This window comes from Streptomyces sp. NPDC050085 (assembly GCF_044460595.1).
GTDB lineage: Bacteria > Actinomycetota > Actinomycetes > Streptomycetales > Streptomycetaceae > Streptomyces.
Genome location: NZ_JBITJZ010000001.1, coordinates 1671443 through 1728225 on the forward strand (window position 1 = coordinate 1671443; position 56783 = coordinate 1728225).

At 72.5% G+C, this 56783-nt stretch carries 48 protein-coding genes and 1 pseudogene (2 of these 49 running past the window's edge); 20 read left to right on the plus strand and 29 right to left on the minus strand.

Annotation, left to right across the window (positions count from 1 at the left end):
* The 3 genes from argF to ACIBUY_RS07270 all read right to left on the minus strand — a co-directional run.
* A protein-coding gene (gene argF, locus ACIBUY_RS07260) for an ornithine carbamoyltransferase (RefSeq protein WP_365569220.1) crosses the window boundary here: on the minus strand, window positions 1–920 show its 5' portion. The gene continues 97 nt to the left of window position 1, outside the view; the window shows 920 of its 1017 coding nt (coding positions 1–920); the start codon lies at window positions 918–920; its stop codon lies beyond the left edge, outside the window.
* A 109-nt stretch (window positions 921–1029) separates the two neighbouring features.
* A complete protein-coding gene (locus ACIBUY_RS07265; RefSeq protein WP_365569217.1) occupies window positions 1030–2277 on the minus strand; it encodes an arginine deiminase in 1248 nt (415 codons plus the stop codon).
* 48 nt (window positions 2278–2325) lie between these two features.
* A complete protein-coding gene (locus ACIBUY_RS07270; RefSeq protein ID WP_365569214.1) occupies window positions 2326–3768 on the minus strand; it encodes a glycosyltransferase 87 family protein in 1443 nt (480 codons plus the stop codon).
* A gap of 162 nt (window positions 3769–3930) precedes the next feature.
* Between ACIBUY_RS07270 and ACIBUY_RS07275 the strand changes: the two genes are divergently transcribed.
* Both ACIBUY_RS07275 and ACIBUY_RS07280 read left to right on the plus strand, forming a co-directional pair.
* Window positions 3931–5076, plus strand: a complete 1146-nt coding sequence (locus tag ACIBUY_RS07275) for a molybdopterin-dependent oxidoreductase (RefSeq protein ID WP_399152042.1) — start codon at window positions 3931–3933, stop codon at window positions 5074–5076.
* Window positions 5076–5474: a hypothetical protein gene (locus ACIBUY_RS07280; protein WP_399152043.1), complete on the plus strand. Its 399-nt coding sequence runs from the start codon at window positions 5076–5078 to the stop codon at window positions 5472–5474. Before ACIBUY_RS07275 ends, ACIBUY_RS07280 begins: the two co-directional genes overlap by 1 nt.
* Here ACIBUY_RS07280 and ACIBUY_RS07285 read toward each other — a convergent pair.
* From ACIBUY_RS07285 to ACIBUY_RS07295, 3 genes and pseudogenes are all read right to left on the minus strand, one after another.
* The gene (locus ACIBUY_RS07285; RefSeq protein ID WP_399152044.1) at window positions 5430–6086 is read right to left on the minus strand and encodes a class I SAM-dependent methyltransferase; all 657 of its coding nucleotides are present in this window, start codon (window positions 6084–6086) and stop codon (window positions 5430–5432) included. The two genes, ACIBUY_RS07280 and ACIBUY_RS07285, sit on opposite strands and share 45 nt — an antisense overlap.
* Entirely contained in the window at window positions 6083–6733 is a 651-nt protein-coding gene (locus ACIBUY_RS07290; protein WP_399152045.1) for a DUF2064 domain-containing protein, read from the minus strand. Before ACIBUY_RS07290 ends, ACIBUY_RS07285 begins: the two co-directional genes overlap by 4 nt.
* Before the next feature lie 773 nt (window positions 6734–7506).
* A pseudogene (locus ACIBUY_RS07295) lies at window positions 7507–8178 on the minus strand (glycosyltransferase family 2 protein); the annotation flags it as partial.
* 139 nt (window positions 8179–8317) lie between these two features.
* Here ACIBUY_RS07295 and ACIBUY_RS07300 point away from each other — a divergent pair.
* Together ACIBUY_RS07300 and ACIBUY_RS07305 are read left to right on the plus strand one after the other, a co-directional pair.
* A complete protein-coding gene (locus ACIBUY_RS07300) occupies window positions 8318–9070 on the plus strand; it encodes a response regulator transcription factor (RefSeq protein WP_365569199.1) in 753 nt (250 codons plus the stop codon).
* On the plus strand, window positions 9070–10185 hold the full coding sequence (locus ACIBUY_RS07305) for a HAMP domain-containing sensor histidine kinase (protein WP_365569196.1): 1116 nt from the start codon (window positions 9070–9072) through the stop codon (window positions 10183–10185). The genes ACIBUY_RS07300 and ACIBUY_RS07305 overlap by 1 nt, the downstream gene beginning before the upstream one ends.
* 42 nt (window positions 10186–10227) lie before the next feature.
* On the opposite strand, the gene ACIBUY_RS07310 is transcribed toward ACIBUY_RS07305, so the two are convergent.
* The 4 genes from ACIBUY_RS07310 to ACIBUY_RS07325 form a co-directional block, all read right to left on the minus strand.
* Entirely contained in the window at window positions 10228–11277 is a 1050-nt protein-coding gene (locus tag ACIBUY_RS07310; RefSeq protein WP_399152046.1) for an NAD-dependent epimerase/dehydratase family protein, read from the minus strand.
* A gap of 124 nt (window positions 11278–11401) precedes the next feature.
* The gene (locus ACIBUY_RS07315) at window positions 11402–14017 is read right to left on the minus strand and encodes a polynucleotide kinase-phosphatase (protein WP_365569190.1); all 2616 of its coding nucleotides are present in this window, start codon (window positions 14015–14017) and stop codon (window positions 11402–11404) included.
* On the minus strand, window positions 14014–15519 hold the full coding sequence (locus ACIBUY_RS07320) for a 3' terminal RNA ribose 2'-O-methyltransferase Hen1 (RefSeq protein ID WP_365569187.1): 1506 nt from the start codon (window positions 15517–15519) through the stop codon (window positions 14014–14016). The genes ACIBUY_RS07315 and ACIBUY_RS07320 overlap by 4 nt, the downstream gene beginning before the upstream one ends.
* Before the next feature lie 73 nt (window positions 15520–15592).
* The gene (locus ACIBUY_RS07325) at window positions 15593–16513 is read right to left on the minus strand and encodes an LLM class F420-dependent oxidoreductase (RefSeq protein WP_365569184.1); all 921 of its coding nucleotides are present in this window, start codon (window positions 16511–16513) and stop codon (window positions 15593–15595) included.
* A 247-nt stretch (window positions 16514–16760) separates the two neighbouring features.
* Between ACIBUY_RS07325 and ACIBUY_RS07330 the strand changes: the two genes are divergently transcribed.
* Entirely contained in the window at window positions 16761–16949 is a 189-nt protein-coding gene (locus ACIBUY_RS07330) for a hypothetical protein (RefSeq protein ID WP_365569181.1), read from the plus strand.
* Between the two features lie 46 nt (window positions 16950–16995).
* Here the strand turns inward: ACIBUY_RS07330 and ACIBUY_RS07335 are convergent, their stop codons facing one another.
* From ACIBUY_RS07335 to ACIBUY_RS07365, 7 genes are all read right to left on the minus strand, one after another.
* Window positions 16996–17496 (minus strand): DUF6099 family protein, encoded by a 501-nt coding sequence (locus ACIBUY_RS07335; protein ID WP_365569178.1) that lies wholly within the window; start codon window positions 17494–17496, stop codon window positions 16996–16998.
* Between the two features lie 151 nt (window positions 17497–17647).
* A complete protein-coding gene (locus ACIBUY_RS07340) occupies window positions 17648–17971 on the minus strand; it encodes a nucleotide pyrophosphohydrolase (protein WP_365569443.1) in 324 nt (107 codons plus the stop codon).
* A 188-nt stretch (window positions 17972–18159) separates the two neighbouring features.
* Entirely contained in the window at window positions 18160–19329 is a 1170-nt protein-coding gene (locus ACIBUY_RS07345) for an ATP-binding protein (protein ID WP_365569174.1), read from the minus strand.
* Window positions 19330–19442: 113 nt separating this feature from the next.
* On the minus strand, window positions 19443–19829 hold the full coding sequence (locus tag ACIBUY_RS07350) for a cell division protein SepF (protein ID WP_365569171.1): 387 nt from the start codon (window positions 19827–19829) through the stop codon (window positions 19443–19445).
* Between the two features lie 104 nt (window positions 19830–19933).
* On the minus strand, window positions 19934–21271 hold the full coding sequence (locus tag ACIBUY_RS07355; protein WP_365569440.1) for an FtsX-like permease family protein: 1338 nt from the start codon (window positions 21269–21271) through the stop codon (window positions 19934–19936).
* Window positions 21272–21283: 12 nt separating this feature from the next.
* Entirely contained in the window at window positions 21284–22108 is an 825-nt protein-coding gene (locus tag ACIBUY_RS07360) for an ABC transporter ATP-binding protein (protein WP_399152047.1), read from the minus strand.
* Between the two features lie 134 nt (window positions 22109–22242).
* Entirely contained in the window at window positions 22243–23049 is an 807-nt protein-coding gene (locus tag ACIBUY_RS07365) for an ATP-binding cassette domain-containing protein (RefSeq protein ID WP_365569165.1), read from the minus strand.
* A 177-nt stretch (window positions 23050–23226) separates the two neighbouring features.
* Between ACIBUY_RS07365 and ACIBUY_RS07370 the strand changes: the two genes are divergently transcribed.
* From ACIBUY_RS07370 to ACIBUY_RS07380, 3 genes are read left to right on the plus strand one after another with little or no spacing between them, the layout of a single operon-like run.
* On the plus strand, window positions 23227–25404 hold the full coding sequence (locus ACIBUY_RS07370; protein WP_399152048.1) for an MMPL family transporter: 2178 nt from the start codon (window positions 23227–23229) through the stop codon (window positions 25402–25404).
* A 5-nt stretch (window positions 25405–25409) separates the two neighbouring features.
* Window positions 25410–26624 (plus strand): sensor histidine kinase, encoded by a 1215-nt coding sequence (locus ACIBUY_RS07375; RefSeq protein ID WP_365569159.1) that lies wholly within the window; start codon window positions 25410–25412, stop codon window positions 26622–26624.
* On the plus strand, window positions 26621–27262 hold the full coding sequence (locus ACIBUY_RS07380) for a response regulator transcription factor (RefSeq protein WP_365569156.1): 642 nt from the start codon (window positions 26621–26623) through the stop codon (window positions 27260–27262). The genes ACIBUY_RS07375 and ACIBUY_RS07380 overlap by 4 nt, the downstream gene beginning before the upstream one ends.
* Window positions 27263–27321: 59 nt before the next feature.
* On the opposite strand, the gene ACIBUY_RS07385 is transcribed toward ACIBUY_RS07380, so the two are convergent.
* From ACIBUY_RS07385 to ACIBUY_RS07420, 8 genes are all read right to left on the minus strand, one after another.
* Window positions 27322–29934 carry an ATP-binding protein gene (locus tag ACIBUY_RS07385; protein ID WP_399152049.1) on the minus strand — a complete coding sequence of 871 codons (2613 nt, stop codon included), beginning with the start codon at window positions 29932–29934 and terminating at the stop codon, window positions 27322–27324.
* Between the two features lie 28 nt (window positions 29935–29962).
* On the minus strand, window positions 29963–30655 hold the full coding sequence (locus tag ACIBUY_RS07390; protein ID WP_365569150.1) for a response regulator: 693 nt from the start codon (window positions 30653–30655) through the stop codon (window positions 29963–29965).
* Window positions 30655–31305: a potassium-transporting ATPase subunit C gene (locus tag ACIBUY_RS07395; RefSeq protein ID WP_399152050.1), complete on the minus strand. Its 651-nt coding sequence runs from the start codon at window positions 31303–31305 to the stop codon at window positions 30655–30657. The genes ACIBUY_RS07390 and ACIBUY_RS07395 overlap by 1 nt, the downstream gene beginning before the upstream one ends.
* A gap of 24 nt (window positions 31306–31329) precedes the next feature.
* Window positions 31330–33474 (minus strand): potassium-transporting ATPase subunit KdpB, encoded by a 2145-nt coding sequence (kdpB, locus tag ACIBUY_RS07400; protein WP_399152051.1) that lies wholly within the window; start codon window positions 33472–33474, stop codon window positions 31330–31332.
* On the minus strand, window positions 33471–35135 hold the full coding sequence (kdpA, locus tag ACIBUY_RS07405) for a potassium-transporting ATPase subunit KdpA (RefSeq protein WP_399152052.1): 1665 nt from the start codon (window positions 35133–35135) through the stop codon (window positions 33471–33473). Before kdpA ends, kdpB begins: the two co-directional genes overlap by 4 nt.
* An 8-nt stretch (window positions 35136–35143) precedes the next feature.
* Window positions 35144–35233, minus strand: coding sequence for a K(+)-transporting ATPase subunit F (gene kdpF, locus ACIBUY_RS07410; protein WP_018533641.1), 90 nt, complete (start codon window positions 35231–35233; stop codon window positions 35144–35146).
* Window positions 35230–35355 carry a hypothetical protein gene (locus tag ACIBUY_RS07415; protein ID WP_365569137.1) on the minus strand — a complete coding sequence of 42 codons (126 nt, stop codon included), beginning with the start codon at window positions 35353–35355 and terminating at the stop codon, window positions 35230–35232. The genes kdpF and ACIBUY_RS07415 overlap by 4 nt, the downstream gene beginning before the upstream one ends.
* An 83-nt stretch (window positions 35356–35438) precedes the next feature.
* Entirely contained in the window at window positions 35439–37340 is a 1902-nt protein-coding gene (locus ACIBUY_RS07420) for an APC family permease (RefSeq protein ID WP_399152053.1), read from the minus strand.
* 333 nt (window positions 37341–37673) lie between these two features.
* Here ACIBUY_RS07420 and ACIBUY_RS07425 point away from each other — a divergent pair, with 333 nt between their 5' ends.
* Complete coding sequence (locus ACIBUY_RS07425) at window positions 37674–38198, plus strand: hypothetical protein (RefSeq protein WP_365569131.1); 525 nt, start codon at window positions 37674–37676, stop codon at window positions 38196–38198.
* Window positions 38199–38241: 43 nt separating this feature from the next.
* Here the strand turns inward: ACIBUY_RS07425 and ACIBUY_RS07430 are convergent, their stop codons facing one another.
* The gene (locus tag ACIBUY_RS07430; protein WP_365569128.1) at window positions 38242–40743 is read right to left on the minus strand and encodes an ATP-binding protein; all 2502 of its coding nucleotides are present in this window, start codon (window positions 40741–40743) and stop codon (window positions 38242–38244) included.
* Window positions 40744–40941: 198 nt separating this feature from the next.
* On the opposite strand from ACIBUY_RS07430, the gene ACIBUY_RS07435 reads away from it, so the two are divergent.
* On the plus strand, window positions 40942–42516 hold the full coding sequence (locus tag ACIBUY_RS07435) for a Na+/H+ antiporter (protein ID WP_365569125.1): 1575 nt from the start codon (window positions 40942–40944) through the stop codon (window positions 42514–42516).
* On the opposite strand, the gene ACIBUY_RS07440 is transcribed toward ACIBUY_RS07435, so the two are convergent.
* Window positions 42509–43999: a hypothetical protein gene (locus ACIBUY_RS07440; RefSeq protein WP_399152054.1), complete on the minus strand. Its 1491-nt coding sequence runs from the start codon at window positions 43997–43999 to the stop codon at window positions 42509–42511. The genes ACIBUY_RS07435 and ACIBUY_RS07440 overlap by 8 nt on opposite strands.
* 729 nt (window positions 44000–44728) lie before the next feature.
* On the opposite strand from ACIBUY_RS07440, the gene ACIBUY_RS07445 reads away from it, so the two are divergent.
* The 4 genes from ACIBUY_RS07445 (at window position 44729) to ACIBUY_RS07460 (ending at window position 47755) form a co-directional block, all read left to right on the plus strand.
* Window positions 44729–45547 (plus strand): SDR family NAD(P)-dependent oxidoreductase, encoded by an 819-nt coding sequence (locus ACIBUY_RS07445; protein WP_399152055.1) that lies wholly within the window; start codon window positions 44729–44731, stop codon window positions 45545–45547.
* A gap of 16 nt (window positions 45548–45563) precedes the next feature.
* The gene (locus tag ACIBUY_RS07450; protein WP_399152056.1) at window positions 45564–45656 is read left to right on the plus strand and encodes a 50S ribosomal protein bL37; all 93 of its coding nucleotides are present in this window, start codon (window positions 45564–45566) and stop codon (window positions 45654–45656) included.
* Between the two features lie 67 nt (window positions 45657–45723).
* Window positions 45724–46509, plus strand: a complete 786-nt coding sequence (locus tag ACIBUY_RS07455) for a GNAT family N-acetyltransferase (protein WP_399152057.1) — start codon at window positions 45724–45726, stop codon at window positions 46507–46509.
* A gap of 31 nt (window positions 46510–46540) precedes the next feature.
* Window positions 46541–47755, plus strand: coding sequence for an MFS transporter (locus ACIBUY_RS07460; protein WP_399152058.1), 1215 nt, complete (start codon window positions 46541–46543; stop codon window positions 47753–47755).
* Window positions 47756–47951: 196 nt separating this feature from the next.
* Here the strand turns inward: ACIBUY_RS07460 and ACIBUY_RS07465 are convergent, their stop codons facing one another.
* Window positions 47952–49436 carry an amidase gene (locus tag ACIBUY_RS07465; RefSeq protein WP_399152059.1) on the minus strand — a complete coding sequence of 495 codons (1485 nt, stop codon included), beginning with the start codon at window positions 49434–49436 and terminating at the stop codon, window positions 47952–47954.
* Window positions 49437–49660: 224 nt separating this feature from the next.
* The gene (locus tag ACIBUY_RS07470; RefSeq protein ID WP_365580410.1) at window positions 49661–50242 is read right to left on the minus strand and encodes a TetR/AcrR family transcriptional regulator; all 582 of its coding nucleotides are present in this window, start codon (window positions 50240–50242) and stop codon (window positions 49661–49663) included.
* A 133-nt stretch (window positions 50243–50375) separates the two neighbouring features.
* Between ACIBUY_RS07470 and ACIBUY_RS07475 the strand changes: the two genes are divergently transcribed.
* From ACIBUY_RS07475 to ACIBUY_RS07500, 6 genes are all read left to right on the plus strand, one after another.
* A complete protein-coding gene (locus ACIBUY_RS07475; protein WP_365580411.1) occupies window positions 50376–52055 on the plus strand; it encodes a CocE/NonD family hydrolase in 1680 nt (559 codons plus the stop codon).
* A gap of 75 nt (window positions 52056–52130) precedes the next feature.
* Window positions 52131–53783 carry an ABC transporter substrate-binding protein gene (locus tag ACIBUY_RS07480; protein WP_365580414.1) on the plus strand — a complete coding sequence of 551 codons (1653 nt, stop codon included), beginning with the start codon at window positions 52131–52133 and terminating at the stop codon, window positions 53781–53783.
* Window positions 53780–54745 (plus strand): ABC transporter permease, encoded by a 966-nt coding sequence (locus ACIBUY_RS07485; protein ID WP_399152060.1) that lies wholly within the window; start codon window positions 53780–53782, stop codon window positions 54743–54745. Before ACIBUY_RS07480 ends, ACIBUY_RS07485 begins: the two co-directional genes overlap by 4 nt.
* The gene (locus tag ACIBUY_RS07490) at window positions 54742–55590 is read left to right on the plus strand and encodes an ABC transporter permease (protein ID WP_399152061.1); all 849 of its coding nucleotides are present in this window, start codon (window positions 54742–54744) and stop codon (window positions 55588–55590) included. Before ACIBUY_RS07485 ends, ACIBUY_RS07490 begins: the two co-directional genes overlap by 4 nt.
* The gene (locus tag ACIBUY_RS07495) at window positions 55587–56555 is read left to right on the plus strand and encodes an ABC transporter ATP-binding protein (protein WP_399152062.1); all 969 of its coding nucleotides are present in this window, start codon (window positions 55587–55589) and stop codon (window positions 56553–56555) included. The genes ACIBUY_RS07490 and ACIBUY_RS07495 overlap by 4 nt, the downstream gene beginning before the upstream one ends.
* Window positions 56548–56783 carry the 5' end (the start) of an ATP-binding cassette domain-containing protein gene (locus ACIBUY_RS07500; protein WP_365580425.1) on the plus strand. It continues 577 nt past the right edge of the window, so 236 of the gene's 813 nt are visible here — the first part of the coding sequence; its start codon is at window positions 56548–56550; its stop codon lies off the right edge, out of view. Before ACIBUY_RS07495 ends, ACIBUY_RS07500 begins: the two co-directional genes overlap by 8 nt.

The window sequence follows — 56783 nt, forward strand, 5'->3', positions numbered from 1 at the left end:
TCGTCGGTGACCTCGAGGGACTCCAGGCCGTACTTCGCGTGGATCTCGCGGCCGACCTTGGTGCCGAGGTCGTGGAAGGCGGGGAGGCAGTGCAGGAACTTCACGTCCGCGTTCCCCGTGGCGCGCAGGACGTCCATCGTCACCGCGTACGGCACGAGCGACGTGATGCGCTCCTCCCAGACCTCCTCCGGCTCGCCCATGGAGACCCAGACGTCGGTGACGACGAAGTCGGCGCCCGCGACGCCCTCCTCGACGGTCTCGGTGAGCGTGATGCGGGCGCCGCTCGCGGCGGCGAGGCGGTGCGCCTGGGCGACGACCAGGTCCGTGGGCCAGTAGGCCTTGGGGGCGACGATCCGCACGTCCATGCCGAGCAGGGCGCCGGTGACCAGGTACGAGTTCCCCATGTTGAAGCGGGCGTCACCCAGGTACGCGAAGGTCATCTCCTCCAGCGGCTTGTCGCTGTGCTCGGTCATCGTGAGCACGTCGGCGAGCATCTGGGTGGGGTGCCAGTCGTCCGTCAGACCGTTGTAGACGGGTACCCCGGCGAACTCGGCGAGCGTCTCGACCGTCTCCTGCGCGTCGCCCCGGAACTCGATGGCGTCGAACATCCGGCCGAGGACCCGGGCGGTGTCCTTGCTCGACTCCTTCTTGCCGATGTGCGAGCCCGCCGGGTCGATGTACGTGGTCGAGGCGCCCTGGTCGGCGGCGGCGACCTCGAAGGAGCAGCGGGTCCTCGTCGACGACTTCTCGAAGATCAGCGCGACGTTCTTCCCCTTGAGGTACTGGGTCTCCGCCCCGGCCTTCTTGGCGGCCTTCAGCTCGGCGGCCAGCTCGACCAGACCGCGGAACTCCTCGGCGGTGAAGTCCACCTCCTTGAGGAAGTGGCGGCCGGTGAGGTCGGGACGCTGGGCTGTCGCCATGGGGCGCTCCTGGGGGTACGACGGGGGCAGAACAGAGGGACACTGGAAGTCTATACGACCATTCACATTTCTATACAGTCACGGGGGCGCGGGCAGCAGGACGGCTCACTCAGGGTCTGTCCGGCACCGGGTCGCGCTCGACCGGACAGCTCATGCACCGCGGCCCGCCCCGGCCGCGCCCCAGCTCACTGCCCGGGATCTCGATGACCTCGATGCCCTGCTTGCGCAGATGGGTGTTGGTCGTCGCGTTCCGCTCGTACGCGACCACGACCCCGGGCTCCACCGCCAGCACGTTGCACCCGTCGTCCCACTGCTCCCGCTCGGCGGCGTGCACGTCCTGCGTGGCGGTCAGGACCCGGATCGCGCTCAGCCCGAGAGCCGCGGCGATGGCGCGGTGCATGTGCTCCGGCGGATGGTCGGTGACCTTCAACTCCCGGCCGGATGTGCCCGGTTCGATGGTGTACGAGCGCAGCATGCCGAGGCCCGCGTACTGCGTGAACGTGTCCCCGTCGACCATCGTCATCACGGTGTCCAGGTGCATGAAGGCCCGCCTCTTCGGCATGTCGAGCGCGACGATGGTGCGCGCGGACCCGGCGGCGAACAGCTTGTGGGCGAGCATCTCCACGGCCTGCGGGGTCGTCCGCTCGCTCATCCCGATGAGGACGGCGCCCCGGCCGATGACGAGCACGTCGCCGCCCTCGATGGTGGACGGGTAGTCGGCCTGCCCCTCGGACCAGACGCGGAAGTCACCGTCCCGGAAGGCGTCCCGGAACAGCGGGTGGTGCCGGTAGATCGCCTCGAAGTGCACGGTCTCGCGCTGTCTGGCGGGCCAGCGCATGGCGTTGATGGAGACGCCGTCGTAGATCCAGGCCGAGGTGTCGCGGGTGAAGAGGTGATTGGGCAGCGGGCCGAGCAGGAAGTCGTCGAGGTCCATGGCGTGGAACCGGACCGACGTCGGCTCGGGGTGGCCCGCCAGGAACTCCCGCTTGGTCATCCCGCCGATCAGCGCCTGGGCGAGGTCCGGCGCGGGCAGCGTGTCGAAGGCCTCCCGCAGCGGGCCCGTGGCCAGCGGCCCGTACTCCTTCTCGTCGAAGACCCGGTCGAGGACGAGGGCCCTGGCCGAGTCGATGCCCATCGCCTCGGTGAGCAGGTCGCCGAAGAGGTGCACGGTGACGCCCCGGTCACGCAGCACGTCGGCGAACCCGTCGTGCTCCTGCCGGGCGCGGCGCACCCAGAGCACGTCGTCGAAGAGCAGCTGGTCCTTGTTGCTCGGCGTGAGCCGCTTCAGTTCCAGATCAGGGCGGTGCAGGATGACGCGGCGCAGCCGCCCGGCCTCGGAGTCGACGTGGAATCCCATGGATCCATCCTTCCCCGAGGTGGCGTCCGACGCGCCTGCGAGCCCGTCTCAGGAGTACGAGGGGCTGCCGGGCTCGCCCGGCACGGCCGGCCGGGACGCGGGGAGCCGGGCCGCCCTGCGCCGCAGCAGCCACCCCGCGACGACGACCGCGGCCGCCAGGGCGTACGCCGTCGTCGTGACCGTGTCGGCGGGTGAAACGGCCCTGCCCGCAACGTACTTGGCCGCTCCCGCCGCCGCGATCGCCAGCCACTCCCACCGGCCGTCGAGTGCCACGAGCGCGACGAGCAGCAGGGAGTACCAGGAGTAGCCGGGGGTCATCAGGAGGAACGCGGCCCCGGTGCACACCAGCGCCCCCGACCAGGGCCGTGCCGGATCCCCGCGCCGTACGACGTGGGCGACGACCGCGGCCATCACCACGGCCACCGCGGCGACGGCCCAGGAGTCCGGCAGGACCAGCCTGAGCAGCGCGTACCCCTTGGCGCCCGACGGGTCGTCGTAGCCCTCCTCGCTCACGTACCCGGTCAGATAGCCGAGGACGGAGGAGCGGGAGAGCAGCGCGTACGGCAGATAGGCCAGGGCGACGACCGCGGCGGCGGGGACGAGGACGGCGGCCGCGTCCCGCCACCGCCGGACCCCGCTCAGCGCTCCCGGCAGGACCACGGCGGGGAGGAGTTTCGTGGCGATGCCCGCGCCGAGCAGCGCCGCTCCCGTCGTCCGGCGGGCCAGGACGAGTCCGAGGCCCGCAACGGTGAACAGGGCGCCGAGCGCGTCGACATGGGCGTTGTTCACGGCTTCGAGGGCGACGGCCGGGCACCAGGCCCACAGCGCCGCGTGCCGGGGGTCGCCGCGGCGGCGGCGCAGGGTCCACAGCAAGAGGCCGCTGGTGGCGACCGAGATCAGCGCTCCGCCGAGCTGGACGGGCTTGGTGCGTGCGCCGTCCGGCGACAGCGCGTCGACGAGGAAGAAGTACCCCTCCGCGACCGGGGGGTAAATCGTGTGCACGGCAGGCCGGTTGATGCGGGTGCAGCGCTGCTCCCCGTCGACGGGCGGCAGCTGCGACAGGCCGGGTCCGTCGCAGGCGGCACCCTCGGGGAACAGCCAGGCGTCCCGCAGCGGGGCGAGTCGCGCGGCCTCGGGCACGTGGTCGTACGGGGAGATGCCCGCGTGCTGCACGCGGCCGTCCCACACGTACCGGTAGGAGTCCGTGCTGGTGCGCGGCGGCGCCACCAGGCCGGTCACGGACACAGCGACGGCACCGGCCATGACGAGCCCGGCGACCTGCCGGGCGGGGACCTTGCGCAGGCACCACACGGTCAGGGCGAACAGCAGCCAGCAGGCCAGGTACCACCACGACAGGGCGGCGGGGTCCGCGTAGTAGGTGTCCGAACGCACGGTCAGGATCAGCGCGGCCACGAGCGCGGCCAGGGCCGCCGAGGCGCGCAGCACGGGGGCGGCCGACTCGGGAGCGGCCTGCGCGGGCGGGGCTTTCACGGGCGGGCCTTTCACGGCGGGAGCGGCGGAGGCTGTCACCCTCGCAGCCTCGCAGTGCGCACCGGCCCCGCGCGTCCTCAAGTCCCCTCACCAGCACGTACGTCAGTGATTCGTAAGGTTGCGAGCCGTCCGGTCCGGCGTCGTTTCGGCTGTCATGGACGCATGACGCAAGAAGCCCTTCTCCGGGTCAGGTCCTGGTTCGCCCCGGGGCGTCTCCACGACCCCCGCACCGCGACCGTCGTCGGACGCCTGCTGGGCACGGCCTTCCTCATCTGCTTTCTGACCGGGCTCGTCAGCCACTACCTCCAGCATCCGCCGGGCGCGCTCGCCGACCGGCTGCCGAGCCGCCCTGCGTGGGGGTACCGGCTGAGCCAGGGGCTGCACGTGGCGACGGGCATCGCGGCGATCCCGCTGCTCCTGGCCAAGTTGTGGACGGTCTATCCACGCCTTTTCACGCTGCCCGTGGTGCGCGGCGTCCGGCACGCCCTGGAACGCCTGTCGATCGCCGTGCTCGTGGCGGCCGGGGTGTTCGAGCTGCTCACCGGGCTCCTGAACACGGTGCAGTGGTATCCGTGGCCGTTCTCCTTCGTGCCGGTGCACTTCGCGGTGGCCTGGCTCGTGACGGGGGCCCTGCTGGTGCACATCGCGGTCAAGTGGCCCGAGATCAGGGCGCATTGGGGGCGGCGTTCGCCGGGCACGCTGGAGCTTCCCGCCGAGGACGCGCTGAGTCGCAGGCGGCTGCTCGGCACGGTGACCGCCGCCGTCGGGGCGGTCACGCTGACGACCGCGGGCCAGTCGTTCACGCCCCTCGGCCGCGCCGCCCTGCTCGCGCCCCGCAGCCCCGAACACGGCCCGCAAGGGCTCCCGGTGAACAAGACGGCGGCCGCCGCCGGAATCACCGAAACCGCCCTCGCGGACTGGAAGTTGACCGTCGAGGGGCCGACCCCGTACGTGTTGACGCTCGCCGAGCTGCGCGGCATGCGGCAGTACGACGTGGAGCTGCCGATCGCGTGCGTCGAGGGGTGGAGCAAGAGCGCCCGCTGGAGCGGGGTGCGCATCGTGGACCTGCTGGAGCGGGCCGGCGCGCCCGCGGGCTCCTCGCTGCGCGTCACCTCGGTGCAGGCCCGCGGCGCGTACCGCGTCATGGAGATGGGCCACGAGTACGCCCACGACCCGCTGTCCCTGCTGGCGCTGCGCCTCAACGGCGAGGTCCTGTCCGCCGATCACGGCCACCCGGCCCGGATCATCGCGCCGAACCGGCCCGGCGTGCTGCAGACCAAGTGGGTCCGCCGTCTGGAGGTGCTGTGATGCGGTACGTGCTCGGAGCGACCGGCGTCGCCCTCATGGGGCTCGGGACGTGGCTCGTCCTCGGCGTCAGGGACCCGCTCGACGTGGCGGTCTGGCTGGTCGGCGGGCTCGCCCTGCACGACGCGGTGATCGCCCCGCTGGTGTTCGCGGCGGGCTGGCTGCTGGGCCGGGCGAGGACGCCGACCCTGGTGCGCGGTGCACTGGTCGTGGCCGGATCGCTGACGTTCGTGGCCCTGCCGGTGCTGCTGCGCCCCGGGACTCCCGCCAACTCGTCGGTGCTGCCGCTGGATTACGTACGCAACTGGCTGCTGCTCATGCTCGCGCTCGGCGTCTGCACCGCCGTCGCCTGCGCCCTACGGGCGTGGCGCGGGCCGCAGCGCGGCGAACCGGCGGCCTGACGCGGTCCATTCGTCCGCCGTCGTCCACCCCGCGGCCCGCGCGCACCGGCGCAGGGCCGCGGGCCCGAGCCTGGCCCACGCGAAGGGTTCGCCGAGCGTGCCGCGCCCGTCGCTGACCCGGACCGTCAGCCGTTCCTCGACGTCCACCGACGCCGTCTCGACGATCAACAGGCCCGTGGCAGCGAGGAGTTGACGCATGCGGGTGAGCAGGGTCTCCGGGTCGCCGCCGATGCCGATGTTGCCGTCGATGAGGAGGGCGGTGCCCCATTCGCCCTCGCGCGGCAGGGGGTCGAACACGGACCGGCACAGGGCGCCGCCGCCGGCCCGTGCCGTACGTTCCACGGCCACGGGGTTCACGTCGATGCCCAGGGCGACCCGCCCCTGCGCGGCCAGCGCGGCGACGAGCCGTCCGGGCCCCGAGCCGACGTCGAGGACGGGGCCGCGGCAGCGGGCGAGCACCGTCAGGTCGGCCGCGTCGGGCGGGGCGCACCACCGCTCCACCTCCAGGGGGAGCAGCCAGCCGTCGGTGCGGCTGAGGAAGAGCGGGCCGCGGCCCGCGCGGACGGCATCGGCGTAGGGGTCGGTGGCGGTCCGCCAGGCGGTCGTCGTCATCGGGCGGGCACCTCGGTGGGCCGGGCGGACGCGGTCAGCCGCGCGTGCAGGGCGGCGAACCGGCTGTGGGGCGCCTCGGCCGCGACGAGCCGCGCGTCGTGTGCGGTGTCCACGTCGCGCAGGTGCGGCAGGTCCCGTACGACCAGCCCGGCGTCGGTCAGCCGCTGCCGCTGCACGGCCCCGGTCCGCGGTACGGACATCGGTACGCCGAGCAGGAGCCCCGGATCCGGCGCGGCGAGGCCGAGCGCCCAGAAGCCGCCGTCGAGCGCCGGGCCGAACCAGGCGTCGACGCCGCGCCAGGCGCCGGGCGCCAGGGCGGGGGCGAGGTAGTCCGCCGCCAGCTGCGGGGTGTCCATGCCGACCAGGACCGCGGGGCCCGAGCAGAGCGCGAACGCCGCGGCGAGCCGCTCGTCCAGGCCGCCCGACACCTGCGGCACGACCTCGAAGCCGCCCGGAAGCCAGGGCCCGACTTCTCCGGCAAGGACCAACACCCGCCGCTCTGCCGGCAGTTGAGCGACTGTATGGAGGGTGTCGGCCAGCGCTGCCTCGGCGAGCGCGGCGGCCTGCCCCGGGCTGAACGCCGGCGTCAACCGAGTCTTCACCCGCCCGGCCACGGGCTCCTTCGCGATGACGAGCAGGGCGGTCACTGGGCGCTGCCTTCTTTGCGGGGTGCGGGGGATGGGGGTGCGGGGGGTGGGGGCCCCGGGGTCGGGGGTGCAGGTGCCTGGCCCGCGGGCGCGGGGGCCGCGGATGTCGAGGCCGCGGGGGCACGGTCCGCGGGCGCAGAGGCCGCGGGCACACGGTCCGCGGGCGCGGAGGCCGCGGGCACACGGTCCGCGGGCGCGGAGGCCGCGGGCACACGGTCCGCGGGCGCGGAGGCCGCGGGCGCGGAGGGCGTCACCACCGGGGTCACGGGCACGCAGCGCGCGGGGGCCGCAGGCGCTGTGATGGTGGGCGCGGAGGCCGCGGGCGCAGGAGCTGCGGGCGCAGCGGCCCTCGCCGCCGGGGTCACGGGCGCGCAGGCGGCAGGGACCGGGGGCATGGACGCGAACGCCGCGGGCGCCTGAGCCTGGGCGATCGCGGGCGCCCGGTCCATGGGCGCCGCAGCCTCGGGCGCCGACTCCGCGGACGCCCCGTCCGTAGACGCCTGGCCCACGGCCGCCTGGCCCGTACGCGCCTGACCCACGGCCGCCTGGCCCGCAGACGCCCGGCCCGTGGACGCCGGGCCCGCAGGCGCCCGGCCCGTGGACGCCGGGCCCGCAGACGCCCGGCCCGTGGACGCCGGGCCCGCAGGCGCCCGGCCCGTGGACGCCGGGCCCGCAGACGCCCGGCCCGTGGACGCCCGGCCCGTGGACGCCGGGCCCGCAGGCGCCCGGCCCGTGGGCGCCCGGCCCGTGGGCGCCCGGCCCGTGGACGCCGGGCCCGCAGGCGCCCGGCCCGTGGGCGCCGGGGTGTTCAGGACCCGTTTCATGTCGCGCACCGCGTGCCAGGTGCCGCGCCAGGTTCCGGTGACCTTCGACTTCCCCTCGCGCGGAAAATAGGGCACGTCCGTCTCGCGCACGCGCCAGCCCGCGTCCGCCGCCCCGACGACCATCTCCAGCGGATAGCCGCTGCGCCGGTCCGTCAGGCCGAGGGCGAGCAGGTCCGTGCGCCGCGCGGCCCGCATCGGACCCAGGTCGCGCAGGCGAAGGCCCGTACGGCGGCGCAGCAGGCAGGACAGGGCCCGATTGCCTGCCCGCGCGTGCGCCGGGAAGGCCCCGCGCGCCCGGGGCCTGCGCCTGCCGAGCACCAAGTCGGCCTCCCCGTCCGCCACTTGACGGACGAACGGCACGAGCAGGGAGGGGTCGAGGCTCGCGTCGCAGTCGCAGAAGCAGACGATGTCCGCCGCGGCGGCGAGCAGCCCCGCGTGGCAGGCGGCGCCGAACCCGCGCCGCGGTTCGTGCACCACGTGCGCGCCGAGGGAGCGGGCCAGCTCGGCGGAGCCGTCCGTCGAACCGTTGTCGACGACGATCGCCCGCCAGCCGGCCGGGATCCGCGCCAGGACCCAGGGCAGGGCCCCGGCCTCGTCGAGGCAGGGCAGGACGACGTCCACGGAGGGGGTGTGGGGTGTCTCGATCACGCCCTCACCGTACGAGCGAATCCGGGCCGGACAGGGCCCGGTCACCTTACGGAATCGGAACGTCGTCCCAGGTCGAGGCCGAGCGCCGGAGCCGGGTGGCAGGCTGGAGGGCATGCAGAGTTCCACCCCGTCCACCCCGCCCGCCCACGTCCTCGTCGTCGACGACGATCCGACGGTGGCCGAGGTCGTCACGGGATACCTGACCCACGCGGGTCTCACCGTCGACCGGGCCGCCGACGGCGAGGCCGCGCTGCGGGCCGCCGCCGCGCACTGGCCCGACCTGGTCGTCCTCGATCTGATGCTGCCGGGCATGGACGGCCTCGACGTGTGCCGGGCGCTGCGCGAGCGCGCCCCGGTCCCCGTGGTCATGCTCACCGCGCGCGGCGACGAGGAGGACCGCATCCTGGGCCTGGAGGTCGGCGCGGACGACTACGTGACCAAGCCGTTCAGCCCGCGCGAGCTCGTCCTGCGGGTCGCCTCCGTGCTGCGCCGGGTCCGCGCCGCCCAGGACCAGGTGGCCGCCCGGCCGGTCGAGCGCGCGGGCCTGACGCTCGACCCGGCGGCCCGCCGCGCCACCAAGGACGGGCGTGAACTTGCCCTGACCGGGCGGGAGTTCGACCTGCTCGCGCACTTCCTCCGCCACCCCGGGCGGGTCTACTCCCGCGAGGAGCTGATGCGCGACGTGTGGGGCTGGGACTTCGGGGACCTGTCGACCGTCACGGTCCATGTCCGGCGGCTGCGCAGCAAGATCGAGGACGACCCCGCGAACCCGCTGCTGATCGAGACCGTGTGGGGCGCCGGCTACCGCTTCACCGAGCCGCGCGTCGAGCCGCGCACCGAGCCCGCCCTCGGAGGGAACGCCTGATGCGCGACATCCTGCTCATGGCCGCGTACGCCTTCGCGGGCGCGGCGGCGGCCGGTGTCCTCGGGGCGGGTGCCCTGCGGGCGCTGCGTCACCGGTCCGTGGCCGTCTGCCTCGCGGTCGTCTCCGCGGTCACCGTCACGGCGATGCTCACGGGCACGCTCGCCGTGGCCTGGGCGATGTTCCTCAACTCCCACGACCTGACCGTCGTCACGACGGTCGTCATCATGGCCGCGGTCGTCTCCCTCGCCACCGCGCTGCTCCTGGGCCGCTGGGTCACCGCGAGCAGCCGCGCCCTCACCCTGGCCACCCGCGCCTTCGGCGACGGCGGCGACTTCGCCGCGCCGGACGGTGCCGCGACGGCCGAACTCGCCGCGCTGACCCAGGAGTTGAAGTCCACGAGCGAGAAGCTCGCCGCCTCCCGGGAACGCGAGCGGGCCCTGGACACCTCGCGGCGAGAGCTCGTGGCGTGGATCTCCCACGACCTGCGCACCCCGCTCGCCGGGCTGCGCGCCATGTCGGAGGCGCTGGAGGACGGGGTGGCCGAGGACCCCGAGCGTTACTACCGGCAGATCCGCACCGAGGTCGACCGGCTCAACACGATGGTGGGCGACCTGTTCGAGCTCTCCCGCATACACGCCGGGGCGCTGACGCTGAACCCGATGCGGGTGTCGGTGTACGACCTGGTCGGGGACGCGCTCGCGGGCGTCGACCCGCTCGCCAGGCAGCACGGCGTCCAGCTCGTCGGCAAGCAGGTCGACGCCGTGCCCGTGGAGGTCGACGGCAAGGAAATGTCCCGCGTCCTGGCCAACCTCCTCATCAATGCCATCCGGCACACCCCGGCCGACGGCACGGTCGCCGTGACCGCGGAACGCGACCGCGCGGGCGGCGTCGTCCTCGCGGTCACCGACGGCTGCGGCGGCATCCCCGAGGCGAACCTCGGCCGGGTCTTCGACACCGGCTGGCGCGGCACCGAGGCCCGCACCCCACCCTCCGGAGCAGGCCTGGGCCTGGCCATCGTCCGCGGCATCGTCGAGGCCCACCACGGCCACACCGCCGTCCACAACGTCACCGGCGGCTGCCGCTTCGAGGTCACCCTCCCCGCGGCCCTGCCGTAACGAACCCGGCCGTCCCCGAGGCGGACCTCGGCCGGGACACGGTCACGCTCCCCGCAACCCCGCCCTCGCGAACTCCGCCATCCCCGCCGCGAATGGGACCCGCGGCTCCCACCCGAGCTCGGCCCTGAGTCGTGCCGAGTCCGCCGTGATGTGCCGTACGTCGCCGAGCCGGTACTCCCCCGTCACCACCGGCGCGGGGCCCCCGTGCGCCGTGCCGAGCGCGGCTGCCATCTCGCCCACCGTGTGCGGCCGGCCGCTGCCCGTGTTGTACGCCGTCATCCGGCCCGGCTCCCGCCCTCCCACGGACTCCAGGGCCAGTACGTTCGCGGCCGCCACGTCCGCGACGTGGACGAAGTCCCGCCGCTGCCCGCCGTCCTCGAACACGCGGGGCGCCTCGCCCCGGGCGAGCGCCGACCTGAACAGCGAGGCCACTCCCGCGTAGGGGGTGTCGCGGGGCATGCCGGGGCCGTACACGTTGTGGTACCGCAGGGACACGGCCCGGCCGCCGGTCGCGCGGGCCCACGCGGCGGTCAGGTGTTCCTGGGCCAGCTTCGTCGTGGCGTACACGTTGCGCGGATCGGCCGGGGCGTCCTCGCCGACGAGCCCCGGGGTCAAGTCAGCGCCACAGCAAGGGCATTGGGGTTCGAAGCGGCCCGCCTCGAGGTCGCCGACGGTCCGCGGGCCCGGCCGTACGTCCCCGTGCGCGGGGCACGTGTAGCGGCCCTCCCCGTACACCACCATCGACCCGGCGAGCACGAGCCGGGACACCCGGGCCGCGGCCATCTCCGCCAGCAGGACGGCCGTCCCGAGGTCGTTGATCGACACGTACCCGGGAGCGTCCGCGAAGTCCTTGCCGAGGCCCACCATCGCCGCCTGGTGACACACGGCGTCGACCCCGCGCAGCACCCGCCGCACGGCCTCGGGGTCCCGGACGTCGCCCTCGACGAACTCCGCGTCGGGCAGCCGCGGCGCGCTCGCGTGCGCGGTGGGCAGCAGCGCGTCCAGGACGACAGGCTCGTGGCCGCGGGAGGTGAGCGCCGCGGTCACCCGGGACCCGATGAATCCGGCGCCGCCGGTGATCAGTACACGCATGGCACCGACGCTACGGTCCCCCGGACGCGGCCGGGGCGGCCCGCTCCGCCACGTCATGGAGCCGTAAGAACTCCGGCAGAACTCCGGCCGCCCGTACACCCGGTGTGCACGAGCGGCCGGACCGTCACAGCCGGGGGTCGACCGGCTCCGACTCGAGCGCGAGCACCGCGAACACCGCCTCGTGCACCCGCCACAGCGGCTCCCCTTCCCCGAGCCGGTCCAGGGCCTCGAGCCCGAGCCCGTACTCGCGGATGGCCAGCGACCGCTTGTGCCCGAGGAACCGCTGCCGCAGCTTCACCAGGTTCTCCGGCCGCGTGTACTCGGGACCGTAGATGATCCGGAGGTACTCGCGTCCGCGGACTTTGATGCCGGGCTGCACGAGCCGCCCCTTCTCGTCGCGGACCAGCGCCCCGACCGGCTTGACGACCATGCCCTCGCCGCCGCGCGCGGTCATCTCCAGCCACCAGTCGACACCGGCGCGCACCGACTCGGGGTCGGCCGTGTCGACGAACAGCCGCCGCGTCGGCTGCAGCAGCCCGCTCGGGTCGCCCTCGACGATCCGGTCGATCAGCCCGAGCTGCTCGTCGTGCGGCAGCGCGGCCAGCGACCTGCCCTGCACGGCCAGGATCTGGAACGGCGCGAGTCGTACGCCGTCCAGCCCGTCCGTGGTCCAGCAGTAGCGCCGGTACGCGTCCGTGAACGCGGCCGCGTCCTCGGCCCGCCCTCGCTGGCGCGCGAGGAGTTCGCCCACGTCGACCCCGCGCGCGGCGGCCGTCCCGAGCGCGTCGAGCACACCCGGGAACACGGCACCGGAGGCCGCGCCGACCGCCGCGTACTGCGAGCGCAGCAGCCCCGACGCCTTGAGCGACCAGGGCATCAACTCGGCGTCGAGCAACACCCAGTCGGTGTCGAGCTCGTCCCACAGTCCGGCCGCGGTGACGGCGTCCCTGACCCGGCCGAGCACGGCCTCGGTCATCTCCTGGCTGTCGAAGAACGGCCGCCCGGTACGGGTGTAGAGCGAGCCGGTGACGGTCTCGTCCTCCACGCCGAACCGCTCCCGCGCCGCGGCCGCGTCACGGCACACCAGCGCCACGGCGCGCGACCCCATGTGCTTCTCCTCGCACACGACGCGGGCCACACCGTCGGCGGCGTACTGCGCGAACGCCTCGGCCGGGTGTTCCAGAAAGTGTCCATCAGCGGCTCCGCCGCGGGCGTCCTGCGACGACGTCGCCGTCGGCGCCATCGTCGGCGGCAGGTAGGGCACGAGCCGCGGGTCGACCGCGAACCGGCTCATGACCTCCAGGGCCGCCGCCGCGTTCTCCTCGCGGACGGTGACGCGGCCGGAGTACCGGGTCTCCACGATCCGGCGGCCGTTCACGTCGGCGAGGTCGAGCGGCCGGCCCTCGTGGCCGCCGGGCGCCTCGGTGCTCAGCGGCCTGGCCGGCTCGTACCAGACCTGCTCGGCCGGTACGTCGACGAGCTCGCGCTCCGGCCAGCGCAGCGCGGTGAGCTTGCCGCCGAACACGGCGCCGGTGTCCAGGCAGATCGTGTTGTTCAGCCACGTGGCGGTCGGCACGGGGGTGTGTCCGTAGACCACGGCGGCCTTGCCACGGTAGTCCTCGGCCCACGGGTAGCGCACGGGCAGCCCGAACTCGTCGGTCTCCCCGGTCGTGTCCCCGTACAGCGCGTGCGAGCGCACCCGGCCCGAGGTCCGCCCGTGGTACTTCTCGGGCAGCCCCGCGTGACACACGACGAGCTTCCCGCCGTCCAGGACGTAGTGGCTGACGAGCCCGCGCACGAACTCCTGCACCTCGGTGCGGAACTCCTCGCTCTCCCGCCCCAACTGCTCGATGGTCTCGGCGAGTCCGTGCGTGTGCTGCACGTTGCGCCCCTTGAGCCAGCGCTCCAGCTTGTTCTCGTGGTTGCCGGGCACGCACAGGGCGGTACCGGCCTTGACCATGCCCATGACGCGGCGCAGCACGCCCGGGGTGTCGGGCCCGCGGTCGACGAGGTCGCCGACGAACACGGCGGTGCGCCCGTCCGGGTGCACGCCGTCCACATAGCCCAACTCGCCGAGCAGCGACTCCAGTTCGCTCGCGCATCCGTGGATGTCACCGACGATGTCGAACGGTCCGGTGAGGTGGGTGAGGTCGTTGAACCGCTTCTCGCGCACGACGCGCGCGCCCTCGACCTCGGCCACGCCCCTCAGCACGTGCACCTTGCGGAAGCCCTCGCGCTCCAAGTGCCGCAGGGAGCGGCGCAGTTCGCGGGTGTGCCGGGTGATGACGCGGCGCGGCATGTCGGCCCGGTCGGTGCGCTGCGCGTTCCGCGCGGCGCACACGTCCTCCGGGACGTCGAGCACGACGGCGATCGGCAGCACGTCGAACTTCCGCGCCAGCTCGATCAGTTGACGACGCCCTTCCTGCTGCACGTTCGTCGCGTCGACGACGGTGATCCGCCCGGCGGCGAGCCGCTTGCCCGCGATGTAGTGCAGCACGTCGAACGCGTCCCGGCTCGCGCTCTGGTCGTTCTCGTCGTCGGCGACCAGGCCGCGGCAGAAGTCGCTGGAGATGACCTCGGTGGGCTTGAAGTGGGTGCGCGCGAACGTGGACTTGCCCGAACCGGACGCACCGACCAACACGACGAGGGAAAGGTCGGTGACGGCCACGATCCGCCCAGCGTCCTCCCTCTCCGTCTCGATCTCGATGTTGCTCTCGCTCTCGCTCTCGATACCGCTCATGCGCCCGTCGCCTCCTTCTCCTGGCCGTTGGACTGTTCCTTGGCCTGTTCCTTGGCCTGTTCCTTGTCGTGCAGGGTGAACACCGCCATCTGCGTGGGCGGCCCCACCTCGGGGTCGTCGGGCCCGACCGGCTCGTACCGCACGTCGTACCCGTGCCGTCCGGCGACGCGCTCCGCCCAGTCGCGGAACTCCGCGCGCGTCCACTCGAACCGGTGGTCACCGTGGCGGACGTGCCCGGCGGGCAGCGTCTCCCAGCGCACGTTGTACTCCACGTTCGGTGTGGTCACGAGGACGGTGCGGGGCCGCGCGGACCCGAACACCGCGTATTCGAGGGCGGGCAGCCGCGGCAGGTCGAGGTGCTCGACGACCTCGCTCAGCACGGCCGCGTCGTACCCCTTGAGCCGCTTGTCGGTGTACGCGAGCGAGCCCTGGAAGAGCTGCACGCGCGCCGCCTGCCGCTCCCCCATGCGGTCGAGCTTGAGCCGCCGCGCGGCGATGGTCAGCGCCCGCACCGACACGTCCACGCCCACGACCTCCGTGAACCGCACGTCCTTGAGCAGCTCCTGCACCAACTGGCCCTGCCCGCAGCCCAGATCGAGCACCCGCGCCGCACCGGACTCGCGCAGCGCGCCGAGGATCGCCTCGCGCCGCCGCACGGCCAGCGGCACCGGCCTCTCCTCGGTGTCGCTCTGCTCGTCGACCGCGTTGTCGATCTCCTCGACGTCCGTGTCGTCGGCGTCCGCGAGCCGCACCAGCTCGAGCCTCTCCATCGCCTGCCGGGTCAGCGCCCAGCGCCGCGACAGGTACCGGCTGGTGATGAGCTTCTGCTCGGGGTGCTCGGCCAGCCACCCCTCGCCCGCCCGCAGCAGCTTGTCGACCTCGTCGGCCGAGACCCAGTAGTGCTTGGCGTCGTCGAGGACCGGCAGCAGCACGTACAGGTGTCGCAGCGCCTGCGCGAGCCGCAGCTCGCCCTCCAGCACGAGCCGCACGTACCGCGACGCCCCCCACTCGGGGAACTGCTCGTCCAGCGCCACCGGCTCGGCCTCCACGGCCCACCCGAGCGGCTCGAACAGCTTCCGTACGAGGTCGGGCCCGCCCCGCGCCGGCAGCGCGGGCACCTCGATGCGCAGCGGCAACGGCTCCTCGGCGCGCTCGGGGCGTGCCTTGCACACACCGCGCAGCGCGCTGGAGAACACGCCGCTCAGGGCGACGGCCAGCAGCGACGACGCGGCGTACGGCCGGTCGTTCACGTACTGCGCGAGCGCCGCGTCCGGGGCGCCGCCGCGGCCCTTGCCCTTGCCCCGACGGACCAGCGCCACCGGATCGACCTCCAGGAGCAGCGCGGCCGTGCACCGCTCCGCGCTCGCCTCGGGGTAGAGGACGTGCGCGGTGCCGTAGGAGGTGGAGAACGCCTGCGCGTTGTCGGGATGCTTGTGCAGCAGGAATCCGAGGTCGGTCGCGGGGCGTTCCGGGGTGCCGGTGGTGCTGATCGTCAGAAACACAAGGCCGAGTCTCCCCCGCGGCCGGGGCCCTGGCCAGCGAGTTTCGACGTGCCCACGGCCGCTGCCGCCACGGCTACAGCTGCGACTGCACCTGCGAGGAGATCAACTCCAGGTGGTCGAGATCGTCGAGGTCCAGGATCTGGAGGTAGAGCCGCTGCGAGCCGATCGCCGCGTACCTGCCGATCTTGTCGACCACCTCGGCCGGAGAACCCGCGAGCCCGTTGGCCTTGAGCTCCTCGGCGTCCCGCCCGATCGCCTCCGCCCTGCGCTTGACCTCCTCGTCGTCCTTGCCGACACACACCACCAGCGCGTTCGAGTACACCAGGTCGCTGCCCGCGCGCCCGGCCTGCTCGGCGGCGGCCCGCACCCGGCCGAACTGCCGCTCGCTGTCCTCGATCGACGCGAACGGGATGTTGAACTCGTCCGCGTACTGCGCGGCCAGCCGCGGCGTGCGCGTCGCCCCGTGTCCGCCGATCAGCACCGGCACCTTGGGCTGCACCGGCTTGGGCAGCGCCGGAGAGTCGGTGAGCTGGTAGTACGTGCCGTCGTGGCTGAACGTGGAGCCGACCTCGGTGGACCACAGGCCGGTGACGATCGCCAGCTGCTCCTCGAGCCGGGCGAACTTCTCCTTCGGGTACGGGATCCCGTACGCCCGGTGCTCCTCCTCGAACCAGCCCGCGCCCAGGCCCAGTTCGACCCGGCCGCCCGACATCTGGTCGACCTGCGCCACCTGGATCGCGAGCACGCCCGGCAGCCGGAAGGTGCCGGCGGTCATCAGCGTGCCGAGCCGGATCCGCCGGGTCTCCCGGGCGAGGCCGGCGAGCGTGATCCAGGCGTCCGTCGGGCCGGGCAGCCCGTCGGACGAGCCCATGCGCAAGTAGTGGTCGGACCGGAAGAAGGCGTCGAAGCCGAGGTCCTCGGTCGCCTTGGCCACGGTCAGGAGTGTGTCGTAGGTGGCCCCCTGCTGGGGCTCGGTGAAGATGCGAAGATCCATACCTCCATCCTGCACGGTCGAACGTGCGTCAACCCCACTGGTCCCGCCCGTCCGGCGTCGCCACGGTCGGGTGAAATGCGTCAACCCGGTGCGCGGTGACGGTCCACTCCAGTGACCGGGCACCTCGCGTGATCGTTGGCTCGGGCGGAGCCGGACCGCCCGGCACCCGCGCCGGCGGTCGCTGCCGGGCGTCACTTGCGTCAGCTGCCCGTCCCCCAGCGGGAAGGCAAGGGCCGAGGAGGCCGTCATGTCCCAGGAAGCCGTGCCCGAAGAGGCCGTGCACGAGACGACCGTGCCGGAACAACCGGGTGCACCCAAGGGTCTGCTGCAGCAGATGGAGGAGTTGATGGCAGCGCTCAACGCCGACCTGTCGCAGCTCGACGCCGATCTCCAACAGCCCCCCGGCGCCGCGCGTCCCGCCACCGACGACGCCTGACGACCGGTCCTGACGGGAGCGCCGCCCCCGGTCTACGCGCTCCCGGTCAGGCCGCCGAGTCCGAGCCGGGCTCCGGCTCAGGTCTGCGCACGCGGCTCTCCCGCTCGTCCCGCTCCGGCAGTCTGCGCAGTATCTCCAGGACGCGGTCCCGGGACTCGTCCGCCGCGTCGATCGATTCCATGCACTGCCAATAGGCCCCCTCCTCGAATGACGCGCTCGCCACCGCGACGAGCGCGATGCCGACATCGCCGAGCAGCGCACCGAGGCCGTGCAACGCCTCGTGCACATCGCCCAGTTCGGTCAGCTGCGCCGCCCGTATTCCTCCGGCGCCCACCACCGGGACCGCCGAGCCTCCGCTGCCCCGTGCTCCCGCCTCGGTCAGGGCGCGCGCCTCGCCTCGTAATTCCGGTGGCCCCTGCAGCGCGAGCCGACTGCCGATCGCTTGTGCCAGTGCCTGTGCCTGCCATGCCTCCCTCATGATGTCCGGCGCGTCCTGGCTCTGTGCCAGGGCCCGTCGGCCGACCCCGATGAGCCGCACCGCATCCATCCGCGTCCCCGTCCCGTCCCGCCCGAACTCCTTTGTCCACTACCCAGAGTGAGGGTCTGCGAGACGAAAAGCCAGAGGAAGCCCGAAATCTGTGGACACGGAATCGGATGTGGATATTTCTATGACTCCGTAGAGTGACGGCGGGCCGGATTCAGGCCCGGTCCGACCCTGGCGCCGGGAACCGGCTTTCGTTGCGGTCGATCTTCGCCGAAAGCGCCGCGAGCGCGTCGATGCCGAGCACCTCGCACAACTGCAGCAGGTACGCGAGGACGTCGGCGACCTCGTCCTCGACGCGGTGCGCCGACTCGGGGTCGTCCATCACCCGGGCCGACTGCTCGGGGGTCAACCACTGGAAGATCTCGACCAGTTCGGAGGCCTCGACGCTCAGGGCCGCGACCAGGTTCTTCGGCGTGTGGAAGGGGCCCCAGTCGCGAGCGGCCGCGAACCGGGCGAGCCGGGACTGCAGCGAGGCGATGTCGAGGGGGCGGGCCGCAGGGACGCCCGGGTCACGGGACCCCGGGTCACGGGACCCCGGGTCTCGGGACCCCGCCTCGCCGTTCGCCTCGCCGTTCGCCTCGCCGTTCGCCTCGTCGATCGCCTCGCCGGTCACCCCGCCAGTCGCCCCGCCGGCCGCCCCGCCCGTCACTTCATTGGTTCCGTCTGTCACGGCCTCAGGTCTACCACCGTCGCCCCGAGCTCCCGTGCGGTCCGGGCCGCGGGGCCCGCCTCACCCGCCGTGGCCAGGAGGCGAATGTGCCCGCGGGCGCACATCCGGGTGGCCAGGGCGACGAGTTCGGTGCTCTGGGCCGGATCGAGGGCGCGGTCCAGGCCGTCGGCCAGAACCGTGAGGGTCTGGTACGCCTCGGGGACCTCCGCCGCCGCGTCGACCTCCAGGACGCGGGGCCCGGTGAGCAGGACGAGCGCCAGCGCCAGGTACCTCAACTCGCCGTCCGCGAGCCGCTCGACAGGGGTACGCGGCCCGTCGCCGCGGTCGATGACGGCACGTACGGCACCGTCGGGAGCGGCCTCCGCCAGTACGTCCGCCACCGGCCCGGTCAGGCCCGCCCGGGCGGCGGCGACCAGGAGGGAGTGCCGGGTGCCGCATTCGGCGCGGGTGCGGCGCAGCACCGCCGCGAGGTTGTCGCAGCCGCGCAGCAGCCGGTCGGTGTGGGCCCGCACCGGGGTGCGCATCCGGGCCGGGTCCGGGTCGCAGGGGAACGCCGAGCGCAGCCCGACCACGACCTGTTCGGCCGCGGCGAGGACCTGCCGCTGCCCCTCCGTGCGCCCGGAGACGCGCAGCGGGAGCAGAGCGGTGCCGAGGAGGTCGTCGGGGAGCGGGCCGCGGGTCACGGGCACCGAGCCCGCGGTGTGCCATGCCGCCTGGACCTCGCGGCGGCCGGGGTCGCGCAGCGCCGTCTCCAGGTAGGTGATGCCGGGGCCGGTCAATCGCTCGCCGACGACGCGGAGTTCGGGTTCGGCCTGGACGGCGAGGTCGAGGCGGACCGTCCCGGCCGGGCCCTCGACGGTGCATCCGATGCGGAAGCCGCGGCGCTGCTGGGCATCGGGCCTGGCCCGCTCGGGAACGTACGCCCGTGGGTCGGGGAAGACGTCGGCGAGGCCCGCTCCGCCGCCGAGTCGGGCGAGGGCCTCGAGGGCTTGCAGCGCGCTGGTCTTTCCGCTGCCGCTCGGCCCGGTCAGTACGGTGAAGGGGCCGAGGGGGACGGTCGCGCCGCGGTGGCGGCCGAAGGCCGAGAGCCGCAGCTCGGTCACGCTCGGGCGGTCCGGGGACGCGCCCGGGGGTAACGGGGGCGCGCCCCGCTGGAGCACGGTCATGCCGTGAACGTAGGCCGCCCCGCCTCCGCAGAACCGTTCATCCCCGGTGACCTTCCTACGATCGGGGGACTATGCCTTCCGGGATTGCCACCGGCCCCGCGCCGGGTGCTCCCTCAGGACAGCGCACCCGCCCCCGCGACCAGGCCCTGCACCTCGGTGCCGGGCGGGGCCAGCAGGAACACGTTGCGGTCGACGCGGTGCATGCCGCAGCCGAGGCCGAGGACCACGCCGCTGCTGAAGTCCAGGACGCGCTTGGCCACTTCGGTCTCGGCTCCGGACAGGTCCAGGAGGACCGGGATGCCGGCCATCACGGTCTCGGCGACCTCGCGGGCGTCTCCGAAGACGTTGACCCGCAGGACGACGAAGCGGCGGCGCGGCTCCGTGTCCATCTCCGGGATCGCCCGATGGTCGACCGCCGACGGCCACTCGTTGCGGCTGCGCAGCGGTACGACCTGGGCGAGCCCTTCCCACTGTTCGTCGGTGACGTCGTGGCCGTTCACTGCCCCCACCCCGTCCGGGCTCGCACTGTTGTCTGCACCGGCCAATTCTTACGCCATGTCACCCGCTTGGCCCAACACCGACACGGACCGGGGCAACCGCACTGTCATGCGGCCAGGGCGACCGCGTCCACCGCGGGGACCCGCAGTCCGCGTCGTGCGGTCGCCAGGCTGGTGCCCAGTGTTGCCGCCGCGGCAATGGCCACGACCGTGATCCAGATGCCGAGTCCCTGGTCGGGGAGGAGTCCGTCGGTGCGTACGGCGGTGAACGGGAGGAGGCCCGCGAGCGCCGCGAGTGTGCCGAAGAACACGCCGGTGACGGTCAGGACGACGCCCTCCACCGCAACGGTCCCCAGGACTTGGGACGGGGTCGCGCCGGCCAGACGCTGCTGGCCGAACTCGCGGACGCGGTAGGCCGTGGCCGCGTACAGGGAGTTGATCAACATGATGCAGGCGAAGACCACGATGATGCCGACCACGGTGAAGTTGAGCGTCTCGAGGTTCTTGTCCTCTATTGACTTGGTCAACCCGGAAGCCTTGATCGCGTCATTCTCGACGGCCTGCATGTACAGCGTCGCGGTGGCCATGCCGGTGAAGAGGATCAACGGCATGAGGACGCCGGACAGTTGCGTGGCGCGACGGCGCATGTTCCGGACGGTCAGATAGCCGCTCGCGCCCGCGAGTGCCGTGATGAGCGGCTCCGCGCGGCCGAGGACCGTGCGCAGCAGGCTCGGCGAGACGAGGGCGAACCCCACGGAGAGGAGGATCGCGCCGTAGGCGGGCGCCGCCATCAGGGCGGCGTCGGTGGACTTCATGGCGAAGGTGCTGGACACGGCGAGCCCGCCCACGATCAGTGCGGCCCAGGCCGCGAACTTCCGTGCGCGGCCGGTGCGTTGGCGTACGCCTGCCGCGGCCCTGGTCGCGCGGCGCACGGCGAGGAAGGCCGCGCCCGCGGCCGCGAGCAGCGTGATGTCGATGCCGGACATCAGGGCCACGGCCCCGAAGGAGTAGTCGACGGAGTCGGCGACCTGGCCGCTGTCCTTGAACACGTCGAGCAGGATGGAGCCGCCGAGCATGGCGGGGCCGATCGCGAGGAGTGCGCCGATGAGGGCCACGGCCACGGATTCGCCGATGACCATGCGCTTGATCTGGGCGGGTGTGGCGCCCGTGGTGCGCAACAGGTTGATTTCCTCCGTACGTTGACGGACGTTGACCGTCAATGTTGAGGCGATCGCGAAGAAGACCAGGAGCGTGCCGTAGCCGCCGACGACGCTCGCCGCCGTGGTGAGCGAGTCGGAGCTGACCTTGTCGACGCCGCTCGCGCCCGCCGTGTCGAACATCGAGTTGAACGTCATGATGATCGTCGCGCCGAGGAAGGCGGACAGGAGTGTCGCGAGGAAGCGGCCGGGGCGCTGCCGTACGGAGCGCGTGGCGAGTCCGAGCATGGTGAACATGGTTCACACCTCCATCGGGACGTCGTCGCCGAGGTGGGCGAGACGTTCGGCGATCTGGTCGACGGTCGGGGCCGTCAGCTGCCCGGCGAGGCGGCCGTCGGCGAGGAACTGGACGGTGTCCGCGTAGGAGGCGGCGACCGGGTCGTGCGTCACCATCACCACGGTCCTGCCGTGCAGCCGCACTGTTTCCTGGAGCAGCCGCAGGACGTCACGGGCGCTGCGGGTGTCGAGGGCGCCGGTCGGCTCGTCCGCGAAGACCACGGAGGGCTCGGTGACCAGGGCGCGGGCGATCGCGACGCGCTGGCGCTGGCCGCCGGAGAGCTGGTCCGGGGTGTGCCCGAGCCGGTCGCCGAGGCCGACGCCGGTGAGGATCTGCTCGACCCGTGCCCGGTTCACGCGCCGCCCCGCGAGCCGCAGCGGGAGCACGGTGTTCTGGGCGACGGTGAGCGTGGGCAGCAGGTTGTACTGCTGGAAGACGAAGCCGATGCGGGTGCGGCGGAACCTGGTGAGCGCGGCCTCGCTGCGCGCCGGGCCGGGGCCGCCGGTCATCTCCTCGCCGTCGACCACGACGAGGCCGCTGTCGGGGCGGTCGAGTCCGGCGGCGCAGTGCAGCAGCGTCGACTTGCCGGACCCGGAGGGCCCCATCACGGCCGTGAAGCTGCCGGTGGGCAGGCTCAGCGTGACGTCGTCGAGGGCGGTGACCCGAGTGCCGCCCGCCGCGCCCGCACCCTCCTCCGTCGCGCCGTACGTCTTGGTGACACGGACGAGGCGCAGTGCCTCGCCCCGGCCGTACTCGGTGGCCGGTCCCTGGTTCCTGTGGTGTCGCATGTCCGCCGATCCCCTCGTCGTCCGGCGCCCTGTGCGCCTCGTCTACGACGCTAGGGACCGCGGCGGCGCGGGACATTGGGCGTACGACCCGAACCGGGGGTGTCCCTACGTACACCTGGCCCCACCGGCGCCCCCTACCGGTGGCCGCCCGAGCGGGCCAGCCAGCGGCCCTCGTGCCGCGTGACCTCGATGGGGCGGCCGAAGCAGGCCGTCATGCGCGCGTCGGTGAGGACGTCGTCGACGCGGCCGCGGGCGAGGACGCGTCCCTCGCGCAGGAGCAGGGCGTGGCTGATCGCCGGGGAGAGCTCCTCCAGGTGATGGGTGACGGTGACGGTCGCCAACTCGGGCCGGTTCACGGCGAGTTGGCGCATGGTGTCGATGAGGTCCTCGCGGGAGGGCAGGTCGAGCGCGTTGAACGGCTCGTCGAGCAGCAGCAGCGCCGGGTTCGCCATCAGGGCGCGGGCGATGAGGATGCGGGCGCGCTGACCGCCCGAGCAGACCCCGTACTCGCGGTCGGCGAGCTCCTTGATCTGCAGTTCGGCGAGCAACTCGTGGGCACGCTCGCGCACTTCGGCGTCGTACGCCTTCCACAGCGGCTGGACCGTGCCGGTGTGGCCGGTCAGGACGACGGTGTGCCCGGTGATGTCCTGCGGGACGCGCTGCGAGGTGGAGACGTGGCCGATGTGGGCGCGCAGTTCGCGCACGTCGACACGGCCGAGGCGGTGGCCGAGGACCTCGACGGTGCCGGTGGTGGGGAAGGTGGTGGCGCCGACGAGGCGCAGGATGCTGGTCTTGCCCGCGCCGTTCGGGCCGAGGAGCGCCCAGTGCTCGCCGGAGCGCACGCGCCAGTCGATGGCGTCGAGGATGACCTGGCCGGTGGTGTAGCGGCGCATGCTCGCACCGTCGAGGGCGGCGACGATGCGCCCTGGGTTCTCGTTCATGATGCCTCCCGCGTCAGCAGCGCCTACCGCCGGAGGGTAGCTGTAGGAGACATCCATCCGGGCGGGCGTCCGGGTCCTGGACGCGTCGGTGGACCGCGGGGTCCACCAGGTGGTGGACCCCAGGTTCAACCGGCCGCTGCTGCCGCGGCCACTCCCCTGCCGAGCAGCATGTACGTCATGACCAACTACCCCGTACGCATGGCTCGTTGGAGCGCAGGACACCCCTGGCGGGCGATCGCCGGCTGGTTCCTGTTCGTCGTCCTCTGCCTCGGTGCCGGCATCGCCGTCGGCTCGAATCCCGCCACGTCGGCGGACTTCGGCGTCGGTGAGGCAGGCCGCGGTGAGGCGATCGCCCGGGAGGGCGGGCTCGCGCAGCGGCCCGTCGAGCGGGTGCTGATCGAGGGCCGCTCGGGCAAGCTCGCCCGCACCGAGGGCGGCGCGGTCGCCCGGGACGTCGCCGACCGGATGCGGAAGCTGCCCGAGGTGCGGTCGGTGGCCGCGCCCGTCTGGTCGAAGGACGGCCGGGCCGTCCGCGTCGACGTCACCATGAAGGGCGCCGAACTCGACGGCAAGAAGCACGTCGACCCGCTGCGGGCGCAGACGGCCGAGGTGCAGCAGGCGCACCCGGGGCTGCGTGTGGAGGAGACCGGCGGCCCGTCCATCAGCCAGGGCGTCGACAAACTGCGCGGCAGCGACCTCTCCCGTACGGAGCTGATCGCGCTGCCGATCACCCTGCTGACGCTGCTGTTCGTGTTCCGGTCCGTGGCCATGGCGACGGTGCCGCTGCTCCTTGCGCTCACCTCGATCGTCGCGTCCGTGGGCCTGTCGATGCTGGCTTCGCACGCCTTCCCCGACGCGGGCGTCGGCACCAACATCATCCTGCTGATCGGCCTGGCCGTCGGCGTCGACTACACCCTCTTCTATCTCAAGCGGGAGAGGGAGGAACGGGCCCGCGCACAAGGGAAGTTGAGCCCGCAGGCGCTCGTCGAGCTGGCCGCGGCGACGTCGGGCCGGGCCGTGGTCCTGTCCGGGTTCGCGGTCGCCGTCTCCAGCGCGACGCTCTACCTCGCCGACGACGTGATCTTCTCCTCGATCGCGACCGCGGCGATCGTGGTGACGCTGGTGGCCGTGGTCAGTTCGCTCACGGTGCTGCCCGCGCTGCTGGCCAAGCTGGGTGCGCGGGCCGAGCGCCGGGCCGCCCGCCGCAAGAAGCCCGCTCCGGCGGCCAAGCCCGTACGCCACAACGCCCTGCTGCGGCTCACCGCGCGCCGCCCCGCCGCCGTCCTGACCGTCGCGGTCGTGGCGCTGCTCGCCCTGGCCGCTCCCCTGCTCGGCATGAAGCTGACCGACATGGGCCGTGAGACGCACTCGCGGCAGACACAGGGCATGCCCACCTTCGACCGGCTCAACGCGGCGTTCCCCGAGGTCAAGGCGGTGCACCAGGTCGTCGTGCGGGCCGACGCGGAGCGTGCCGACGAGGTGGCGGGCGCGCTGCGGTCCCTCGCCGCGCAGACGAAGGACGACCCGGGCATGAACGGCACGTACACCCTGCGCACCTCCGCCGACCACCGCGTCAGCTCCCTCGAACTGCCGGTCCCGCACTACGTCAGCGCGAAGCCCGCGCAGGAGTCCCTCGAGCGGCTGCGGGACCGCTATCTCCCGGACACGGTAGGGAAGTTGGGCGGGTCCCCTACAGGCATCGACTCCGCGGTGACCGGCGACGTGGCCCGCTACGCCGACTATCCCGAGCACCAGAAGCAGAAGCTGCCGCTGATCATCGGGGCGCTGCTGCTCGTCACGTTCGCGATGACCGTGTGGGCGTTCCGCTCGGTGGTCCTCGGCCTGGTCGGTGTCGTCCTCAACCTGCTCTCCGCCGGGGCCTCGCTCGGTGTCCTCACCCTTGCCTTCCAAGGGAGTTGGGCGGAGGGGCTGCTGGACTTCACCTCGACGGGGACGATCGGCTCGCGCGTCCCGCTGTTCCTCTTCGTGATCCTGTTCGGCCTGTCGATGGACTACCAGGTGTTCGTGATCAGCCGGATCAGGGAGGCCGTGCTGCGCGGGGTGCCGACGCGGCAGGCGGTGCTCGACGGGGTCGGCAGCTCGGCCGGGGTGGTGACCAGCGCGGCGTTCGTGATGGTGACGGTGTTCGCGAGCTTCGTGTCGCTGCACTTCATCGAGATGAAGCAGATCGGCTTCAGCCTGGCGGTGGCGGTGCTGCTCGACGCCTTCGTGATCCGGGTGCTGATCCTGCCCGCGCTCATGTTGCTGCTCGGGGACCGGAGTTGGTGGCCCTCACGGAGCGCCCGGCAGTCTCCGCGGCCGACGGCGGACCGGCCGACGGCGAACGTAGGCTGATCTTCATGAGCCCGAGCCCGAGCCGGCAGCCCGTGTCCGACGCCCCGATACCCGCGGCGCACCGCTGGAACGCGGTGGTGTGGGTGCTGTGCGGCCTGCTCCCGCCCGCCATCGCGGTGTCGGACCGGGCGGCCGGGACGAAGTACACGACGTACGGGCTGCTGGCCGCGCTCACGTTCTCCTACGCGGCCGTGGCGATGTTCCCCGGCAAGCCCCTCCTGCGCTCGCAGCTCTACCTGGCGGCCCTTGCCGCCGGGGTCGGCGGCATCGCGTACACGATGGGCAGCGGGGCCGCCCTGTTCATCGTGTCGCTGCCGCACTTCTGGATCTACGCGACCGGGCCCGCCGCCGCTCTGTCGTTCAGCGGCGCGGCCGCCGCCCTCACCGGCGTCGGCAGCATCGTGGGGCGCGACGGCGGCCAACTCCTCACCGGGAACGAGGTGTTCATCGTGGCGGGATACGCCGTGGGGGCCGGGGTCGGTCTCCTCGTGCACCGGCTCACCGCGCAGAGCGAGGCGCGTGCGCAGCGGCTGACGTCCGAACTGGCGGACACCCAGCAGGAGTTGAGCGAGGCGCTGCGCAGGCAGGGCGCCGCGGACGAGCGGGAGCGGATGGCCCGGGAGATCCACGACACACTCGCCCAGGGCTTCGCCTCGATCATCGTGCTCGCGGAGGCCGCCCGGGCGGGCCTGGCGGCCGAACCGGCCCGCGCCACCCAGCAGTTGACGTCCATCGAGCAGACGGCCCGGGAGAACCTGGCGGAGGCGCGCGCCCTGGTGGGTGCGACGCCACCGCCGGGCGGCGCGGTCCAGGGACCGGTGTCGGGGACGCTGCGGCGCACCCTTGACCGGTTCGCCGAGGACACCGGGATCGCGGTGGACGCGGACCTCGCGGAGGTCCACTGCGACCAGCAGACCAGGATCGCACTGCTGCGCTGCACCCAGGAGTCCCTGGCGAACGTCCGCAAGCACGCCGGGGCCTCGACGGTGATCGTGGTCCTGACGGAGGGCCCGTACGGCATCGATCTGGAGCTCACCGACGACGGGCAGGGCTTCGACGTCGGCGCCGCGCGCGGCTTCGGCCTCGACGGGATGCGCAAGCGGCTCGCCGAACTCGGCGGCGAGCTGACCGTCACCAGCTCCCTCGGCGACGGCACCCGGATCCTCGCCTCCCTGCCCGCCGCGCCCACCGTCACGTCCCACGAGGAGAACCCCGCATGAGCAGCAGCCAGGACAAGCCCCGACTGCGCGTCGTCGTGGTCGACGACCACACCGTGATGCGCGCCGGAGTCGTCGCGCTGCTCGCCCCGGAGACCGGTATCGAGGTCGTCGGAGAGGCGGACGACGGCCGCGCGGGCGTGACGCTCGTCGAGGAACTCGCCCCGGACGTCGCCCTGTTGGACCTGCGGATGCCGGTGCTCGACGGGGTCGCGGCCACCCGGCAGATCGTCGCGGGGCCGAGCGGGACGCGCGTGCTGATCCTGACGACGTACGACACGGACACCGAGATCGAGCACGCGGTGGAGGCCGGGGCGATCGGCTATCTCCTCAAGGACACCTCGCGCGAGCAGCTGGTCGACGCGATCCGCTCGGCGGCCCGCGGCGAGACGGTGCTCGCGCCGCGCGTCGCGCAGAAGCTCGTCGCGAAGATGCGCCGCCCGACGCAGGCGGCGCTCACCTCGCGCGAGGTGGACGTGCTGAAGGCGGTGGCGGACGGCCTGTCCAATGCCGACATCGGCAGACGCCTGGTGATCGGCGAGGCGACCGTGAAGACGCACCTGCTGCGGGTCTTCGCGAAGCTGGACGTCAGCGACCGGACGCGGGCGGTCGTGGTGGCGATGGAGCGGGGGCTGCTGTAACGGACGGCGGATCTCCTGAGGAACGGGAGCGTGCACGTCCGTTGACACCCATGTGCATGTCAGTGGGCCCTTGGCGTATCGGGACGGGCAACAAGGCCTGGTGATGCGGCAGTTCGTGGCGTGGTGGGCGCTGGGGATTCCGCTCGGACCCGGGGCAGCCGTGCACTGAGCACGGCCTGCAGCGTGAGCACCATGGTGAGCCCGCCGCCGGGGGTGTCCTCGGCGGCGAGCGTGCCGCCCATCGCCTCGGCGAAGCCCCGTGCGACCGCGAGTCCGAGCCCGACTCCGGCACCGCGCGGGGCGTCGCCGTAGCGCTGGAACGGGGCGAAGATGCGGTCCTTGGCCTCGTCGGGGACGCCGGGTCCGCGGTCCACGACGCGCAGTTCGACCCGGTCGCCGTGCGCGCTGGCGGCGACGAGGACGGGCACGCCTTCAGGGGTGTACTTGACGGCGTTCTCGACGATGTTGGCGACGGCCCGCTCCAGGAGTCCCCGGTCGACAAAGACCATGGGCAGCGACTCGGGGATGTCGAGCTCGACGCTCAGCTCCGGATCCGGTACGCCGCCCAGCGCCATCGGCACCACCTCGTCCAGGTCCGTCTCCCTGATGAGTGGCGTGACCGTGCCGGTCTGGAGCCGGGACATGTCGAGCAGGTTCCCGACGAGGTGGTCGAGCCGGTCCGCGCCGTCCTCGATGGCCTCCAGAAGGTCGGCCCGGTCCCGCTCGGACCATTCGACGTCGTCGGCGCGGAGCGAGGAGACGGAGGCCTTGATGCCGGCCAGCGGGGTGCGCAGGTCGTGGCTGACGGCGGCGAGCAGGGCCGTGCGGATGCGGTTGCCCTCGGCGAGCGTACGGGCCGCTTCCGCCTCGGACTTGAGGCGTTCCCGGTCGACGACGACCACGGCCTGCGCGGCGAACGCGGCCAGCACGCGGCGGTCCTCGGCAGGCAGGACGCGGCCGCTGAGCACGAGCGCGGTGTGGTCGCCGACCGGCATGTCGACGTCGGCGTCCGCGGGCCGGTCCACGGCGGTCTCCGGGCCGACCCGGCCCGCGCAGGTCCAGGGCGCGGTGTCGCTCTCGCGTTCCAGGAGCGCCACGGACTCCATGGCGAACGTCTCCCGTACGCGCTCAAGGAGCGCCTCCAGGCTCGTCTCACCGCGCAGCACGCTGCCCGCGAGGAACGACAGGACCTCGGACTCGGCACGCAGCCTCGCGGCCTGGTGGGTGCGCCGGGCCGCCTGGTCGACGACCGAGGCCACCGACACCGCGACCCCTATGAAGATCGCCAGGGCGAGGATGTTCTTCGGGTCGGAGATGGTCAGCCGGTGGACCGGCGGTGTGTAGAACCAGTTGAGCAGGACCGAGCCGAACGCCGCCGACGCGAGGGCCGGGACGAGGCCGCCGAGCAGGGCCGCCGCGACCGTGACCGACAGGAACAGCAGCATGTCGTTGGCCAGGCCGAGGTTCGGGGCGATCGCGCTGATCAGGAAGGTGAGCAGGGCGGGTCCCGCGATGCCGGTCACCCAGCCCCACAGCTTGCGGTCGCGGCCCACTCCGGCGCGCGATGAGGGGGCGAGGCCGCGGCCGCTGCCCATTTCGGCGTGCGTGACGAGGTGGACGTCGAGGTCGGGGCCGGACTCCCGGGCGACCGTCGCGCCGACGCCGGGCCCGAACACGTACTGCCAGGCCTTGCGCCGGGAGACGCCGAGGACGATCTGGGTGGCGTTGACGCCGCGGGAGAAGTCGAGCAGCGAGGTCGAGACGTGGTCGCCGACGACGTGGTGGTAGGTGCCGCCGAGGTCCTCGACCAGGGTGCGCTGGACGGCGAGTTCCTTGGGCGAGGCGGCGGTCAGGCCGTCACTGCGGGCGATGTAGACGGCGAGGACCTCGCCGCCCGCGCCCTTCTCCGCGAGCCGCGCCGCGCGCCTGATCAACGTACGGCCCTCGGGTCCGCCGGTCAGTCCGACGACGATGCGTTCGCGCGAGCCCCAGATCTTCGAGACGCGGTGCTCGCTGCGGTACTCCTGGAGGTATTCGTCGACCCGGTCGGCGACCCAGAGGAGCGCCAACTCCCTTAGAGCGGTGAGGTTTCCGGGCCGGAAGTAGTTGGAGAGCGCCGCGTCGACCTTGTCGGCCTTGTAGACGTTGCCGTGGGCCATGCGGCGGCGCAGCGCCTGGGGCGACATGTCGACCAGCTCGATCTGGTCGGCGCGGCGCACGAACTCGTCCGGGACGGTCTCCTGTTGGCGTACGCCGGTGATCGACTCGACGACGTCGCCCAGCGATTCGAGGTGCTGGATGTTGACGGTGGCCACGACGTCGATGCCCGCGGCGAGAAGTTCCTCGACGTCCTGCCAGCGCTTGGCGTTGCGCGAGCCCGGCACGTTCGTGTGCGGGAGTTCGTCGACCATCGCGACCTGGGGGCGGCGGGCGAGCACGGCGTCCACGTCCAGTTCGGTGAACACCGTGCCCCGGTAGTCCAGTTGACGGCGCGGCACCTGCTCGAGGCCGTGCAGCATCACCTCGGTGCGCGGCCGGCCGTGGTGCTCGACGAACGCCACGACGCAGTCCGTGCCGCGCTCGATGCGGCGGTGCGCCTCGGACAGCATCGCGTACGTCTTGCCGACGCCCGGTGCGCTGCCGAGATAGATCCTGAGCCTGCCGCGCGCCATCTGCCTGTCTGTTCCCCTCGGAGTCCGCTCAGTGCCCTGGGTTTTCGAAGCGGTAGCCCATGCCGGGCTCGGTGATGAGATAACGCGGGTGGGACGGATCCGATTCGAGCTTCCGCCTCAACTGGGCCATGTAGACGCGGAGATAGTTGGTCTTGTTGCTCTGTGACGCTCCCCAGACTTCTTTGAGGAGCTGTTTCTGGCTGATCAGCCGGCCGGGGTTGCACACGAGGATTTCCAGCAGGTGCCACTCCGTGGGCGTCAGCCGGACGTCGCGTCCGCCGCGTACCGCCTTCTTCGCGACGAGGTCGACGGTGAAGTCGTCCGTCGCGACGACCACGGTGCCGGGGGCCGCGGGCACGGTCTCCGTGCGGCGCACCGCCGCCCGCAGCCGGGCGAGCAGTTCGTCCATGCTGAACGGCTTGGTCACGTAGTCGTCGGCGCCCGCGTCGAGCGCCGCGACCTTCTCCTCGGAGGCCCGGCGGGCGGACAGGACCATGATCGGTACGCGGGTCCATCCGCGCAGCGCCTTGATCACGTCGACGCCGTCCATGTCGGGCAGGCCCAGGTCCAGGACGACGACGTCCGGCTGCCGCGCGGCGGCCAGACGGAGCGCGGTGGCTCCGTCCGGCGCCGCGTCGACCCCGAACCTGCGTGCCTGCATGTTGATGACGAGGGCCCGGACGAGCTGCGGGTCGTCCTCCACCACCAGTACCCGGGTCATCAGCTCTGGGTGGTCAACTGCTTGAGCGCGGTGTTGAGTTCGAGGACGTTGACGGTGGGCTCGCCCATGAAGCCGAGGATCCTGCCGTCCTTGTGGTCGTCCACGAGCTTCTGCACCTGCGCGACGGAGAGGTGGTTCTTCTCGGCGACGCGGTGGACCTGGAGGTCGGCGTAGTCCGGGGAGATCGCCGGGTCGAGGCCGGAGCCCGAGGAGGTGACGGCGTCGGCCGGGATGTCGGAGGCCTTCACCCGGTACGTCGCCGTGGAGTTGTCCTCGATGACGGCGGCCCGGGCCTCCTTCACCTGCTTGACCAGTTCGGGGTTGTCGCCCGCGAGGTTGGTGGCGCCGGACAGGATCAGCTTGTACTGGGTGTTGATGTTGTTGGTGCCGAGGCCGTTCTGCGGGCGGCCCTGGAACCACTTCAGGTCGGCCTTGCCGTCCTTGTCGGTGTACGACTGCCCGATGAGGGACGAGCCGACGACCTTGCCGTCGGACTTGATCTCCGAGCCGTTGGCCTTGTCGTGGAAGACGGCCTGGGCGACGCCGGTGACCGCGAGCGGGTAGATCACGCCGCACACGACGGTGAGGACGATCAGGGCCCGCAGGCCCGCCCACAGCAACCGGCCCGTGTTTCCAAGTGAGTTGTTCATCGCGATCAGCACGCTTTCGAAAAGTTACAGGCCGGGGATGAGGGAGATGAGGAGATCGATGATCTTGATGCCGATGAAGGGGGCGATCAGACCGCCGAGGCCGTAGATCCCGAGGTTGCGGCGCAGCAGCTTGTCGGCGCTCACCGGCCGGTACTGGACGCCCTTCAGGGCGAGCGGGACCAGGGCGATGATGATGATCGCGTTGAAGATGACCGCGGACAGGATCGCCGAGTTCGGTGAGGACAAGTGCATGATGTTGAGCTTGTCCAGGCCCGGGTAGACCGCCGCGAACAGCGCCGGGATGATCGCGAAGTACTTCGCGACGTCGTTGGCGATGGAGAACGTCGTCAACGCGCCCCGGGTGATGAGGAGTTGCTTGCCGATCTCGACGATCTCGATGAGCTTGGTCGGGTTCGAGTCGAGGTCGACCATGTTGCCGGCTTCCTTGGCTGCGGAAGTACCGGTGTTCATGGCCACGCCGACGTCGGCCTGGGCGAGGGCGGGGGCGTCGTTCGTGCCGTCACCCGTCATCGCGACGAGCTTGCCGCCGGCCTGCTCCCGCTTGATGAGGGCCATCTTGTCCTCGGGAGTGGCCTCCGCGAGGAAGTCGTCGACGCCCGCCTCCTCGGCGATCGCCTTGGCCGTCAGCGGGTTGTCGCCCGTGATCATGACGGTCTTGATGCCCATGCGGCGCAGTTCGTCGAACCGCTCGCGCATGCCCTCCTTGACGACGTCCTTGAGGTGGATGACGCCCAGGATGCGCGCGCCCTTGTCGTCCTCGACCGCCACGAGCAGCGGCGTGCCGCCGGCCTCAGAGATCGTGTCGGCGAGGGTGTCGGCGTCGTCGGCGACCCGGCCGCCCTGCTCCTTGACCCAGGTGATGACCGAACCGGCCGCGCCCTTGCGGATCCTGCGCCCGTCGACGTCCACGCCCGACATACGGGTCTGGGCGGTGAACTCGATCCAGGTGGCACCGGCCAGCTCGCCCTGGTGCCGCTCGCGCAGCCCGTACTTCTCCTTGGCGAGGACCACGACGGAGCGGCCCTCGGGGGTCTCGTCGGACAGCGACGAGAGCTGGGCGGCGTCGGCGAGTTCGGCCTCGGTGGTGCCCTTGACCGGGACGAACTCGGCGGCCTGCCGGTTGCCGAGGGTGATGGTGCCGGTCTTGTCGAGGAGCAGGGTGGAGACGTCGCCCGCGGCTTCGACCGCCCGCCCCGACATGGCGAGTACGTTCCTCTGCACCAGGCGGTCCATGCCCGCGATGCCGATCGCGGAGAGCAGGGCGCCGATGGTGGTCGGGATGAGGCAGACCAGCAGGGCGACCAGGACGACCATGCTGAGGTTCTTGCCCGCGTAGTGCGCGAACGGCGGCAGCGTGGCCACCGCGAGCAGGAACACGATGGTCAGCGACGCGAGCAGGATGTTGAGCGCGATCTCGTTCGGCGTCTTCTGCCGGGACGCGCCCTCGACCAGGTTGATCATCCGGTCGATGAACGTCTCGCCGGGCTTCGTCGTGATCTTGATGACGATGCGGTCGGAGAGCACCTTCGTACCGCCGGTGACGGCCGAGCGGTCGCCGCCGGACTCGCGGATGACGGGAGCGGACTCGCCGGTGATCGCGGACTCGTCGACGGAGGCGACGCCCTCGACGACGTCACCGTCGCCGGGGATGATGTCGCCCGCTTCGCAGACGACCAGGTCACCGATGGTGAGCCGGGTGCCGGGCACCTGCTCCTCGGTCCTGCCGTCCTTGCCGAGGCGGCGGGCGACCGTGTCGGTCTTCGCCTTGCGCAGCGTGTCGGCCTGGGCCTTGCCGCGGCCCTCGGCGACGGCCTCCGCGAGGTTCGCGAAGATCACCGTCAGCCAGAGCCAGGCGCTGATGGCCCAGCCGAACCAGTCCGACGGGTCCTTGAAGGAGAACACCGTCGTCAGGACCGAGCCGACAAGGACCACGAACATCACGGGCGACTTGACCATGACGCGCGGGTGCAGCTTGCGGCAGGCGTCCGGCAGCGACTTGAGCAGCTGCTTCGGGTCGAAGAGACCCGCGCCGACCTTGCCCTCGCCGTCCTGACCGGGCTTGTGACCGGTCGGCACGTCCTGGTGCGGCGCCCGGGTGGGGGTGACTGCGGACATCTCGTCCTCGGATTTCTGCGTACGTACGGTCATGACGCGAGCCCTTCGGCGAGCGGGCCGAGCGCGAGCGCCGGGAAGTAGGTCAGGCCGGTGACGATCAGCACGGTGCCGACGAGGAGGCCGGTGAAGAGCGGCTTCTCGGTGCGCAGGGTGCCCGCGGTGGCCGGGATCGGCTTCTGCTCGGCCAGCGAACCAGCGAGCGCGAGCACGAAGACCATCGGCAGGAAGCGACCGAGGAGCATCGCGAGACCGATCGTGGTGTTGAACCACTGGGTGTCGGCGCTCAGTCCCGCGAAGGCGCTGCCGTTGTTGTTGGCGCCGGACGTGAACGCGTACAGGATCTCGGAGAAGCCGTGCGCGCCGGAGTTCAGCATGGAGTTCTTCGGCGTCGTCATGGCCATCGACAGGGACGTGAAGATGAGCACGAGCGCCGGCGTGATGAGGATGTAGCACGCGGCGAACTTGATCTCGCGGGTGCCGATCTTCTTGCCGAGGTACTCGGGCGTACGGCCGACCATCAGACCGGCGATGAACACCGCGATGATCGCCATGATCAGCATGCCGTAGAGGCCGGAGCCGGTACCGCCGGGCGCGATCTCGCCGAGCTGCATGCCGAGCATCGTGATGCCGCCGCCGAGGCCGGTGTAGGACGAGTGGAAGGAGTCCACCGCGCCGGTCGAGGTGAGCGTCGTGGACACCGCGAAGATCGACGAGCCGCCGATGCCGAAGCGGTTCTCCTTGCCCTCCATCGCGCCACCGGCCAGGTCGAACGCCGGGCCGTGGTGCGCGAACTCGGTCCACATCATCAGCGCGACGAAGCCGACCCAGATCGTCGCCATCGTCGCGAGGATCGCGTAGCCCTGCTTGATGGAGCCGACCATCTTGCCGAACGTGCGGGTCAGCGCGAACGGGATGACCAGGATCAGGAAGATCTCGAAGAGGTTCGAGAACGCGTTGGGGTTCTCGAAGGGGTGGGCCGAGTTGGCGTTGAAGTAGCCGCCGCCGTTGGTGCCCAGCTCCTTGATGGCCTCCTGCGAGGCGACCGCGCCGCCGTTCCACTGCTGCGAGCCGCCCATGAACTGGCCGACTTCATGAATCCCGGCGAAGTTCTGGATGGCGCCGCACGCGACGAGGACGATCGCGCCGATCACGGAGATCGGGATCAGGATCCGGACGACACCGCGGACCAGGTCGGCCCAGAAGTTGCCCAGCTCACCGGTGCGGGAGCGGGCGAAGCCGCGGACGAGCGCGACCGCCACGGCGATGCCGACCGCGGCCGAGACGAAGTTCTGCACCGCCAGGCCGCCGGTCTGCACGACGTGGCCCATGGCCTGCTCGCCGTAGTACGACTGCCAGTTGGTGTTGGAGACGAAGGACGCGGCCGTGTTGAAGGCCTGGTCCGGGTCGATCGAGCTGAAGCCGAGCGAGCCGGGCAGCGAGCCCTGGACACGCTGCAGCAGGTAGAGGAACAGGACGCTCACGGCCGAGAAGGCGAGGACGCCGCGCAGGTACGCGGTCCAGCGCATCTCGGTGTTCGGGTTGGCGCCGATGCCCTTGTAGATCCACTTCTCCACCCGGAGGTGCTTCTCGGAGGAGTAGACCCGGGCCATGTAGTCGCCGAGGGGACGGTAGGCCAGTGCCAGCGCGGCGATGAGCGCGAGGAGCTGGAGCACTCCGGCAAGTACGGGGCTCATATCTGTGCTCAGAACCTCTCCGGGTAGATGAGGGCGAGGACGAGATATCCAAGCAGGGCGACGGCCACGACGAGGCCGACGATGTTCTCGGCGGTCACAGCTTGGTCACCCCCTTGGCGACGAGTGCCACCAGCGCGAAGACCGCGATCGTGGTGACGACGAAGGCCAGGTCGGCCATCGTGAGCTCCCTGAGTAAAGAGGTTCGAGTTGGAACTGACACTGAGAGGAAACCCCCGGCCATGGCCGGTTTCGGTCCCCGTTGACGCCTCCCTTACGGGGGCGCACACGCCTTTGACGCGTCTCTTACGTGGAGGTGTGCGCGCCGTGATGCACGGCTCCCTGAATCGGCTCCCGGGAGAGGCGGAACCGCAGTCGGCAGATGACGGCATCGGTGTCACGGCGCACCGCGTGGGCGACGACGGCGCCGCGCTGGTTCTGCAGGATGCGCTGCCAGGGACGACCCGGTTCGGCCTCCGGGATGAGGACGGTGACGCGGGTGCCGGGGTCGGCGGCGGCGACCTCACGGACGTACGCGGCCACGGGCTTGCCGAGGGTGCGCCGCTCGGAGGCGATGTGGACGAGGTCGACGCCCGGGTTCCACAAGGCCCAGTCGCGCGTCAGGGCCTCCGTCTGCGCCCGGTCCTCCGGGTCGGTGTGGCAGACGGTGACGGCGCGGACCTCGTCGCCGAGGGAGTTCGCCGCGGTCAGGGCCTCGCTGGTGAGCCGCGAGAGGCTGGAGACGGGGACGATGACGAGCGAGCGGGCGTGGCTCGGGCATGCGGGGATGCGGCCGAGGCCGAGGCGCTCGCCGATCCGGTCGTAGGCGCGGTGCACGGCCTGGAAGGCGGCGACCAGCAGGGGCAGGGCGACGACGATCAGCCAGGCCCCGTCGTGGAACTTGGTGGCGGTGACGACGATCGCGCTGACGCCGGTGAGGACGGCGCCGAGCCCGTTGAGCAGCTTCTTGCCCAGTGAGCCGGGCACGCCGCGCCAGTGCAGGACCATGCCGACCTGGGCGATGGTGAAGCCGATGAAGACGCCGATGGCGAAGAGCGGCACGAGGGTGTTGGTGTCGCCGCCGGAGAAGACGAGCAGGGCGGCGGAGATCGCGGCGAGGGTGAGGACGCCGTGGCGGTGGACCTGGCGGTCGGCCTTGAGGGCGAAGACGTGCGGCAGGTAGTTGTCGCTGGCCAGCAGCTTGAGGAGTACGGGCAGGCCACCGAAGGACGTGTTGGCGGACAGCGCCAGCAGGATCATGGTCGCGAACTGCACGACGTAGAAAGCCCAGTTGTGGCCGAGAGAGGCGTCCGCGAGCTGGGCGAGGACGGTGACGCCCTCGACGGGCTGCAGGTGGAAGCGGGAGATGAGCACGCTCAGCCCGATGAGCATGACGCCGAGGACGGCGCCGAGGGCAATCTCGGCGTGCTGGGCGCGGCGGGCGCGCGGGGCGCGGAAGGACGGCACGGCGTTCGCGATGGCCTCGACGCCGGTGAGGGCGGAGCAGCCGGAGGCGAAGGCCTTCAGCAGGAGCAGCGCGCCTACGGTGGTGGCGTTGTCGGCGAGGACGGAGGCGTGTCCGGCCGCGGCCTCGGTGGAGACGGGCGCGGAGCGGAACAGGCCGACGACGATCAGGATCATGATCGAGGCGACGAACACGGCCGTCGGCACGATGAAGGCGCGGGCCGAGTCGACGATGCCGCGCAGGTTCACGGCGGTGATCAGCACGAGGACGGCCAGGCAGATCCACAGCCGGTCGTCGTAGAAGGCGGGGAAGGCCGACGTCAGGGCGGCGACGCCCGCGGTGACGGCCACGGCGACGTTCAGTACGTAGTCGAGGACGAGGGACGCCGCCGCGACCAGGCTCGTCCGGGCGCCGAGGTGCTTCTTCGCGACGGCGTAGGAGCCGCCGCCGTCCGGGAACGCGGCGATGACCTGCCGGTACGAGGCGACGAGTACGGCGAGCAGGGCGGCGATCGCAAGGGTGACGGGGAGGGTGAAGCCGAGGCCGTGGGCGCCGGCCGCCGCGAGGACCAGGACGATGGCCTCGGGGCCGTACGCGACGGAGGCCATGGCGTCGAGGGAGAGAGCGGCCAGGCCGGTTGTCGCGGTGAGCCGGTGCTTCTCGCTTGCCGCGTCTGTGGGGTCGGGGGGTTCCTCTGCGCCCTCGGTTTGGGCAGGGGTGGGTTCTGTTGCTTGGGTGGTCATCAGGGTCCTTCTCGCCGACTCGCCGTTGATGGTTGTGCGTTCACTGGCGGGTGCGGCTCTCGTCGTGGCTGGTCGCGCCCACGCGGCGGAGCCGCATATGGGCACAGCCCCGCGCCCCTTGGCGCACGGATCTGCCCGTTCAGGGTCTGTTCAGGGTCTGTCCCGTCGGCACGGCCGTCCTCGGCCTCTAGCGCGTTCTTCGCGCCGCGGCCCGTGAACTTGACGGGCTGTTGACACGTGCGGGGCGCACCGCGTCAAGAAGCCGTACGGAGTTGCGTTCGCGTGGCGTCAAGAGGCGGGACGGGAGTGCGGCGGCTCCCTACCGTCACCCGCATGCGAGACACGAGCGATGCCCGCGAGGCCGTGGCCCGGGACGAGCGGTGGGCCGGGGAGGCGCGCGACGCCGCGCTCTACGGGGGCGGCCTGTGCGCGCTGCTGCTCGGGATCGACGCGCTGTCCGGCCAACTCGCCCTGTGGCGCGCTGCGTTGTGGGCCGTACTCGGTCTCGCCCTCGCCCTGATACTGCTGCCGGCCCGGGTCACCGCCACGGCGGACCGGCTCACCGCCCGGGGCCTGTGGCGCGAGCACACCGTGCGGACCGACCGGCTGGTGGCCGTGCGCTGCGTCGACGGGGTGGCCCACCGGCTGGTGCTGCGCGACGCGTCGGGCGGCCGGGTCGAGATCGACCCGCGGGTCCTGGTGGACAGTCCCCCGCTGTGGCGGCTGCTCGACGAGGGCGCCCGGGTGTCCGTGGAGCGCGGGCTGCTGCTGTGCGGCGGGACGGCGCTGAAGAAGCTGGCCGCGCGCGTGGACGGGGAGCTGGCCCGGGACGTTTTCCGGGCGTCCGGGCTGCGCTGAGCCACCAACTCCCCCGACCAGGGCCTGAATTGCTTCGCGAGCCTCAGTGCCGCCCCACCGCCTGTCCCATCGGGGCGAACGGCAGCGAAAGCACCATGGTCAGTCCGCCGCCCGGGGTCTCCTCCGGGTCGAGGGTGCCCGCCATGGCCTCGGTGAGGCCGCGGGACAGGGCGAGGCCGAGGCCGAGGCCGGTGGTGTTGTCGGTGTCGCCCATCCGCTGGAAGGGTTCGAAGACGCGGTCGCGGTCGTCGGGTGCGATGCCGGGTCCGCGGTCGACGACCCGGATCTCCACGCGGCCCGCGAGGGCGCTGGCGCTGACGACGACCTTGCGGCCCGCCGGGGTGTGCCGGGCCGCGTTGCTCACCAGGTTGGCGAGGACGCGTTCGAGCAGCGGCGGGTCGGCGAGGACGGGCGGGATCTCCTGGAGGTCGGCGACCTCGACGGCGGGTTCGGCCGCGGGCAGGGAGTCGAGCGCGGCCGGGAGGACCTCTTCCAGGGCGGTGGCCCGCAGGTCGAGAGCGAGGGCGCCGGCCTGGAGGCGGCTCATGTCGAGGAGGTTCTCCACGAGCCGGTTCAGCTTGGCCATGGACGCGTCGGCGGTGGCGAGGAGTTCGGCCCGGTCCTCCGCGGAGAAGTCCACGTCCTCGCTGCGCAGGGACGTGACCGCGGCCAAGGCCGCGGCGAGCGGGGTGCGCAGGTCGTGGCCGACGGCCCGCAGGAGCGCGGTGCGCATCCGGTCGGCGGCCCTCACGGGCTCCACCTGGGCCGCCGCCTCGGCGAGCCGCGCCCGCTCCACGGCGGAGCCCACGTGTGCGGCGAACGCGGCGAGGACGCGCCGTTCGGAGGACGACAACTCCCTTCCGCGCAACAGGAGATGGCGGTCGGGACCGACGGGAACGGCGGTTCCCCTGCCCTCCGTCCTGTCGTCCTGCGGCTTGTCCACGAGCTCCGCGGCCTCGACGCCGAACGCCTCCCGGGTCCGTTCGAGCAGCGCCGGGATCGTGGTGCCGCCGCGCACGATCGTTCCCGCGAGGGACGACATGGTCTCGGCCTCCGCGGTGGCGCGGGCCGAGCGCCGTGACAGGCGCAGGGAGCGGTCGACGACGGCCGCCACGGTGGCCGCGACGACCGCGAACACCGCGACGGCGATCACCGCGTTCGGATCGCTGAGCGTGAAGTGCCCGACGGGCGGGATGAACCAGTAGTTCAGCAGCAGGGACGCGGTGACGGACGCGACGACCGCGGACGCGACACCCCCTATGCAGGCCACGCCCACGACGGCGAGCAGGAACAGCAGGGCCTCGCTGGTGAGGTCCAGATGGGCCCGTACGGCGTCCAGGCCGAGCAGCAGCGTCAGGAGCACGGGGAGGACGAGCCCGGCGACGGGTCCCGCGACCCTGCGCGCCGTGGACAACGTACGGCGGCGGGACGGCAACAGCGTGCCGCGGCCCGCCCGTTCGTGGGTGACGGTGTGCACGTCGATGTCGCCGGAGGTCGCGACGACGGACTCGCCCGTGCCGCGGCCGGTGAGGAAGCGTTCGAGGCGGCTGCGGCGGCTGGTGCCGAGGACGAGCTGGGTCGCGTTCTCGGCGCGGGCGAACTCCACGAGGGCGGACGCGACGTCGTCGCCGACCACGGAGTGGTAGCTGCCGCCGAGGTCCTCCACCAACTGGCGCTGCCGGGCGAGCGAGGCGTGCGAGGTGCCCGCGGCGAGGCCGTCGCTGCGGGCCACGTGGACGGCGAGCAGGTCGCCGCCCGCCGCGCGGTCGGCGATGCGGGCGGCCCGCCGGATCAGGGTGTCGCCCTCGGGGCCGCCGGTCAGTGCGACGACGACGCGCTCCCGGGTCTCCCAGACGCCGCCGATGCGGTGCTCGGAGCGGTACTCCTGGAGGGCCTCGTCGACCCGGTCGGCGACCCAGAGGAGCGCCAACTGCCTCAGTGCGGTGAGGTTTCCGGGGCGGAAGTAGTTGGCGAGGGCGGCGTCGACCTTCTCGGGGGCGTAGATGTTGCCGTGCGCCATGCGGCGGCGCAGCCCTTGGGGCGGCAGGTCGACGAGTTCGATCTGGTCGGCGCGGCGCACCACCTCGTCGGGGACGGTCTCGGCCTGCGGCACCTTGGTGATCTTCTCGACGACGTCGTTGAGGGAGGTCAGGTGCTGGATGTTGACGGCGGTGACGACGTCGATCCCGGCGGCGAGCAGCTCTTCGACGTCCTGCCACCGTTTGGCGTTGCGGCCGCCGCCCGGCACGTTGGTGTGCGCGAGTTCGTCGACGACGGCGACCTGGGGGCGGCGGGCGAGCAGCGCGGCGAGGTCGAGTTCGGTGAACCGGCCGCCCCGGTAGGCGCACTGCGCACGGGGCAGCTGTTCAAGACCGTCGAGCCGGGCCTCGGTGTGCGGCCGGCCGTGGCATTCGGCGACGCCGACGACGACGTCGGCCCCGCGATCGGCTCTGCGCCGTGCCTCGTCGAGCATCCGGTACGTCTTGCCGACGCCCGGAGCGGCCCCCAGATAGACCTTCAGACGGCCTCGCCTCACCTCACTCATGTCCCCAAAGAAAGCGCGCGGAGGGCGAGTTGGTCCCGTCCCTCGATGCCTTCTTGGCGGCACCTTGGCGCAGGTCACCAGGAGATTGACACTGCCTTGACGGGCCCTGGCCCTATAGGGTGAAGGCGGTGTGCCGGGAAGTCTGGTCGGCGGGGGGCCGGGGTGGCCCCGTTCTTGCTGAAGGACACAGGGGACGGCATGCGCGGCGTTGGAACGGTTCTGGCTCTGGTCGTACTCGCCACGGTGGTGGCGACGTTCGCCCGCCGCATGCGCATTCCCGCACCCTCCCTGCTCGTCGTTGCGGGCCTGCTCGTGGCGCTGGTGCCGGGCACTCCTGACATCGAGATCAGCCCCGACGTCATCGGCGTGGTCGTACTGCCGCCCCTGCTGTACGCGTCCGCGGAGGAGCTCTCCTGGCGTGAGCTGCGTGCCGTGTGGAAGCCGGTCGGGATCCTCGCCATCGGCCTGGTCCTGGCGTCGGCGGCGGCGGTCGGCGCGGTGGCGTCCTCGCTCACCCCGCTCTCGTGGCCGATGGCGCTGGTCCTCGGCGCGGTCCTCGCGAGCACCGACCCGGTGGCGGTGACGGCGCTCGGCAGGAGGCTGGCGCTGCCGCCGAAGGTGCAGGTCCTCGTCCAGGCGGAGAGCCTGTTCAACGACGCGACGTCGCTCGTCCTCTTCCGGGTCGCGGTCGGCGTCGCGGTGGCGTCGGCGGCCACCGACTGGCAGTCCGCGACAGGGGAGTTCGCGCTGCTCGCGGGCGGCGGCACACTGGTCGGCGCGGCGCTCGCCGGTGTCGTGACACTGATCAGGCGCCGCACCGAGGACCCGGTCCTGGAGACGGTGATCGCGCTGGTGACGCCGTACGCGGCGTACGTCCTCGCGGAGGCGGTGCACACCTCGGGCGTGACGTCGGTGGTGGTGGCGGGTGTCGTCCTCGGCGGCAGCGCCGACCGCCTGACCAACGCGCCCATACGTCTTCAACTCCACGCGGTGTACGGCACGTTGGTGTTCCTCCTGGAGTCCGTCGTGTTCAGCCTCATCGGGCTCGCGCTGCCCGCGCAGGTGCGTTCCCTTCCCGAAGGAACCGGCGGCTGGCCGCTGTACGCGCTGGCGGTGGCCGCCGTCCTGATCGCCGTACGGTTGCTGTGGCTGGCGCCGCTGTCGGCGCTGGTGCAGCGCAGGGGCGGGGTCGCCCGCACCGACTGGCGGGTCCCGGTCGTCCTGACGTGGGCGGGCACCCGGGGCGTCATGCCGCTCGCGGCGGCGCTGTCCATCCCGGTGGTCGCGGCCGACGGCACCCCGCTCACCGAGCGCCCGCTGGTGCTGGTCCTGACGACGTCGGTCGTGGTGGTCACGCTGGTCGTGCAGGGGTTCACGCTGGCCCCGGTCGTGCACCGCAGCGGCATCGCGCTCGAACCCGACCACACGGTCCGCGAAGAGGCCACGGCCCGCTGCAGCCTGGCGAGCGCGGGCATCCGCCGCCTCGAGGAGATGGCGGACCTGGAGGCGGCACCGGAGGTGGTCGTGGACCGGCTGCGCCGCACCCTGACGGCCCGCCTGGAGTCGGCACGGGAGCACCTGGGCAACGGCGTGAACGGGGACGGCCCGGCCCCTGACACCTCCGACCTCGTCTACCGACGGCTGCGCCGCGACCTGATCTCGGTGGAGGCCGCCGAACTGCGCCGCCTCTACGACGAGCACCGGATCAGCGACACGACGCGCCGCAGGCTGCAGCGCTCCCTCGACCTGGAGGAGGCGCGCCTGCTCAGCTGAACTCGCGCAGCCGAGGCCGCAGTCCGAGGACCGTCAGGGCCGCGGCCGCGAGCAGCGAGCCGACCGACCGGGGCAGGGCCCCGGTGGTCTCGGCGCGGCCTGCGCTCACCGAGGAGTCGAAGTGGCGCTGGTTGATGGCCTCGACCTTGTCGAGCGCCTTCATCCACTCCTGGAAGTGGGCGTTGGACGTGCCCGGCTCCCAGCCCATGCAGAACTCGGCGGCCTCGCGGTCCCGGCCCGCGGCGGAGAGGCGGCGGATCTTGGCGTCGTCGCGTACGTAGACGAGGTACGCGTCGACGGTGGCCGCCGCGGCGTCCCGCTCACCGGCGAACGTGATGTTGTCGAGTTCGCGGCGGAACTCGCCAGTGAACCGCAGGTCGTCATGGTCGGCGCGGTAGGCCGACCAGGTGCGCGCGACGTCGTCCGGGTAGCGCCCGTCGGAGGTGCCCTCGACCCCGTAGAGCAGGCCGGCCTTCTCGAAGAACGCCTGCTGGTAGCCGGTGCGCCGGTCGGGGTCGAGCAGATAGCGGCTCTCGTCCGCGTTGGCGTCGTGGGCGAGGGCGCGGGCCCGCGACAGGGCGACGACGGAGTCGAAGGAGTCACGGCGGGCGACCCGCAGGTGTGCGGCGTCGGCGGCGAGGGCCTGGGCGCCGAGGACGGCGGCGAGCAGCGCGCACGCGGTGGCGGCGAGCAGCCCGGGGTTGAGGATCCGGCGGAACCGGCGGGTCAGGTACCACTGGAGCGCGGCGAGCACGGCGAGGAGCAGGACGCCGAGGACGAGGGCGGCGACGAGCTGCCCGGTGTGCGCGTTGCGCGCGTCGCGGTACGCGTGCTCGAAGGCCATGTTGTTCGCGTCGGTCAACTCACGGGCCTCGGGCAGGAGTTGACTCTGCAACAGGTCGGTGGCGCGCCGGTAGTCGAGGACGGCCGCCTGCTTGCCGCCCTTGCGTTCGTCGCTGTCCAGGGCGCGTCCGACGAGTTCCTGGTAGCGGGCGTAGTCGGCAATGAGGGACTCGACGGTGTGCTGTGCGGCCGGATCGCCCTCGGCCGCGACGGCGAGGGTGCGCAGCGCCCGGCTGATGCTGGTGCGTGAGTCGCCGTAGAAGCCGACGGCCTTCGCGTACGGGGTCTGCAGGCGGCCCGCGCCCGCGTCCCCGCTCGCCAGCAGGATGTTGGCGACCTGCGCGTCCATGTCGTCGAGCGCGAGGTCGAGGTCGGCGGCGCTCGTGGTGCGCGGGGCGTCGCGCCCGGCGATGCCCGCCCAGGTGCCGTGCGCGGTGAACCCGGCGACGGCGAGCAGCACGACGAGCGCGGCGGCCACGGCGAGGACCGCGGCACGCAGCAGGCGCAGACGCGCGGGCAGGGTGGCGAACAGCCGCCGGTTCAGGACCCGGCGGTACCGGGGGACCCTGCGCGGTCCGCCCGGCCGGTGCCCCCCTCGTGGCTCCGGCGCGGGCGGCCCCGCAGGCGGGTCGACCGTCACGTGACGCGGTGGCGCGTGAACTCCGGCCCCCGCTGCAGAGTTCCGCGTCGTACCGGCGGTGATCGTCACTCGCCCTCCAGCGTTCACGCCACGGACGGTCGTCGCCCGTCCCCCGTGGCGACGAGTCTGCGCCGGGTTCCGGCCACGCCCGCGCGGTCTTGACGGCGTGCATACGCGCACGCGTACGGCCTTGATGCGAACTTGACGGGCTCGCCGGCCGGGCCGTCAGGGAGGAGCACATTCCGGCGCCTACAGGCGAGTTGGGGCCGGTCACCCTGGCTGCATGACTGCTCCGGCCGCCGGAGGGGCCGCGGGCGCCAGCGGCATGACACGACCACCGACCGGGCCCCGACGCCGCGCGCCCGACTGATCGACCGGGCACCTGCCCTGGCGAAGCCGGCGGCACACCGGCTCGGTTGATGGGTCGTCAGAAACCAGGCGTCAGCGGGCCGCTTCCCGTCATCAGAGGGCCGTATGGAAACGCGGGCCTGTCTTGCCCGGGCCCACCGTGCCCGGTTCCATGGATCTCGTGAACAGCGCGTGGCTCCTGCTCGACCGGCCGCCTCATCCGGCGCCCCGTCGCACGCCCCGCTGCCCGCGAACGCCCGCTCCACGCTGACGAGTTCGCCGACACATCCAGCGGGGCGCCGTGATCCGTCCGGCGCCCCATTCCCGTATCCGTATGTGCGCGCCCCGGTGGCGCCGCGTACCCACACCCTTGGACACCCCATGCCCGAAACATCCCTGTCCGGCCGCACCGTTCTGGTGACCGGTGCCACCTCCGGCATCGGCTACGACAGCGCGCGGCTGCTCGCCGAGCGCGGTGCGACCGTCCTGCTGCACGGCCGCACCGCGGAGCAGGCGAGCGCGGCCGCCGACAGGCTGGTCGCGACGTCGGCCACCGTCCGGGCCGAGCAACTGTGCTGCTTCGCAGCGGACTTCGCGCACCTCGACGAGGTCGAGGCGTTCGCGCGCAAGGTCGTCAGCGAGCACCCGCACCTGGACGTCCTCGTCAACAACGCGGGCATGGCCGCGCCCGAGCGGCACACCATCACCGCGGACGGCAACGAGATCGCTTTCCAGGTCAACTTCCTCGCCCACTACCTGCTGACGTGCCTGCTCGAACCGGCGCTGACCAGCGAGCCCGGCGGCCGCGTCGTCAACGTCTCCTCCTCGCTGCACCGCACCGGCAACATCCAGTGGAGCGACCCGAACCGCGCCCGCCGCTACTCGCGCCTGGCCGCGTACGCGCAGGCGCAGCTGGCCCTGACGGTGTTCGCCGCGGACCCGCGCGTCACCGCGGTCTCCGTGCACCCGGGCGCCTGCGACACCGCGCTGCTGCCCTTGTACGCGAACGAGGGCGTGACGCCGGCCGAGGGGGCCGCGCACGTGGTGCGGCTGTGCGACCCGGCGGTCGAGATCGTCAACGGCGCCTACTACGACCGCGACGAGCGCGTCGAACCGGCACCCGCCGCCCAGGAGGACCGCACCGTCAAGCGCCTCAACAAGCTGGCGGACCTGTTGGTCGGCCGCTCCACCGAGGCTTGAACGCCCTTCCCTTTCAATGGAGTTGAGCTCGATGTCCAAGCGCGCCCGCAAGAAGAAGGCACGCCGCAAGAAGTCCGCCAACCACGGCAGCAAGGCCGGTCAGCGCTGACGGCTCCCGTTCCGGGGTGCGGCGGCGGCCGCCGCCGCACCCCACCCCCTTCCCGTGTGAGGTCCGCATGATCGAGATCGCGCCCCGCGCCCTGCCCGCCCTGTCCCGCTGGTTCCCCGTGGGCACCCCGGGTCCGTCCGTCGTCGGGGAACACGCCCTGGCCACCGGGCACGGCCGCTGGTGGACGGACGACCCCGAGCAGCCGCGCGCGCTGGCCGTGACCTGCGCGGGCCACGCCGCGCTGCGCGGCGACCCGGACGCGCTCACGTCCGCGGCCCTCGCCCCGTTCGCCCACGCCTACGTCGACGCCCCGGCCCGCTTCCTGCCGCTGCTCGGCGCCGCGTTCGACCGGCTCACGCCCTGGGAGCGGATGGTGTGGACGCAGACCGCCGCGCCGCAGCCGAGCACGCCCCCGCGCGGCGTCCACGTCCGGCGCCTCGAGCCCGCGGACAGTGACGCTCTTGCCTCCCTCGGGCCCGACTCGGCCTGGATCGCGGAGAGTTGGGGCGGGGCGCTCGGGCTCGCCGCGTCCGGACACGGCTGGGCGGCGGTCGACCGCAGCGGTGCGGTGCTCGCCGTGGCCTGTGCGTACTTCCGGGGCACCCGCCACGAGGACGTCGCGGTCCTCACGGTCCCCGACCAGCGCCGCCACCGCCTCGCCCTGGCGTGCGTCATTGCGCTCACCGCCGACATCCGCGGCCGCGGGCACCTCCCCAGCTGGAACTGCTCGACCCTGAACCGTGCGAGCCGCCTGCTCGCCTGGACGGCCGGCTTCCGCCTCGTACGGGAATACGTGCACTATGCAGCGGGCGCCCCGGTGGAAGGTAGGGTGCCTCAACACGCAGCCGCATGAGGGCAGTAGGGGCAGCAGGGGGAGTCATCCGATGAAGGAACGCCGGTACCGCATCCTGGTCACCGGGTACGCGATCTCCTCGTACGGCACCTTCCTCAATCTGGTCGCGCTGAACCTGTACGTGTACGCGGTCACGGACCGGGCCCTCGCGGTCGGTCTGTTCATGGGCGCCCGGCTCTGCGCCGGGTTCCTCGCGGGCCTCGGCGCGGCGGCGCTGCTCGCCCGGTGCGCGGCCAAGCCGGTGATGCTCTGGTCGAACCTCGTGCAGGCGGCCGCGCTCCTGCTCCTCGTGTGCGCGCCGGACGGGCTGCGCACCGCCGCGCTGTTCCTCGTCTCCGCGGTGGTCGGCGGCGCGGGCACGTTCTTCATGGTCGCGTTCCGCAGCTCGATCCCCGACATGGTGGACGAGGGGCGGCACACCTGGGCCAACTCCCTGATGGTGAGCGGCCGTTCGATGGCGATGGTCGTCGGGTTCGCGTCGTCGGGCGTCGTCGTGTCGCTGCTCGGCTACCGCGCGGCGTTCGTCGTCGACATGGCCACGTTCCTGGTGTGCGCGGCGACGGTGGCGCTGCTGCCGCTGACAGCAGCCGCACGGACGGACCCGGCGCAGGCCCGAGCGCGAGAGCGCCGCTCACCCGGCGCCCTCGTCGCGCTCGGCTCCGCCCCCGTCATCGCCCTAATGGTGGCCCTGCGCGGCATCGACGCGCTCGGCTCCTCCTCGCACAACGCGGCGCTGCCGGTGTACTCCACGCAGTTGGACGCCGACCGGCCCGCCGTGTTCGTCAGTGTCTTCTGGTGCGTGTGGGCCCTGGGCAACGTACTGGTGCAACAGGTCGTCCAGCGGTACGTGAAGAAGGGCGGAAGGACGGTCGGAGCGCTGGGCTTCGGACTCGGCACGATCGTGATGTCGGCGACGTTCATCCTGGCGTTCGCCGGGCTCCCGTGGGCGCCGACCGTGATCGTGGCGCTGCTGGCGGGCGCCGCCGACGGCGTCACGGAAGTGTCGTACAGCTCGCACCTGCAGACCCTGCCGACCGAGCTGCGCACCCACGCGTTCGGCCTGTCGGCGACGGTGGAGAACCTCGGCTTCGGCCTCGGCATGATCGCGGTGGCCGCCGCGCTCGACGCCTTCTCCCCGCTGTCGGTCGTCGGGGTCGCGCACGGCGTGGCCATCGCGGTGGCCGTCGTGTTCGTGGCCCGGGTGCTGCGTACGCGGCGCGCCGCACCGGTGACCGTGGCGGGCTAGGGCGTGTCTTCAAACTCCCGTCTGCCTCACGACGCCTGGCACGCACTCTCGCCGCACCGGGCGTAAGGCCAAGTACATCCAGTACGAGGCCTTGCACCCGGCACGCCGAGAGCACGCACCAGACGCCGCGCGGCCGCCCTGCGGGCGACGACGGGAGTTTGAAGACACGCCCTAGGTCCCGAGGACGAGGACCCGCTCAGGCGGACGAGCCGCGCGCCGCCCACGCGCGCGGCACCGGCGAACGGTCCTCGACGGCCTGGGCCGCGTCGAGCACCGCCTCCTCCGTGAACCGGCCGCCGATGAGCTGCACCCCGAGCGGCAGCCCCTCGTGCAGGGCGACCGGCACGGTGACGGCCGGGAAGCCGAGCACGGGCACCGAGGTCATCGGCCACATCGCGGGGAAGAGCTCGCCGGACCGCCGCGCGCCGGCCAGGTCGGCGTCCTGCTCGAAGGGCGGCTCGGCGCACACCGGAGTGAGCAACAGCCGCTCCGCGCCCAGCAGTTGCTGCAGTCGCGTGATCAGGGTGGCGCGCCGCCCCCAGCCGCTGATGTACGTCTCCAGGTCCGGGCGTTCACCCCACACGGTGGCGGCCGCCGCGAAATGTCCGGCGAGCGCGGCGCGGATCGCGTCGTCGCCGATCTGCTCCACGACCCGCAGCAGCGGCCTGGTGTCCTCGGTGAGGAGCAGCAGCCACAGCCGGGCGGCCTCGGCGAGCAGCGGTTCGGCGACCGTCTTGTCGCCCTCCTCGACCTCGTACCCGGCGTCGGCGAGCCGGGCGGCGGCGTCGGTCACCGCCGCGTCGACCGCCGGGTGGTTCTTCGCGTCCCCGTCGCCCCGGACGACGGTGACCCGCAGCGGTCCCGCGCCGGCGGCCCGTCGGGGCACTGACGGGACACCGGCGGGGTCGCGCAGATCGGGGGTCGTCATGGCGGTCAGCGCGAGCCGGACGTCGGCCACGGTCCGCCCGAGCGGCCCCTGCACGGCGCAGGCGTGCACGGTCGGCGGGAAGTCCAGCGGCGTACGCCCCTCGGGAGTCTCGGCGTAGGCGGGAGGCCCCCAGCCGGAGACCCGCCCGACGGTGGGCCGCAGCCCCACGACTCCGCAACAGGTCGCGGGGAAGCGGATGGAGCCGCCGATGTCGTTGCCCTGGGCGAGCGGCGTGAAACCGTCGGCGATGCCGGCGGCCGCGCCCCCGCTCGACCCGCCCGGCGTCCTGCCGTGGTCCCAGGGGTTGAGGGTGCGGCCGTGCAGGTCGTTCCCGGAGAACCAGCGCAGCGAGAAGGCGGGCACGTTGCTGCGCCCGAGCGGGATCGCGCCCGCGCCGCGCAGGGCGGTCACGCAGGCGGCGTCCTCGTCGGCGACGTTCCCGGCGAGTGCGGCCACGCCGTTCGTCGTCGCGTACCCGCGCTGCTCGGTGTTGACCTTGATGGAGACGGGCACACCGTGCAGCGGGCCGAGGGGCTCCCCCGCGGCGACGGCGGCATCGGCCCGGCGGGCCGCGTCGAGCGCCTCGTCGGCCCGGACCTCCACGAGCGCGTTCGTGACCGGGTTCGCCTCCTCGATGCGCCCGAGGCAGGAGGCGACGACCTCGGCTGCGGAGACCTCCCGGCCGCGCACGGCGGCGGCGAGCTCGGTGGCGGACCACTGCCACAACTCGGTGTGCTGATCCGGACTTCCCATGGGGCACCTCTTCGGGACGGGGTGGCAGGACAAGGGAACAAGCGGGACAAGGGAACAAGAGGCCACGGGACCGGTGCGGGATGGAGACCGCGGCAAGGGGAGGGACACCGGAGGGCTCGCTCGGGCAGGCCGCCGCGAACCCCGTCATACAACGGCGTTTTATTTCGCGCACAGACTGCGCCGCGGCCTCGGGCGCTGTCAACCCCCGCCCGCCGGACGCCACTTCAGCCGGCGGACCCCTTGAGCAGATCGACGACGGCCAGGATGGCCCGCTCCCCGCGCTCGGCGGTCCAGCGCTCCGGGTCCTCCAGCGTCGCCAACCAGTAGCCGCGCATCAGGAGATGGAGCATGTCGCCGACCAACTCGCCGCCGGACAGGCCCCCTTCAGCGGCGAGCGCACCCAACTCCTCGTGGCTGCGCCGCGACGTTTCCCGCAGCAACGCCTCGACCTCGGCGCCCGCACCGGGCCCCGCGCTGGCGATCTCCATCATGAGCCGGCGCAGCACCTCGTCGTTCTGCTGGGTGGTGCACATCCAGCGAACGGCCCCGCGCAGCCGCTCCTCACCCTCGACACCCGCCAGCTCCTCGGCCATCTCGCGGTCCCAGCCGGCCTCGGCGCGGCGCATCGCGTTGATCATCAGGGCAGCACGGCTGGGGACGTAGTTGGTCACCATCGCGGTGGATCCGCCGAGCCGTTGGGCCACGGCCCGAATGGTCACGGAGCGGACGCCGCGCTCGCGGGCGACCTGAATGGTGGCGTCCGCGATCTCGTCGAGCCGCCTGGCCTCGTCTACCTCGATCGGCATGTCGCCGACCTTAACGCAATGGCTTGACCGCGTTCACACGGAGCTGCAATGTTGTTATACAACGTCGTCACATCACAGCGTTGTTCATCCCATTGCCCGGCCGCTTTCCGGCCAGTTCCGGGAGACCACCCACATGACCTTCACTTTCTCGCGCGTCGGCCCGGCTCCCGTGCCCCCGCGGGCCCACGAGTTCCGGGTCCGGATGCGCGACGGGGTCCGGCTCGCCACGGACGTCTACCTCCCCGAGGCGCAAGCCCCCGACCCCGCCGACCCCGCCGTCCCCACCGTTCTCGTACGCCTGCCGTACGACAAGAACAGCCGCTACGTCTACTTCGACGAGATCGCCGCCCGCTTCACCGCCCGCGGCTACGCGGTCGTCGTACAGGACGTGCGCGGCAAGTTCCGCTCCGAGGGCCCGACCGTGCCGTTCCTGCGCGAGCCCGACGATGGCTACGACACGATCGACTGGATCGTCCGACAGCCCTGGTCCAACGGCCTGGTGGGCATGTTCGGCGACTCGTACTACGGCTTCACGCAGTGGGCCGCGGTCTCCTCCCAGCACCCGGCGCTGCGCGCGATCGTGCCCCGGGTGACCACGGTGGACTTCAACGCGACCACACAGAGCGGCAGTTCGGTCGGCCGGCCGGTCTGGCTCGAGGGCATCGAGTACTACGCGCACTACTGGGTCGACCAGGGCGTGTACGAGTACGAGCCGGACCGCACCGTCCGGCCGGTCATCGACCAGTACGAGCAGGCGTTCCGCGCGATCGGCGCCCGCTCCACCTGGTTCGACCTGCTCGCCCCGCGCTTCACCGACCTGTTCCCGGCGCGCGGCAGACACCCCTTCGACGCGCGCCCGGTGCCGGTGCTGCACTGCGTGGGCTGGTTCGACAACATCGTGACCCCGCACATGCGCGACTACATGGAGCTCGCCGCGCGCCCCGGCTGGGACGCGGTGCAGTACCTGTGGGCGGGCGCCGTCGACCACGAGAACTACCGGCTCGCCGACGCCCCGGCGACCGGGGAGAGCGACCACGCGCAGAGCGCGGCCGCCCTCGAGCGCATGCTCCCGGACTACGTCGACCCGGCGCTCGCCTTCTTCGACGTGTTCCTCAAGGGCATCCGCCGGGCCGACGAACTGCCCAGGGTCCGTTGGGAGTTGGGGCATGCCGAATGGCGGACCGCCGCGTCGTGGCCGCCGCCGGACGCCGTGCGGCACACCTGGTGGCTCGATGCGGCGACGGGCACCCTCGACGCCCTCGACGAGCCCGCGCCGACCACGCCGGGCCTGGCGCGGTGGACGTACGACCCGGAGGACCTCGTCCCCTCGGTCGTCGAGAACTCCTTTGCCGTGCTGCACAGTTACCCCGATCTCGCCCCGGTCGCGGCCCGCGAGGACGTGCTCTGCTTCTTCGGTCCCGTGCTGGGCGAGGCGCTCGACCTCGCGGGGCCCCTCGCGCTCGACCTCCATGTGACCAGCACCGCCCCGGAGTTCGACGTCTTCGCCAAGCTCGTCGACGTCCTCCCGGACGGGCGGATGCGGCCCCTCGCACGCGGCGAGGTCCACGTAAGGACCGACGAGGCACCCGACGAGGTGCGCGTCGACCTCGGGCACACCGGCTACCGGGTCCGCCCCGGGCACCGGCTCGCCCTGCTGCTCGCGAGCAGCGACTACCCGCTCTACCTGCCCGCGTCGGGCAGTGCCGAGAACCCGTGGACGACGCTCGCCCCGAAGCCGAGCACCCAGACGCTGCGCACCGGCGCCGCCCACCCCTCACGCCTCGTCGTCACCGCTCTGCCCGCGCGGCACTGAACGCCCCGCTCCCCCACGCGCGCACCCGCACCGAAGGACCCGGCACGACTCAGAACTCCCGATCAGGAGCACCTCATGCACGCTCCCCGACGCACCGCCCTGCCGCTCGCGGCCCTGGCCACGGTGCTCGCGCTCACCTCCTGCTCGTCCGGCGGGGGCCGGGCGACGCCCGGCACGGTGCGGCTCACCTCCACGACGCCCGCCGCGCACGGCACCGTCGACGGCGTCACCTGGAACCTGCCGATGGGCGAGCCGACCACGCTCGACCCGGCGAAGGTCGGCGACTACTCGCCCAGCACCGTCGCCGCCAACCTCTGCGACCCACTGGTGCGCCTGAAGGCCGACTACTCGACCGCGCCCGGCCTCGCCACCTCCTGGCACCGCCCGGACCCGAGGACGCTGGTCCTGAACCTGCGGCGCGGCGTCACCTTCTGGGACGGCAGCCCGATGACCGCCGACGACGTCGTCGCAAGCCTGCAGCGCCAGCGCGTGCCGGCCACGCAGAGCGTCAACATCCAGGTCCTGGCGCACGTCACCACCATCAAGGCCACCGGCCCCCACCAGGTCACCGTCCGCTTCCGCACGCCGGACTCGCTGTTCCTCACCTACCTGGCGAACGGGTTCGGGGCCGTCAGCAAGGCCGCGTACCTGAAGAAGGCGGGCGCCGCGTACGGCACCGCCAAGGGCGGACTGATGTGCACCGGCCCCTTCGAGCTGAGCGACTGGCGGTCGGGCGAGTCGATCACCGCCGTGCGCAACACCGCGTACTGGGACCCGGCGCTGCGCCCCAAGGTCAAGAAGCTCACGTTCCGGTTCATCACCGACAACGGGACGCTGACCAGCGCCCTCATGTCCGGCCAGATAGACGGCAGTTACGAGATACCGTCGACCGCCGCCAAGGCCCTGCGCACGTCCAAGGAGGGGAACCTCTACTACGGCCCGTCCGCGCAGACCGTGTTCCTCATCCCGACGAGCCCCACCTCCCCCGTCGCCGACCGCCGCGTCGCCGACGCGCTCTCCCTCGTCCTCGACCGCGACGCGCTCGTACGCAACGTGTACGACGGCGCGGCCCAGCGGCAGAAGACGTTCATCCCCTCGCTCGTCTGGAAGAACAGCGCGGCCAAGGACGTCTACGCGCAGGGGTACGACGCGCTGCCCGCGCTCCGCGGTCCGGACGTCGCCACGGCGAAGAAGCTCGTCGAGCAGGCCGCCCCGAAGCAGCGCACCGTCACCGTCGCCATGGGCGCGGGCGACCAACAGTCCCTGCAGACACTGACGTTCCTCCAGGCAGGCGCCAAGCAGATCGGCCTCAAGATCGCGATCCGGCAGCTCCAGCCCACGCAGATGTCCGGCATGTTCTACAACCCGGCGCTGCGCAAGGGCCTCGACGCCACCATGGTCCTCGGCTACGTCGAGCTGCCCGACCCACTCTCCTACGCGGACATGCTCACCGACCCGAAGTCCCCGCTGAACTGGACCGACTACCGCAACGGGGACGTCACTTCACACCTGGACGCGGCCAGGGCGTCGACCGACGAACGGACCGCCGCGACCGAGTTCACCCAGGCCCAGGCCCTCTACGCGAAGGACTTCCCGGTCGTCCCGATCGTCTGCCCGTACGAGCGGCTCTTCCTCAACAAGCGGCTCAGCGGCGCCCCCGCCTCCTTCGCCTACATCAACATGCCGTGGGCGGCCCGCCTCGGCGGCACCGGGCAGGGTGCCTCATGATCCGGCGCTTCCCGATCTGGCGCTTCATGGCCCGGCGCACCGCGGCGCTCGCGGTGACCGCGCTGGTCGCGAGCGTCGCCGTGTACGGGGCGCTGTTCGTCTCGCCCGGCGATCCGGCGACCCTGCTGGTGGGCGGCGGCAGACCGCCGAGCGCGAAGCTGCTCGCCGAGATCCACCACCAGTACCACCTCGACGACCCGTTTCTGCAAGGGTATTGGCGCTGGCTCACCGCCCTGTTCCACGGCGATCTGGGGCAGTCCCTCAGCTACCGGGACTCGGTCACGCACCTCGTCGGCGACCGTCTCGGCAACACCCTGTTCCTGGTGGCGTACGCGGCCGTCCTCATCATCGTGGCGGGCGTCTGCCTCGGCGCGTTCGCGGCGCTGCGCGGCGGCTGGGGCGACACGGTGGTGACGATGGTGACGACGACGCTGATGGCGGTGCCGACGTTCGTCATGTCGGTGCTGCTGATCTGGGGACTCTCCGTGCGCTGGGCCCTGTTCCCCGCCTACGGCACGGGCGAGGGTTTCGCCGGACGCCTGGAACACCTCACGCTCCCGGCGCTCGCGCTCGCCGCGACCTGGCTCGCGTACGTCGCCCAGGTGACGCGCTCCGCGGTACGCGCCGAACTCGCCTCGGAGCACGTACAGACGGCACGCGGCCGGGGCCTGCCCGAGCGCCTCGTCGTACGCAAGCACGTGCTGCGCAACGCGTCCGCCCCCATCTTCTCGGTGTCGGGGGTCGCCGTCGCGGGCCTGATCGCCGGCTGCGCGATCGTCGAGCAGGCCTTCGGCGTCAACGGCATCGGGGCGCTGCTCGTGCAGAGCGCGGCCAAGCAGGACCTGGCGGTGGTGCAGGCGCTCGCGCTGATCAGCGTCGTCCTGTTCGTCGGCGTGAACACCGTCGTGGACGTGGTCACGGCGCTGCTCGACCGCCGCACGCCCTTGGAGGCGGCCGCATGACGACCTTTCAACTCGCCCTGAACACAAGGGTGTTCCGACGCGGCAACGGCGTACTGATCACCTCGGGGACCGTGGTCGCCCTCGTGGTCCTGCTCGCGGTGTGCGCCCCGCTCGTCGCCCCGTACGACCCGGAGGCCGTCGACCCGACGGCCGTGTACCAGGGCGGTTCGGCGGCGCACTGGCTCGGTACCGACGACACCGGGCGCGACATCCTGTCCCGGCTCCTGTACGGGGCGCGGCTGAGCCTGTTCGCGCCTGCCGTGGTGACCGTCTGCGCGAGCGCCGTCGGCACCGCGCTCGCGCTCGCGGCGGCCTGGCTCGGCGGCTGGTACGACCGGCTGCTCTCCGGTCTGCTGAACGTCGTGTTCGGCTTCCCCGGGCTGATCCTCGCCGTGGTCGGCGCGGCCGTCTTCGGGGCGGGACTCCGGGTGGCGGTCGTGACGCTGTCCGTCGCCTATCTGCCGTACGTCGCACGCACCGTGCGCGGCGCCGCGCAGCGCGAGGTGCACCTGCCGTACGTGGCCGCGCTGCGCATGCTCGGCATGTCCGGCCGGCGGATCTGTCTGCGCCATCTGCTGCCCGCGCTGCTCCCGCTGGTCCTGGTGCAGGTGACGGTGTCGTTCGGCTACACGCTGCTCGACGTGGCGGCGTTCTCCTTCATCGGGCTCGGCGCCCAGCCGCCGACCGCCGAATGGGGGCTGATGGTCGCCCAGGGCGCCTCCGGGGTCCTGGCGGGACGGGCCGAACAGTCGCTGTACGCGGGCCTGGTGATCGTCGTGTTCGTCATCGCCTGCACCCTGCTCGGCAACGGCCTGTCCCGACGACTCCTGGGGGACGACCGATGACGGCCCTGCTCGACATCCGTGGCCTGCGCGTCACCCTCCCCCTCGGCGGCACCGACCGCACCGTCATCCACCGGGTCGACCTCTGCGTGGCGGCCGGTGCGGCGGTGGGTCTGGTCGGCGAGTCCGGTTCCGGCAAGTCGCTGACCGCCCGGTCCGTACTGCGGCTGCTGCCGGCCGGCGCCCGCGTCGAGGGTGACATCCTGGTCGACGGCGCCTCCGTGCCCGCCATGGGGCCGGCCGCGCTGCGCACGCTGCGGGCGCGGGACGTCGCCATGGTCTTCCAGGACCCGCGGGCCCACATCAACCCGGTGCGCACGGTCGGCGACTTCCTCACCGAGGGCCTGCTCGCCCGCGGCACCCGGCCGCGCGACGCCACGGCCACGGTCACCGCCCTGCTCCGCGACGTCGGCATCCCCGACGCGGCACGACGGATGCGGCAGCGTCCGCCGGAGCTGTCCGGGGGGCTGCTCCAGCGCGTGATGATCGCGGCCGCGCTCGCCGGCGACCCGTGTCTGCTGCTCGCCGACGAACCGACGACGGCGCTGGACGTCACGACGCAGGCCGAGGTGATGGCGATCATCGACGAGGCCCGCACGGCCCGGGGCCTCGCGATGCTGTTCATCACGCACGACCTGGCCCTGGCCGCCGCCGTCTGCGACCGCGTCGCGGTGATGTACGCGGGCTCGCTGGTGGAGGACCTCCCCGCCGGGCATCTGCACAAGGCGGCCCGACACCCGTACACCCGGGCACTGTTGGCGTCCCGTCCCGCGCCGGGGGCGGACGACCGTCCGCTGCGGGCGATCCCCGGCCGGCCGCTGTCCGCGTTCGAGGCCGGGCCGGGCTGCGCGTTCGCGCCGCGCTGCCCGGCGGCGCGTGACCTGTGCCGCACCGAGCGCCCCGGACTGCGGCCCGTCGGTGACGGACTCGCCGCCTGCCACTATCCCGCGGAGCCCACCGATGACTGATGCGCGTGACGACCCGTACGTGCTCGAAGCAGCCGGTCTGCGCAAGGAGTTCGGCGACGTGGTCGCCGTCGACGACGTCACCCTCTCGCTGGCGCCGGGCGGCTCCCTGGCCGTCGTCGGCGAGTCCGGCTCCGGCAAGACGACCACCGCCCGGATGATCGCGGGCCTGGAACGGCCCACGGCCGGAACCGTACGGATCGCCGGACGCGAGCGCCTGCGCCCGCCCCG

Coding starts and splice junctions, on each gene's coding strand:
- ACIBUY_RS07275 (WP_399152042.1), top strand. CDS start 3,931: ATGACGCAAGAAGCCCTTCTCCGGGTCAGGTCCTGGTTCGCCCCGGGG.
- kdpA (WP_399152052.1), bottom strand. CDS start 35,135: ATGAGCCCCGTACTTGCCGGAGTGCTCCAGCTCCTCGCGCTCATCGCC.
- ACIBUY_RS07485 (WP_399152060.1), top strand. CDS start 53,780: ATGATCCGGCGCTTCCCGATCTGGCGCTTCATGGCCCGGCGCACCGCG.
- ACIBUY_RS07470 (WP_365580410.1), bottom strand. CDS start 50,242: ATGCCGATCGAGGTAGACGAGGCCAGGCGGCTCGACGAGATCGCGGAC.
- ACIBUY_RS07345 (WP_365569174.1), bottom strand. CDS start 19,329: ATGACCGTGCTCCAGCGGGGCGCGCCCCCGTTACCCCCGGGCGCGTCC.
- ACIBUY_RS07385 (WP_399152049.1), bottom strand. CDS start 29,934: ATGGCGCGCGGCAGGCTCAGGATCTATCTCGGCAGCGCACCGGGCGTC.
- ACIBUY_RS07300 (WP_365569199.1), top strand. CDS start 8,318: ATGCAGAGTTCCACCCCGTCCACCCCGCCCGCCCACGTCCTCGTCGTC.
- ACIBUY_RS07380 (WP_365569156.1), top strand. CDS start 26,621: ATGAGCAGCAGCCAGGACAAGCCCCGACTGCGCGTCGTCGTGGTCGAC.
- ACIBUY_RS07280 (WP_399152043.1), top strand. CDS start 5,076: ATGCGGTACGTGCTCGGAGCGACCGGCGTCGCCCTCATGGGGCTCGGG.
- ACIBUY_RS07305 (WP_365569196.1), top strand. CDS start 9,070: ATGCGCGACATCCTGCTCATGGCCGCGTACGCCTTCGCGGGCGCGGCG.
- ACIBUY_RS07310 (WP_399152046.1), bottom strand. CDS start 11,277: ATGCGTGTACTGATCACCGGCGGCGCCGGATTCATCGGGTCCCGGGTG.
- ACIBUY_RS07395 (WP_399152050.1), bottom strand. CDS start 31,305: ATGAACAACTCACTTGGAAACACGGGCCGGTTGCTGTGGGCGGGCCTG.
- ACIBUY_RS07365 (WP_365569165.1), bottom strand. CDS start 23,049: ATGAACGAGAACCCAGGGCGCATCGTCGCCGCCCTCGACGGTGCGAGC.
- ACIBUY_RS07390 (WP_365569150.1), bottom strand. CDS start 30,655: ATGACCCGGGTACTGGTGGTGGAGGACGACCCGCAGCTCGTCCGGGCC.
- ACIBUY_RS07435 (WP_365569125.1), top strand. CDS start 40,942: ATGCGCGGCGTTGGAACGGTTCTGGCTCTGGTCGTACTCGCCACGGTG.
- ACIBUY_RS07465 (WP_399152059.1), bottom strand. CDS start 49,436: ATGGGAAGTCCGGATCAGCACACCGAGTTGTGGCAGTGGTCCGCCACC.
- ACIBUY_RS07480 (WP_365580414.1), top strand. CDS start 52,131: ATGCACGCTCCCCGACGCACCGCCCTGCCGCTCGCGGCCCTGGCCACG.
- ACIBUY_RS07425 (WP_365569131.1), top strand. CDS start 37,674: ATGCGAGACACGAGCGATGCCCGCGAGGCCGTGGCCCGGGACGAGCGG.
- ACIBUY_RS07450 (WP_399152056.1), top strand. CDS start 45,564: ATGGAGTTGAGCTCGATGTCCAAGCGCGCCCGCAAGAAGAAGGCACGC.
- ACIBUY_RS07475 (WP_365580411.1), top strand. CDS start 50,376: ATGACCTTCACTTTCTCGCGCGTCGGCCCGGCTCCCGTGCCCCCGCGG.
- ACIBUY_RS07330 (WP_365569181.1), top strand. CDS start 16,761: ATGTCCCAGGAAGCCGTGCCCGAAGAGGCCGTGCACGAGACGACCGTG.
- kdpB (WP_399152051.1), bottom strand. CDS start 33,474: ATGACCGTACGTACGCAGAAATCCGAGGACGAGATGTCCGCAGTCACC.
- ACIBUY_RS07495 (WP_399152062.1), top strand. CDS start 55,587: ATGACGGCCCTGCTCGACATCCGTGGCCTGCGCGTCACCCTCCCCCTC.
- ACIBUY_RS07370 (WP_399152048.1), top strand. CDS start 23,227: ATGACCAACTACCCCGTACGCATGGCTCGTTGGAGCGCAGGACACCCC.
- ACIBUY_RS07455 (WP_399152057.1), top strand. CDS start 45,724: ATGATCGAGATCGCGCCCCGCGCCCTGCCCGCCCTGTCCCGCTGGTTC.
- ACIBUY_RS07445 (WP_399152055.1), top strand. CDS start 44,729: ATGCCCGAAACATCCCTGTCCGGCCGCACCGTTCTGGTGACCGGTGCC.
- ACIBUY_RS07325 (WP_365569184.1), bottom strand. CDS start 16,513: ATGGATCTTCGCATCTTCACCGAGCCCCAGCAGGGGGCCACCTACGAC.
- ACIBUY_RS07355 (WP_365569440.1), bottom strand. CDS start 21,271: ATGCTCGGACTCGCCACGCGCTCCGTACGGCAGCGCCCCGGCCGCTTC.
- ACIBUY_RS07360 (WP_399152047.1), bottom strand. CDS start 22,108: ATGCGACACCACAGGAACCAGGGACCGGCCACCGAGTACGGCCGGGGC.
- ACIBUY_RS07285 (WP_399152044.1), bottom strand. CDS start 6,086: ATGACGACGACCGCCTGGCGGACCGCCACCGACCCCTACGCCGATGCC.
- ACIBUY_RS07265 (WP_365569217.1), bottom strand. CDS start 2,277: ATGGGATTCCACGTCGACTCCGAGGCCGGGCGGCTGCGCCGCGTCATC.
- ACIBUY_RS07430 (WP_365569128.1), bottom strand. CDS start 40,743: ATGAGTGAGGTGAGGCGAGGCCGTCTGAAGGTCTATCTGGGGGCCGCT.
- ACIBUY_RS07460 (WP_399152058.1), top strand. CDS start 46,541: ATGAAGGAACGCCGGTACCGCATCCTGGTCACCGGGTACGCGATCTCC.
- ACIBUY_RS07335 (WP_365569178.1), bottom strand. CDS start 17,496: ATGGATGCGGTGCGGCTCATCGGGGTCGGCCGACGGGCCCTGGCACAG.
- ACIBUY_RS07490 (WP_399152061.1), top strand. CDS start 54,742: ATGACGACCTTTCAACTCGCCCTGAACACAAGGGTGTTCCGACGCGGC.
- ACIBUY_RS07375 (WP_365569159.1), top strand. CDS start 25,410: ATGAGCCCGAGCCCGAGCCGGCAGCCCGTGTCCGACGCCCCGATACCC.
- ACIBUY_RS07420 (WP_399152053.1), bottom strand. CDS start 37,340: ATGACCACCCAAGCAACAGAACCCACCCCTGCCCAAACCGAGGGCGCA.
- ACIBUY_RS07315 (WP_365569190.1), bottom strand. CDS start 14,017: ATGAGCGGTATCGAGAGCGAGAGCGAGAGCAACATCGAGATCGAGACG.